At 69.6% G+C, this 55,948-nt stretch carries 40 protein-coding genes and 2 pseudogenes (1 of these 42 cut by a window edge); 20 read left to right on the top strand and 22 right to left on the bottom strand.

What is annotated here, in order from left to right; all coding sequences use genetic code 11:
* The first annotated feature begins 621 nt into the window (after nt 1–621).
* From OG956_RS40130 to OG956_RS40110, 5 genes are all read left to right on the top strand, one after another.
* Nucleotides 622–1,386, top strand: a complete 765-nt coding sequence (locus OG956_RS40130) for a TnsA-like heteromeric transposase endonuclease subunit (protein ID WP_330343291.1) — start codon at nt 622–624, stop codon at nt 1,384–1,386.
* Nucleotides 1,383–3,446, top strand: coding sequence for a transposase (locus OG956_RS40125; RefSeq protein WP_330335824.1), 2,064 nt, complete (start codon nt 1,383–1,385; stop codon nt 3,444–3,446). Before OG956_RS40130 ends, OG956_RS40125 begins: the two co-directional genes overlap by 4 nt.
* A gap of 62 nt (nt 3,447–3,508) precedes the next feature.
* On the top strand, nt 3,509–4,441 hold the full coding sequence (locus OG956_RS40120) for an ATP-binding protein (protein WP_330335825.1): 933 nt from the start codon (nt 3,509–3,511) through the stop codon (nt 4,439–4,441).
* A 1-nt stretch (nt 4,442) separates the two neighbouring features.
* Nucleotides 4,443–5,489 (top strand): TniQ family protein, encoded by a 1,047-nt coding sequence (locus tag OG956_RS40115; RefSeq protein ID WP_330335826.1) that lies wholly within the window; start codon nt 4,443–4,445, stop codon nt 5,487–5,489.
* A gap of 61 nt (nt 5,490–5,550) precedes the next feature.
* A complete protein-coding gene (locus OG956_RS40110; protein WP_330335827.1) occupies nt 5,551–6,339 on the top strand; it encodes a hypothetical protein in 789 nt (262 codons plus the stop codon).
* 710 nt (nt 6,340–7,049) lie between these two features.
* On the opposite strand, the gene OG956_RS40105 is transcribed toward OG956_RS40110, so the two are convergent.
* Both OG956_RS40105 and OG956_RS40100 read right to left on the bottom strand, forming a co-directional pair.
* Entirely contained in the window at nt 7,050–7,523 is a 474-nt protein-coding gene (locus tag OG956_RS40105) for an ATP-binding protein (protein WP_330343069.1), read from the bottom strand.
* Nucleotides 7,520–8,317, bottom strand: coding sequence for a Mu transposase C-terminal domain-containing protein (locus OG956_RS40100; RefSeq protein WP_330343070.1), 798 nt, complete (start codon nt 8,315–8,317; stop codon nt 7,520–7,522). The genes OG956_RS40105 and OG956_RS40100 overlap by 4 nt, the downstream gene beginning before the upstream one ends.
* A gap of 9 nt (nt 8,318–8,326) precedes the next feature.
* On the opposite strand from OG956_RS40100, the gene OG956_RS40095 reads away from it, so the two are divergent.
* Nucleotides 8,327–8,908, top strand: coding sequence for a hypothetical protein (locus tag OG956_RS40095; protein WP_330343071.1), 582 nt, complete (start codon nt 8,327–8,329; stop codon nt 8,906–8,908).
* A 110-nt stretch (nt 8,909–9,018) separates the two neighbouring features.
* Here the strand turns inward: OG956_RS40095 and OG956_RS40090 are convergent, their stop codons facing one another.
* The 7 genes and pseudogenes from OG956_RS40090 to OG956_RS40060 all read right to left on the bottom strand — a co-directional run bounded on the left by OG956_RS40090 (nt 9,019) and on the right by OG956_RS40060 (nt 15,566).
* A complete protein-coding gene (locus OG956_RS40090; RefSeq protein WP_330343290.1) occupies nt 9,019–10,104 on the bottom strand; it encodes a S8 family peptidase in 1,086 nt (361 codons plus the stop codon).
* A gap of 67 nt (nt 10,105–10,171) precedes the next feature.
* The gene (locus tag OG956_RS40085; RefSeq protein ID WP_330343289.1) at nt 10,172–10,876 is read right to left on the bottom strand and encodes a hypothetical protein; all 705 of its coding nucleotides are present in this window, start codon (nt 10,874–10,876) and stop codon (nt 10,172–10,174) included.
* Nucleotides 10,877–11,168: 292 nt separating this feature from the next.
* Nucleotides 11,169–12,340, bottom strand: a protein-coding gene (locus OG956_RS40080; protein WP_443065564.1) for an IS3 family transposase whose coding sequence is annotated in 2 segments (ribosomal slippage) — nt 11,169–12,076 and nt 12,076–12,340 — 1,173 coding nt in all. Because the reading frame shifts where the segments join, the coding sequence is not laid out codon by codon here.
* 194 nt (nt 12,341–12,534) lie between these two features.
* The gene (locus tag OG956_RS40075) at nt 12,535–12,810 is read right to left on the bottom strand and encodes an RDD family protein (protein WP_330343288.1); all 276 of its coding nucleotides are present in this window, start codon (nt 12,808–12,810) and stop codon (nt 12,535–12,537) included.
* Between the two features lie 77 nt (nt 12,811–12,887).
* A complete protein-coding gene (locus tag OG956_RS40070) occupies nt 12,888–13,097 on the bottom strand; it encodes a hypothetical protein (protein WP_443065718.1) in 210 nt (69 codons plus the stop codon).
* A 56-nt stretch (nt 13,098–13,153) separates the two neighbouring features.
* Nucleotides 13,154–13,853: pseudogene (gene ddaH, locus OG956_RS40065) on the bottom strand (dimethylargininase); the annotation flags it as partial.
* A 390-nt stretch (nt 13,854–14,243) separates the two neighbouring features.
* Nucleotides 14,244–15,566: an ATP-grasp domain-containing protein gene (locus OG956_RS40060; RefSeq protein ID WP_330343287.1), complete on the bottom strand. Its 1,323-nt coding sequence runs from the start codon at nt 15,564–15,566 to the stop codon at nt 14,244–14,246.
* Between the two features lie 689 nt (nt 15,567–16,255).
* Here OG956_RS40060 and OG956_RS40055 point away from each other — a divergent pair.
* Together OG956_RS40055 and OG956_RS40050 are read left to right on the top strand one after the other, a co-directional pair.
* Complete coding sequence (locus OG956_RS40055) at nt 16,256–16,714, top strand: nitroreductase family deazaflavin-dependent oxidoreductase (RefSeq protein WP_330343286.1); 459 nt, start codon at nt 16,256–16,258, stop codon at nt 16,712–16,714.
* 48 nt (nt 16,715–16,762) lie between these two features.
* Nucleotides 16,763–17,875: an acyl-CoA dehydrogenase family protein gene (locus OG956_RS40050; RefSeq protein WP_330343285.1), complete on the top strand. Its 1,113-nt coding sequence runs from the start codon at nt 16,763–16,765 to the stop codon at nt 17,873–17,875.
* A 63-nt stretch (nt 17,876–17,938) separates the two neighbouring features.
* On the opposite strand, the gene OG956_RS40045 is transcribed toward OG956_RS40050, so the two are convergent.
* The 7 genes from OG956_RS40045 to OG956_RS40015 form a co-directional block, all read right to left on the bottom strand.
* On the bottom strand, nt 17,939–19,432 hold the full coding sequence (locus OG956_RS40045) for an IMP dehydrogenase (protein ID WP_330343284.1): 1,494 nt from the start codon (nt 19,430–19,432) through the stop codon (nt 17,939–17,941).
* Between the two features lie 388 nt (nt 19,433–19,820).
* Nucleotides 19,821–21,008: a PLP-dependent transferase gene (locus tag OG956_RS40040; protein ID WP_330343283.1), complete on the bottom strand. Its 1,188-nt coding sequence runs from the start codon at nt 21,006–21,008 to the stop codon at nt 19,821–19,823.
* Nucleotides 21,009–21,084: 76 nt separating this feature from the next.
* Nucleotides 21,085–22,410, bottom strand: coding sequence for a diaminopimelate decarboxylase (gene lysA, locus OG956_RS40035; protein ID WP_330343282.1), 1,326 nt, complete (start codon nt 22,408–22,410; stop codon nt 21,085–21,087).
* Entirely contained in the window at nt 22,407–29,597 is a 7,191-nt protein-coding gene (locus tag OG956_RS40030) for an amino acid adenylation domain-containing protein (protein WP_330343281.1), read from the bottom strand. Before OG956_RS40030 ends, lysA begins: the two co-directional genes overlap by 4 nt.
* Nucleotides 29,594–30,307, bottom strand: a complete 714-nt coding sequence (locus tag OG956_RS40025) for a DUF6875 domain-containing protein (protein ID WP_330343280.1) — start codon at nt 30,305–30,307, stop codon at nt 29,594–29,596. The genes OG956_RS40030 and OG956_RS40025 overlap by 4 nt, the downstream gene beginning before the upstream one ends.
* Nucleotides 30,304–31,311, bottom strand: a complete 1,008-nt coding sequence (locus OG956_RS40020; protein WP_330343279.1) for a TauD/TfdA dioxygenase family protein — start codon at nt 31,309–31,311, stop codon at nt 30,304–30,306. Before OG956_RS40020 ends, OG956_RS40025 begins: the two co-directional genes overlap by 4 nt.
* A gap of 470 nt (nt 31,312–31,781) precedes the next feature.
* Nucleotides 31,782–32,969, bottom strand: a complete 1,188-nt coding sequence (locus OG956_RS40015) for an ATP-grasp domain-containing protein (RefSeq protein ID WP_330343278.1) — start codon at nt 32,967–32,969, stop codon at nt 31,782–31,784.
* A gap of 733 nt (nt 32,970–33,702) precedes the next feature.
* On the opposite strand from OG956_RS40015, the gene OG956_RS40010 reads away from it, so the two are divergent.
* From OG956_RS40010 to OG956_RS40000, 3 genes are all read left to right on the top strand, one after another.
* The gene (locus OG956_RS40010; protein ID WP_330343277.1) at nt 33,703–35,004 is read left to right on the top strand and encodes an MFS transporter; all 1,302 of its coding nucleotides are present in this window, start codon (nt 33,703–33,705) and stop codon (nt 35,002–35,004) included.
* Nucleotides 35,005–35,192: 188 nt separating this feature from the next.
* Nucleotides 35,193–36,461 (top strand): valine--pyruvate transaminase, encoded by a 1,269-nt coding sequence (locus tag OG956_RS40005; protein ID WP_330343276.1) that lies wholly within the window; start codon nt 35,193–35,195, stop codon nt 36,459–36,461.
* A 296-nt stretch (nt 36,462–36,757) separates the two neighbouring features.
* The gene (locus tag OG956_RS40000; RefSeq protein WP_330343275.1) at nt 36,758–37,270 is read left to right on the top strand and encodes a flavin reductase family protein; all 513 of its coding nucleotides are present in this window, start codon (nt 36,758–36,760) and stop codon (nt 37,268–37,270) included.
* Between the two features lie 88 nt (nt 37,271–37,358).
* On the opposite strand, the gene OG956_RS39995 is transcribed toward OG956_RS40000, so the two are convergent.
* Nucleotides 37,359–38,669, bottom strand: coding sequence for an LLM class flavin-dependent oxidoreductase (locus OG956_RS39995; RefSeq protein WP_330343274.1), 1,311 nt, complete (start codon nt 38,667–38,669; stop codon nt 37,359–37,361).
* Nucleotides 38,670–39,325: 656 nt separating this feature from the next.
* On the opposite strand from OG956_RS39995, the pseudogene OG956_RS39990 reads away from it, so the two are divergent.
* Nucleotides 39,326–40,146 (top strand): annotated as a pseudogene (locus tag OG956_RS39990) (LCP family protein).
* Nucleotides 40,147–40,167: 21 nt separating this feature from the next.
* Complete coding sequence (locus OG956_RS39985) at nt 40,168–41,148, top strand: heme o synthase (RefSeq protein ID WP_330343273.1); 981 nt, start codon at nt 40,168–40,170, stop codon at nt 41,146–41,148.
* On the opposite strand, the gene OG956_RS39980 is transcribed toward OG956_RS39985, so the two are convergent.
* Complete coding sequence (locus OG956_RS39980; RefSeq protein WP_330343272.1) at nt 41,149–42,384, bottom strand: cytochrome P450; 1,236 nt, start codon at nt 42,382–42,384, stop codon at nt 41,149–41,151.
* Nucleotides 42,385–42,601: 217 nt separating this feature from the next.
* Here OG956_RS39980 and OG956_RS39975 point away from each other — a divergent pair, with 217 nt between their 5' ends.
* The 7 genes from OG956_RS39975 (at nt 42,602) to OG956_RS39945 (ending at nt 51,894) form a co-directional block, all read left to right on the top strand.
* Complete coding sequence (locus tag OG956_RS39975) at nt 42,602–43,336, top strand: thioesterase II family protein (protein WP_330343271.1); 735 nt, start codon at nt 42,602–42,604, stop codon at nt 43,334–43,336.
* 247 nt (nt 43,337–43,583) lie between these two features.
* Entirely contained in the window at nt 43,584–45,623 is a 2,040-nt protein-coding gene (locus tag OG956_RS39970; protein ID WP_330343270.1) for an MMPL family transporter, read from the top strand.
* Complete coding sequence (locus OG956_RS39965) at nt 45,616–46,377, top strand: thioesterase II family protein (protein ID WP_330343299.1); 762 nt, start codon at nt 45,616–45,618, stop codon at nt 46,375–46,377. Before OG956_RS39970 ends, OG956_RS39965 begins: the two co-directional genes overlap by 8 nt.
* A 5-nt stretch (nt 46,378–46,382) precedes the next feature.
* Nucleotides 46,383–47,996 (top strand): tryptophan halogenase family protein, encoded by a 1,614-nt coding sequence (locus tag OG956_RS39960; protein ID WP_330343269.1) that lies wholly within the window; start codon nt 46,383–46,385, stop codon nt 47,994–47,996.
* A complete protein-coding gene (locus OG956_RS39955; RefSeq protein ID WP_330343268.1) occupies nt 47,993–49,765 on the top strand; it encodes a non-ribosomal peptide synthetase in 1,773 nt (590 codons plus the stop codon). The genes OG956_RS39960 and OG956_RS39955 overlap by 4 nt, the downstream gene beginning before the upstream one ends.
* A 9-nt stretch (nt 49,766–49,774) precedes the next feature.
* Nucleotides 49,775–50,980 carry an amidohydrolase family protein gene (locus OG956_RS39950; RefSeq protein ID WP_330343267.1) on the top strand — a complete coding sequence of 402 codons (1,206 nt, stop codon included), beginning with the start codon at nt 49,775–49,777 and terminating at the stop codon, nt 50,978–50,980.
* Complete coding sequence (locus OG956_RS39945) at nt 50,977–51,894, top strand: TIGR03621 family F420-dependent LLM class oxidoreductase (RefSeq protein WP_330343266.1); 918 nt, start codon at nt 50,977–50,979, stop codon at nt 51,892–51,894. Before OG956_RS39950 ends, OG956_RS39945 begins: the two co-directional genes overlap by 4 nt.
* A gap of 365 nt (nt 51,895–52,259) precedes the next feature.
* Here OG956_RS39945 and OG956_RS39940 read toward each other — a convergent pair whose 3' ends face one another.
* The 4 genes in view from OG956_RS39940 to OG956_RS39925 are tightly spaced (at most 2 nt apart) and all read right to left on the bottom strand, a layout consistent with a single transcriptional unit that may run on beyond the window.
* Nucleotides 52,260–53,225 carry a ribonucleotide-diphosphate reductase subunit beta gene (locus OG956_RS39940; protein WP_330343265.1) on the bottom strand — a complete coding sequence of 322 codons (966 nt, stop codon included), beginning with the start codon at nt 53,223–53,225 and terminating at the stop codon, nt 52,260–52,262.
* Complete coding sequence (locus tag OG956_RS39935; protein WP_330343264.1) at nt 53,222–54,907, bottom strand: AMP-binding protein; 1,686 nt, start codon at nt 54,905–54,907, stop codon at nt 53,222–53,224. The genes OG956_RS39940 and OG956_RS39935 overlap by 4 nt, the downstream gene beginning before the upstream one ends.
* A gap of 2 nt (nt 54,908–54,909) precedes the next feature.
* Complete coding sequence (locus OG956_RS39930; protein ID WP_330343263.1) at nt 54,910–55,680, bottom strand: hypothetical protein; 771 nt, start codon at nt 55,678–55,680, stop codon at nt 54,910–54,912.
* Nucleotides 55,664–55,948, bottom strand: partial view of a condensation domain-containing protein gene (locus OG956_RS39925; protein WP_330343262.1) — the end only. Its footprint extends 1,053 nt past the window's final position; only the last 285 of its 1,338 coding nucleotides appear in the window; its start codon lies off the right edge, out of view — the gene reads right to left on this strand; its stop codon occupies nt 55,664–55,666. The genes OG956_RS39930 and OG956_RS39925 overlap by 17 nt, the downstream gene beginning before the upstream one ends.

Here is a 55,948-nt window from a genome sequence, read left to right as displayed (position 1 = left end):
CTCCGGGCTGCGCCCGGAGTCAGCGAACCCCCGCGCTGCGCGCGGGGTTGCGCTCCGCCCGCGGGAGCGCTGGCGGAGCGCTGCGCGCACCGCGCAACCTGCCTGCTTCGCAGGCAGGTTGATGCTCCGTCCGCTGCGCTCCCGGAGCGGTCGAGGGCTTCGCCCTCGACCCCGGCCTTCCGCTCCGCTCCAGTCCGGGGTCGGCGGGTCCGCTGCGCTCCCCCGCCCAACAAACGCGCCTGGAGGGGGTGAGCGGTCGCTGGGTCAGGCTGGCTGGGAAGGTGGAGGGCGACTGGCGGATGACGGCCGGAATGGTTGCCGCCTGAAGGCCCTTCTTGGCTTTGCTTCAAAGTGAGATATGGATTGAAACTGGATTCGGGCCCCCTCGGCGGTACGTGCCGCACCTCCAGTGGCCGGCCACTGCAACAACTGCGCAGTACCCGATGAACCTGCGCAGTGTTCCGCGATGGCGGGGAGACTCGGGCCCCGCAAGCGGGCTGATGTGCAGTCATACCAAGGCCGTAGCCGCTCCGTTGGTGCATCGGAAGCTTTTCACCCAGTACGGGGGCGTTCTCGATCTGCGCATTGTGCAGGTGTACCGGTCAATTCTTCACTGGACGCGTGAGCAGCACGAGTGGTGACCACCGGTCGGGGGGTCGGGTCCGTGTGAGGGATGTCGATGTGCGGTTCATCGGCGCGAACGGTCTGCCAGAGCAGCGGTCGTGGCTGGAGGTGGCCGCTGAACTGGCGCCGGCTGACTGCCCGCCGGTGCGTGGCTTCGCGGTGCGCCGGGGCAGAAGGTTGGCTCCTGGTTGGTGGTGGGCGGCCACCACGGGTCGGTTGGTGGCTTACGGGAGCACGGCGATGAGGGACCGCCTGATGCTGCTGGACCAGGAACGGCGGGTGGTAGGGCTGGCGTGCCGCCCGCTGGAATTCGTGTGGCGGGACGGCAGGCGGGTGGTAGCCCATGCTCCTCAGCTGGCCGCGCGCCTCGCTGACGGAGGTCACGTGCTCGTGGACTGCCTCGGTGCCGGCTTCCCACCGCGCCGTCTTGCCGGTGTGCAGGCTGTGCTGGAGGAGTGTGCGCAGGAGGTGGGATGGCAGTACCGGGTCGAGCCTGCCGCGGATCCGGTGGTGGTGGCCAACGTGCGCTGGCTGTCGGGGTACCGCCACCCGCGCTGCGCGGGCAGTGTCCGTCCAGGCCGGTTGCGTGACGTCTTCGCGTCTCGACGGCCCTTGGTGGAGGGGGCTGCCGCGCTCGGTGATGTGATCCGGACCTTGCCGGTCGTCTACCACGGCTTGTGGAGTGGTGAACTGACCGCGGCGCTGGACCGGCCGCTCACCGAAAGCACTCTGGTTGCCGCGGCCGGACGGCACGAGCGGTGAGCACTGTGCGGCATGTGGTGGAGGTGGGAGACCAGATCCGCTTCGCCGGTGGTGTGTTCACTCTGGCGGGGCTGGACGGGCCTCGATGCCGGATCGTGGATGAGGACGGGAGCGTCCAGGTGCTCCTGCTCACGCAGCTGTATGCAGACGAGGACTTCTGTGTGGTGGCCGGCTGTGCCGAGCCGCGCCGGGCGCCGGTGTGGGGGCCGTTGGCCAGCCTTGAGGCAGGCGTCCGCGAGAAGGCTCTGGCCTGGGAGCGGCACATCCGCGAGGTCGAGACGGGTCATCCGGAGCCAGACGGGAGGGGTGCTCCGCGCGAGGAGTTCGACCCGGAGTTGCGCAGCCTCGCCGAGCGGGAGGCTGCCAAGGCGGCGGAGCTCACCGAGCAGGGGGAGCCGGTCAGCGTGGCCACGGTACGGCGCATGCGCACCCGCTACCGCAGGCAGGGCGTGTGGGGGCTGGTCGACGGGCGTACGACACGAGCGAGGTCGCCGTGGGGGCGTGCCGACGAGCGGGTGGTCAACGCCATCAGGGCAGCGCTGGAGGCGCAGCGGGAGCGGTCCACCGGGACGCTGAGCCGACTGCGTCGGCAGGTGGGCTGGCTGCTGCAGGACGCCTACGGACCAGGCACGGTGAAGGTGCCGCCGGTGGCTACGTTCAATCGGCTGGTCCATGCGGTCGCCGACGGCCAGGGGCTGCTGGGCCCTGCGGTGCAGCAGCGCTGGCGGACGAGTCGGCCTGAGCCGCCGTTCACGCCCACCGTCGTAGCGCGGCCCGGCGAGCTCGTCATGATGGACAGCACCCCGCTGGACGTACTGGCCGTGCTCGAGGACGGGCGCATCGGGCGGCTGGAACTGACCATGGCCATGGACGTGGCCACCCGCAGTATCACCGCTGCCGTGCTGCGCCCGCGGGGAACGAAGGCGGTCGACGCGGCAGTCCTCCTCGCGCAGACCGTCGTGCCCGAGCCCCTGCGGCCCGCCTGGCCCGAAGTGCTGGCGATGGCCTCCTCGGTGATCCCCTACGAGCGGCTGTTAAGCATCGATGCCCGGATGCAGGGCGCTGCTGCGCGACCGGTGATCTTCCCGTCCACGGTCGTCATCGACCAGGGAAAGGTGTTCATTTCCCAGTGCTTTCTCGCGGCCGCCGAGCATCTGGGAATCTCTGTCCAGCCGTGCCCGCCCGCGTCCGCGCCCGCGAAGGGCCACGTGGAGCGCGGCTTCGGATCGGTGGGGACGCTGTTCGCGCAATACGTCTCCGGCTACACCGGCTGCCACATCAGCCGGCGCGGCCACCGCGTCGAGGACGAAGCCTGCTGGACCCTGCCCCAGCTTCAGGACCTGCTGGACGAGTGGGTGGTCAGTGGGTGGCAGGAACGGCGGCACCGGGCACTATGCCACCCTCTGATGCCCAAGCTGGCGCTCACGCCCAACGAGATGTGGGCGGCCCTGGTCGGCATCGCCGGGCACGTGCCTGTCCCTCTGAGAGCCGCCGACTACATCGAGCTGCTCCCCGCCCGGCGGTGTGCGATCGGCGCCGAGGGCATCCGGTTCGATTACCGCACCTACGACAGCAAGGCCCTCAACGGCCACCGGCAGCGTTCCACCGCGCCGGACGGCAAGTGGGAGGTCCACTACAACCCCTACGAGCCCTCACGCTGCTGGGTGCGTCTGCCCACCGGCTGGGCCGAGGCGGGATGGATCCACCGCACTTTGGTCAGCCGACCCTTCACCGACACCGCCTGGCGGCATATCCGTACCGTCGTCGACCAACGCGCAGGACGTGCCGAACACGAGGAACACCTCGCCCGCGCACTCGACGAACTCCTGCGTCGCGCCGGCGGCAAGACCGCCGGTACCCGCGGCCAGGAGCCGGCCACCGGCTTGGGGGCAGGTCCCACGGGCGTGCTCCCACAGGCGGACACCGGCGTGCTCGGGACCCGAGAGGTGAGTCGGCTGAGCGAAGAGGAGCCCAATCAGGACGACGCCGACGATCCGGTCGCCGGCACAGCTGATGCCTGGGAAGTCTTCGACGCCCATCAGGAGGCAGAGCAGTGGTAGTCCCCGGCCAGGCAGCCGCACACACCGGCCCGTTCGCCTCACCGACCACATGGCGGGAGTGGATGCAGTTCCTCGATGCCGAACCCCCTCGCCTGTCGGGCCCGGGCCCGTGGACGCTTCAGGAGCGCCTCGACTACCACTCCCAGTTCGTGATCCTCTCCACCCCGGTCATGGACAAGATCTCCCTCACCCTGCGGCGGCTGATGATCCTCAACCGGCACCACAACGGCACCGCCCGGCGGGGGCTGATGATCTCCGGGCCGCCCACCACCGGAAAGACCACCGCTCTGCAGCAGCTCGGGCGGTCCTTCCACCTCGCCGACCGGGCCCGCCACACCGGCACCGGCGAGCGACTGCCCGTGATCTTCCTGTCCGTACCGCCCGCCGCCACACCGAAGATGCTGGTCTCCGAGCTGGCCCGGTTCCTCGACCTGCCCATCGGAAAGACGATGAACCAGGCGCGGATCACCGACATCGTCTGCGGCGCCCTTCGCGATCTGGCGACCCAGCTCGTCCTCGTCGACGACGTCCATCTACTCAACACCCGCACCCGCGTCGGCGCCGAGACCTCCGACCAGATGAAGCACCTCAGCGAACGCATCCCCGCCACGTTCGTCTATGCCGGCGTCGCCATCGAGGCCTCCCCGCTGTTGACCGGCAACCGCGGTGCGCAGCTGGCCGGGCGGTTCAAGATGGTGCGCAACCCTCCCCTGGCCTACGGCAGCACCACACAGCGCACAGCCTGGGAAGGCCTGGTCGGCGGCATGGAAAGCGCCCTGCGGCTTACCCACCACCGCCCCGGCACCCTCACACGACACGCCGCCTACCTCCACCAGCGCACCGCCGGCAGGATCGGCAGCCTTTCCGCCCTCGTCAGGGAAGCCGCCATCGCCGCGATCCTCGACGGCACCGAAAAGATCAACAAACGGCTGCTGGCGGACATCGAGGTCGACCAACTCGCCGAACAGACCGCACGGCCACCGGCCAGGACCTGACATGCCCAGCGCTCCCCCGCGCCCCAGCATCCGGCGCGTGGCCCCGCTGCAATGGGAGACCACCGCCTCCTACATCCAGCGCCTGGCCCGCCGCCACCACCTGACCACCGCAGAACTGCTGAACGGCCTGGGCATCCCCCGCCCCCACCTCAAGAAGGAACGCACCCAGCCACACGCCCCCCACACCGGCATCGAGCTGTACCTGAACGCTCCGAGCCGCCGCCTGATCGCCTCGTTCACCGGGGTCCCGGAGGAACATCTCTCCTACGCCCTCCCCCAGTGGGACCAGTACCGCGACAAGCCCAACCCCGCCTCCGCCCGCGCCCGGCTCCAGCCCGCCCCGGTAAACGCCGTCACCGGCTGCCCTGGCTGCACCCTCGCCCGCACCGGCCACAGACACCCCGTCCGCCAGTACCTGCCCGACAGCCGCCTCATCTGCCGCCGTCACCACACCTGGATGCTCGGCCGCCACACCCTCGCCGGCACCCAACTGCCCATCGAACACGCTGATCTGGGGCACACCCCGGAGATCCTCGCCGCCCACCGCACCCACATCCGCTTCCTTCGCCGCTGGGGCACCGCGGCCGACCACGCCCTCGCACAGGCCACGTCCCTGACCGAAGCCTGGCGGCGCACAGCACCCGCGCAAGAACGCATCTGGCCCGCACGCGCCCGCCGCATCGCCAGCAACAAGCGCACCCGCCTGTGGTACGCCCTCGCCCGAGCAGCCATCACCTACCCCGAAACCATCACCCTCGCCCAATACATCGCCCACCACCCCCGAACGCTTCTGGCCCTCGAACGACCCCAGAGCGCACCACCCGTCCACAACGCCATCGCCGCCCTCCTGGGCCGGCCCTGGCTTCAAGACCCGGCCCTCTACCCCCACCGGCTCAACCACCGGATCAACTACGCCCCCAGCCCCCACCCCGGTGCACACCCGCGATGGACGTACCGCCAGCCAGGCCCAACCGAACTCACCCACCTCGGCTACCACCCACCGAAAACGGCCCAGGCCGTAGATGTCAGCCCCGGCACACCACCATGACCAGCAAGCCTGAACACATCGGCCCGCCCCGCCCCACCGTCCTCCCCGCTACGCTGACGGAGTGACAGAGTGCGTCGACAACCCGGCCGAGAGACTCCACGCCCTCCTCATCGACTTCTGCAAGGCCGGCAAGGAACTAGGCCCCAACGTGAGCAATTGGAATGCCTGGGCCCGGGCGCTCACCTACGAGGAGACACCCCTCGCCACAGACAGCGCTGAATTCTTCGCACGTCTGTCCGCAGCGATGATGCTGCCCCAGCAAGTCCGCCAAGCAGTCGGGGCCGTGGTGAGCGATCCCGAGCAACAGGACTACATGCTCCGTCCCCTGGCCGGTGTCGAAGCCGCCATGCTGGCCTCCGCTCAAGCCGGCCACCAGGTCTCCCACGTGTGGCAGCACTTCAGCAAGGACGGCGACGCGGACAGCAGCGCCGCGATCTACAGCCTGCTCGGCTGCGCCCACGAGCTACGCCGAGCTCAGGTCGAGGCCGGCCTGACCGACACCGACGGCCAACACCTCACCACCATGATCAACGACCTCATCGAGGCCGTCCTGGCCTCCGAACTCAACGAGGCCGACAAGCAGTTCCTCCTCACCCGGCTCAACGACATGCTCGCCGCCGTCCAGCAAGCCCGCCTGCGCGGCCGCTACGCCCTGGAGACAACCACCGACGCCGCATATGGCGCCCTCACCCGCCGCCCCAACCTCATCCAGCGGCTCCGTGACGCCCAACTCCTCAACCGCCTGGCAGACCTGTTCACCAAGTTCAACACCGTGCTCGCGCTGACCGGACAGACCGTCGAACTGAGCGAGACCACCGTGCACATGCTGGAACGCGGCCTGGGCAACTGAGCACTCCCACACCCCGTACAGGGCCACACAGCCCACACGCCGAGCCGTCCCGCACCACCGGCAACCACTCAAACTGCGCAGCACCCAACCAACCTGCACACCGGCGCCCGGCCCGACCGACACCACAGGTCAGACGGCTGACAAGTCACACCCCTGTGCAGAATCAGCGAGCCAAGCCCAGCACCAACCCGTTCAACCAAACTGCGAAACCCCAGGTCAGCACACGCACCACTGCGCACATTAACTGATCAGCGACAGGCGTCACCGGACGAGTGGAGCCGCGTCACCGGCCGGCACCCGGAACCGGCGGCCACCGCAGAGGGCAGGCACGAGGAGACCGTGTGCCGTACCTCCCGCATGGGTGGACTCGGAGCATGGCGCAACGCGGCAGCGCGTCAGGTTTCTGAGGCAGCGCCACGTTCATGCGAGTCTGCTGAAGGCCCAGCGGAGCGTTTCCCGGTCAGGGTTCGGGCGGCCTGTCCGTTGGAGGGCGGTGAGGGTGTGGGCGGTGAGCCGGGCCCAGTTGCGGAAGTTGCCGTGCGCTGCGTGGCGGTCGGCGAAGACGATGTCTTCGGGGTCGGTTCTGGCCCAGATCGGATGGTAGAGCGGGGACCTGCCGAACTTCTCCCAGGGTGAGCCTGGTGACGTGCTGCCAGATGAAGATGCGCGAGGAGAGCATCGGCTCCTTTCGCAACACGCTGTGCGCGCCTTCACCACCGGCGAAGACGATCGCGATCTGCGAGTACGGGTGATCCCAGACGAACCGGAAGTACTCGAAACGTCTCCCGATTGAGCCACTGCGCTTCGTCCACGACCAACGTACGCGGCTGGGCTGCGAGGGAGTCCAGGAGCAACCGGTCGAACTCGGACGGGTGACGCGGAGGTTCGCCCGGCAAACCGAGCGCTGCGAAGAGTTCGTGGCGCACCGCGCGGGCGGTGGGGCGAGCCCGGAAAGCGATCCGGCAGACCTCCTCACCACGGGCTCGTTCGAGCTCGCGCAGGCAGACATTGGCGGCGAGGGTTTTACCAACGCCGGCCGGGCCGTGGAGGCACATCATCGCCCCGGCCTCGATCGTGTCCGTGATGTTCTCCCGGGCGGCCAGGAGCGCGCGGGTTGTCACCACTGCAGCGTCAGGGAGCTGCGTGTGGTGGTCCGTTTCCCGGGGTGGCAGCTGGCCTGTCATCGCGTTCCTTCGCCGTCGGCGGGCTGAGGCCCGGGTGTGGGGCGCAGGCTGGGCGGGGTGTTCCAGTCCTCGGGTGGCGGTGCGGGTGGGATCAGGCCGGGGAGGGCGAGGGTGGCCATGTCGCTGTGGGCCGCGGCTTGGAGTCCGGAGACGGCTTCGGCTGCCGTCACGGCGCCCAGGCGCTGCGCGGGCGTGGGAACGGTGGCCGGGGCGAAGCGCTGCCGGCGCAGAGCCTGAGCCTTCTTGGCCTCCTCGCGCAGGCGGCGCGCTCGTGCGGTACGGGTGCGGCGCAGGGCATCGAGTTGCTCGGGCTTGGCGGCGTCGGCGAGGTGAGCGGATCCGAGGTGCTGCCCGGCGGGGTCGAAGACCTCGATCTCGTGATCGCGATGAGGCATGTAGCGGATACGGATACTGCGGCCGACCCGGCCGGCCATCCACGCACCGACGTAGTCGCGGCCTCGCCAGCGCACGCCGTGGCTGGTCAGCTTCCGCACCCGGCCGTCGTCCTCCAGCATCAGAGCCCATAGAGCGGCCTCAGAGATGTTGGAGAACGGCGAGGGATCCACCTGCCATGCCCCGATGGGGGTCTGGCCGGTCAAGCCGTCAGGGCGGTGCTCGGTGTTCCACCACGTCGTCCAGGCCAGGACCTCGGCGGTGAACTCCATGAAGGTCAGCAGGGGCCCATCACAGTCGGCGGGCTCCTTCTTGACGCGCCCGGGCGAAGGGGTGACGGTGCATCCGGGCAGGGCGGCGAAGAGCATGCGGTCCGCACACCGACTGAGGTTCTCCACCATGCCCTCCAGATGCAGGCTGCAGGCAGGCAGGTCATCGCCCTCGGCACCGAGAGTCCCGAATACACCCAGGACCGCAGCACCCAGTCGACACGACCGCACCGGCGCACCCGGCCCTGCATTGCAGCGATCGCCGCCCTGGCCATCGTCGGCAGCTGCGTCGTGCAGCACACCCAGGACCAGCAGCAAACCCATGAGCAGCAGGCCAAAGCCGCCGCCTACAAAGAACGCCCCGGTGCCAAGCTGCACATGGACGATGTCGAAACAGACGCCATCGCCCAACGAAGCACCGACAAGCAGCGCGTCGTCATCGAACTGCGCCCGTACTTCCACCGCACCACCAAGTTCCTGCATATCGACGACCCAACAGGCAACACCGCCCAAAACACCCTCGAGAGTGACCAGTGGTATCCCAAGGACCCCCAGATCGTCGTACCAGTCAAGGACCCACTCACCGACGTGACAGTGCACGCAGCCACCGATAGAAAAACATGGAAGAAAAGCACAAAACCGCCCTCGAGACAGAACCGCCTGTCACCGACCGATGTCGCCTACGACACCGAAACCGGCGAACGACTCCCACCCGACCCCTGACCCACACCCCGCACCGCTCACACGACCCGCACCTTGGAAGCAGACCGCCACTCCCCCCCCAGACACACCGCCTGGTCCTCGCCCACCCCGACGCGGGTGGGCGATCCCTGCTAGCGGATGCGACGGCCCGACCGTGCGAGGAGTACACCGCCGACCAAGACCACCAACCCTCCGCCGCCGGCAAGCAAGCCCGTGGTCCACATCCCTTGCTCCAGCGGCGGGTGCGTGGTCTTCGATGTGCCGTCCGGAGCCGCGAAGTGTGCCCTGCCCTTGTAAGCCACCGGACCTGTCATGTCCTTGGGAGGCGAGGTGGCCGCCTTCACCGCTGCATCTGCATTGATCGGTCCGTATCCCAGCAGGGCACTCTCACCGCCTGCAGGGTGGTGGGCGGTGGCGATCAGGACGTCATTCGTCTGGGCAGGGCTCAGGCTAGGGTTCTTTGACTTCATGAGCGCGACCACGCCGGCCGCCAGCGCGCATGCGGGGGAGGTGCCGTTGATCGGCTCGTAACCGCCGGTGGTCTTCGCGCTGATGATGCCGACACCGGGGGCGGCCACATCGTTGTAGGTGTGCACGGTGGAGAAGTCGGCGCGCCCACCGCCGGGTTTCGTGGCGGCCACCGCGATCACGCCCGCGTATCCGGCTGGGTACGAGTTCTCGTTGAGTGTGTCGCCCGAGTTGCCCGCTGAAGCGAGTAGCGTTACGCCCTTACGGATGGCATAAGCCACGGCCTCGGCCTCGGAGCCGCTGAAGCTGCTGAACAGGTCTCCGCTACCGATCGACATGGAGATTACGTTGGCCCCATGGTCGACCGCGTAGCGAATACCTTCGGCGATCGGGCTATCGCTTTGCTTCCGCAGATCTTCCAACTCTTTCGGCAGGTTTTTCTCGTTGTCTTTGTCGGAGGTGACGCGCACCGAGAGGATCTTGGCTTTCGGGGCCACCTTGAGAACGTCCGAGGCCATGGCCGTGCCGTGCTGTCCCCAGTCCGGGTCCCCGAGGTGCAGCCCGTCCTGACGGTAGTCGGGGCCGGTGGTCACCTTTCCCTTCAGGGCTGGATGGTCGGGCACCACCCCGCTGTCGAGGAGCGCGACCGTCACTCCGTCACCCTGGCTCTGCTGCTGCGCAGCGGACAGGTCGAGTGCCTGCCCTTCCCATCCGACGGGAGTGGCCGCTTGTGCGGGCGCGGTGGCCACGGCGCAGAGCAGGCCGGTGAGGGCGACCGCGGTGCAGGTAGCTCGTATGGTCCTTTTCACGGCGGTCTTACCCCTCGAGGTTCTGGATTTGGGTGTAGAAGGTCTGGCTGAGGGCTTTGGCCTCGTCCATCCAGGGCTGTCTGTCCTCGGTGTTTGCGCTGTAGGCGCCGAAGTGGCCGGGAAGGTCGCCCGACGTACGGCCGTCGACCGCCCCTGTGGTGACCGCTATGGCGTAGGGAAGGTTTCCTCCGATGGCGGTCCCGCCCATGCCGTTGCGCTTGTCCGCCTGCCACTTCGCTGCCAGGGTCCCCGGCACGGTGAGCGGGACCACCGCGGCGCTTGGGTGGTCCGCAGTGGACTGATCGGCCAGGTAGTTGCCCATCTCCTGAGCGGCAGTTGAGTCCTTGGGCAGCACGATGATCGCCACAGTGGCGACCATCTCGCCACTGAGGTCGACGTACGTGGCCCGCAGTACGGCCTCGCACCCGAGCCGCTGAGCGGTCTGCTTGGTCTGCCCGCTGAGGCCTTGGGAGCACGACGTGTCCTGGGACACACCCATCCGGCTCCACTGCGCGACCTTCTTGTCCGACGCCTGGTCCGCGTAGTGCGGTACGCCGATGGTCGACGGAAAGAGCCGGTCGACGGTCTCATTTCGCCACAGCACTGGCCCGTAGGCTTCGTTGTTGGGCATGGACTGCTGGCTGTTGCTGTACGCATGAGCCGCCAGCGCTCCACCGCCCAGCATGCCCAGTACGCCGAAAACGCCGAGCACGCTCCCGATGGCTTTGCGCGCGGTCCGTCCGCCGCCCGAGGAGGGCACAGGTGCCCCCGGCACGGGGCCCCCGGGCGGGTAATGGGCACCGTGTTGAGATAGGCCGGGTTGGGGCGGAACGGCACTTGGAGCCGCTCCCGGGGGTGTGGTCGGCGTGGGTGGAACAGAGCCCGGCCCCTGCGACTGTGGTTGCCAGCCGCTCTGTGGGGGCTGCTGCAGGTATGGATTTCCGCTTCCCGGCGGGGTGGGGTAAGACATGGGGGGCTTCCACCTTGATCGCGGACACCGGTTGTCATGCAGCGATGGCCAGCGTAGTTGATCTCTGTTCGAAGGCGACCGGCGCGAGGTAGCCGATTGTGGAGTGCCTGCGCCGGTGGTTGTAGAAGCCGAGCCAGCGGAAGACCGCGAGCCGGGCGGCTCGTTCGCTCGGCCAGCCGCGCCGGTCGGGAAGGATCTCCCGCTTGAGCGAGGCGAAGAACGACTCCGCGGCGGCGTTGTCCGCGGAGGTGCCGACCGCTCCCATGGATCGGAGAATCCCGGCCTGGTGGCAGGCGTCGGCGAACGCCTTCGACCCGTACTGAGCCCCGTGATCGCTGTGGAAAATGATGCCGTCCCCCTGTCCACCGCGAGTGCGGACGGCCGCGTTGAGCGCGTCGATGACGAGCTCGGCCCGCATGTGCTCGGCCATCGACCAGCCCAGCAGGCGACGAGAGAACACGTCGATGACAGTGGCCAGATAAAGGAATTTCCCGCCGGCGACGGGCAGATAGGTGATGTCACCGACCCAGGCCCGGTCGGGGGCGGACGCGGTGAAGTTCCGCCGCAGCAGATCGGGCACCGCCTGGGCGGCGGGGTCCGGGATCGTGGTGCGGTGCCGCCGCTTCAACCTCCGCCCCTGGATGCCGTGTTGGCGCATGAGTCGCTCGATGCGCTTGCGGTTCACCATCACACCGCCCGCGCGGAGTTCGGCGGTGATCCGCTTGGCCCCGTACGTCTTCCCGGACTCTGTGTGCACCTTGCGTATCCGCCGGGTGAGCGCGGCGTCGTCGGCCTTCTTCGCTGCGCGCGCCGGGGCGGTCTTCAGCCACCGGTAGAACCCGGACCGGGACAGATTCAGCACGGTGCACAGCCGCTTCACGCCAAAGGCGTCGCGATGGTCGGCAACGAACTCGAAGCGGCTCACCAGTTCGTCTCGCCCGCAAAATACTTGGCCGCCCGACGCAGGATGTCACGTTCCATCTCCAGCTCGCGGACCTGCTTGCGCAAGGCCGCGATCTCCGCGTCCTTCGCGGACTCCGCGATCGCCTCGGGCCTCTCGGCCTTCTCCGCGGCCTTGATCCACTGCCGCAGCGTCTCGTGGTTCACGCCGAGCTCGGCGGCGATGCGTGAGACAGGCCGGCCCGACGAACGGGCCAGCGCCACCGCGTCGGCCCGGAACTCCACCGGGTACTTGTAGGTCCCCACCTGGGACTCCTCTCCCTGGACTCAAGATCCAGTGTCGAGGTGTCCACGATCAAGGTGGAAGGCCCTGGCGTTGTCTCTCACAGGTCTTGAAGCCGCGTCGCGGCGGCCGTGCGTTGCGCTAGCGTCGGGGTGACGACAATGTCGCTGATCTTATCGGCGAATGTCTGTCTCTTGGCGTCGCAGGTGGCTCACCATCAGCCAAGGCCGAACGCTGGCCAGTTCAGGAATTGGAGCAGCCCTCGGCCCAGGACATGTCCCGTGCGGGTTACCTGACCGTCCCGGTCGCGGATGGCACGGATACCGAGAACCTTCTTGCCCACGGCCTGCCCGGTTCGCCCGCCGCGCACCAACTGGAAGACCAGGGCGCAGACCGTGGCGAAGATGCCGGCCCAGCTCAGGATCGTCCCGGTAGCTTCTCCGCTGTCGCCGGGACTGCCGTTTTCAACCGCGATCCCGGTGCCGATCAGCACAACGGGCCGAAGTTGATCAGAACGTCCAATAGGTATGCGCCCAGGGCCGCGTCGTTCAGGTGACGTGTCCTGGTTGATCACATGATGCCGAGGGTGATCTGCGGACGGTTGGCGTCGCGGGTGTGGTGGCGGAGGCCAGCGGCGATGTTCGTCTGGCCGACGAGTCGGAGAGCGCCGATGGCCAGGTTGCGCAGGGATGCCATGGCACGTGGAGCGGTGCCGGTGCGTACGCGGGAGGCGTCCTCGGCGTACGTGGTGTCCCTGACGTGGTGGATCTTGTCGGTCACCCCTAGACGGCGGCGCACGATCTGCACGGCCTGCACCGCGTGTGGGAATGCGATCCCGGTGTCTTGCCCCTGCTGTGCGCCGTAGCCATCGCTCGTTGCGCTGCGTCCGGGAGAAGGACGTGGAGGCCGTCGGAGAGCGCATTGAGGCCGAAGACCTCGGCGTCATCGGCCGTCGCGAGGATGGCGTCGGGGAACAGCTCGCGCAGGACGCTCTGGCTGCCGGGAGTGAACGCCTCAGGGTGGTACATGATCTCTGTGTCAGAGAGGACGGCCAGTGCGGTGTCCAGGTGGTAGAAGTCGGGGTTCACCAGGGTCAGCCCGATCACCGGAAGCCCGAAGAACTCCTGGGTCTTGGCGTGCGAGCGGGGGTCGGTTCGGAAGCCGGCGCCGGCCAGCACCGTGCGCCCGACCACCAGGTAGTCGCCTTCACCTTCGTTGATGTGTTCGGGCCAACGGACGTCGCCGTAGCCGTGCTCGACGAACCAGGACAAGTAGGCCGGGCCTTCCGCGGTGCGCTCCGCGTGCCGGAACCTGGCCGCGAGCACCCGGCCGTCGATCACGGTTGCACCGTTCGCCGCGAACACCATGTCGGGGAGGCCAGGAAGCGGATCGATTACCTCGACGGTGGCCCAGGCTCTCGTAGAGGTTCTTGAGTTGCACCCACTGGGCCTGAGCGAGCGAACCGTCCACCGGCTTGGCCGGGTCCATCCACGGGTTGATCGCGTACGTCACGTCGAAATGCTGCGGCGGGCACATCAGGAGGCGCCGGGGGTGGCCTTCCGGGCCTGAGCGGTCTCGGTGGTCGACAAAGGGGTTTCCTCGTTCTTTTGAGTGGCGCCGGGGTGCGGGGTCGCCGCTCCGCGGCACGTGGGTGGGTTGCGGGGGGGCGGAGGGGCGCCGTCACACCGAGTTCCTTGCCAGAGAGGAACGTTGGTGCCCACTCGTCCGACGGCGAACCAGGCGGGGATCAGGGCCGGTACGGAGGTCGACCTGCTGCGTGGCGGCCGGTCCCCCGGGTGGGACCGGGCGCCGCGTCGTTTCCCGGGCCGTGCGCGGGCGTTGTACGTCGGGAGGGGTGCCGGGACGTCGCCCCGGCACCCCTCTTGTCCGTTGCGGCGGCCGCCGCGTCCGGAAGCCGCGCGGCCGTCAGCCGTCCTCGCGCCGGTAGCTCGCCAGGAGCCGGGTGTCGTGCCCGAGGGCGGGCTGCATCCTGTACAGATCCCTGCCCTTCGTGCCGGCCGGGATGACCGTGATGCGGTCGGCGAACCAGGCCAGGACCTCCTGCGACCGCTTGTGGAATTCCTCGAGTGTCCCGGTCCTGATCATGACCTGGCCGACGCGCTTGGTGGTGTCGGAGATCGCCACGGGCAGGGACGCACCCACCAGGTGGCCGAGCACGACGTACTCGACGTCGGGAAGGCTCATGACCTCGTCGTACGACGGCACGTCGAAGAGAAGGCCCGGAGGCGACGTGATGTACGTGCTGCCCACGACGCCGGGGCGCAGGCTGATCGTAACGTCCGGCTCCTCCCCGATGGCCAGCGACAGTGCGGCCTCACCGAGGTCGACACCGAACTTGCACTCGACCTGCTCGTGCATGAGGGCGCCACCCCGCCGCGCGCCGCACTCGCTGAAGTACACCTCGCCTTGATGGTGGAACAGCTCCATGTGGAAGACGCCGTCCGTGAGGCCGAGTGCCTCCAGTGCGTCCTGGGCCAGGGGCACGGCGAGGTCGAAGGTCCACGCGTCCGCGACCGGGTCGAACCGGCGTATCTGTAGCGGCGCTTGCGATTCGACCGTGCTGAGGCAGGTCTGGGTGTACGGGGCCACCGAGGCGAAGACGATCTTTCCGTTGTGGATGACGCCGTCGACCATCCACTCGTCGCCCTGCTGGAACTCCTCCACCACGAAGGTGCGCGCGTGGCCGGCCTCGGTACGGAAACGGCGCACCGTCTCGTGCAGTTCGTCGGTGCTGCGCACCGTTGCGGTCTGCCGGGTCGCGGCTCCGGTGACGGGCTTGATGACACCTGCCTCGAACGGCAGCTCGGGCAGGGCGTCGTCGTGGATGTCCTCCAGGACGAGGGACCGGGCGGTCGGGATGCCCCGGGCCCGCACGGCTTCCTTCTGAAGGTACTTGTCCCGGAAGCGCAGCGCTACGGCCAGGGTGATCCCCGGGCAGCCGAGGGCCTGCGCGAGGACCGCGACGTTGACGAGCGCGTACTCGTTCGTGGTGGTCACGGAGGCGAAGCGTTCTTCGCCGAGTCCGGCCCGGGTGAGCGCGGTCAGCACCGCCTCTGCACTGCACTCGTCTTCCACGAAGACGGCAGTGACGCAGTCTGGGAGGTCCGGGAGCCCGCTGTCCCTCCAGTAAGGGCCGTAGACGACGACGGCGGGGATGCCGCGCCTGCCGCAGGCTCGCAGAACATAGCGGTCGACCCCGACGAGCAGGGGGCGTGGGCGCGAGGTCATGATGTCGAACCTTCCAGTGCAGCATCGGCCGGAAGACCGGCTCCGGTCAGGGCAGTGCCGGCTGCGAGCTCCCCGGCAAGGTCTCCGGTCCCTGGCGAAGCTGCAAGTTTCCGCCCTGAGGATCCGGCGCGTCTGGAGCCCGGTGACCGGAATGAGCACGAGGCCGCCGTACGGCTGCCACCCGGTAATCCTCATTCTTGAGGAATCCGCGTTTGCGCCCTCGAGTTCTCCGGTATTTGTCCGGCCACAGGTCTAGTTGGGCACAAGCTAACATCATGATCACGGCGAGAGTGATGGACTCGTCCTGTGATGATCATCACATCGATGATAGTCGGAATCGACTCAACGCGCAGTGCGGTCTCATGATTCACCGCGGCCGGGCGCAGTGGATGAGTTGACGTTATTTCCTGCATGACCCGCCACATTCCAGCAATGGCGTTGTCGTTCACCTCTATTACTCGGGGGATTTCGCCGTATGTCCGGATCGGTGCCGGGTTCGTTATTCGCCCGGCGACGGACAGGGGCGCGGTGCCGGGTGTAATCTTCTGATGCGTTTTCAAATCGGCAACTCGCCGAATTTCATGTGCGGATGATTGCGGTGGGCATATGGACCGCGAATCCTCCGCGCCCTGCGGGGCCGGCGCCGTCCGGAGTGCCCCGTACCCCTGCCAGATAAAGAAGAAGGAAGCGTGCCTGCCGTGATTGCCCCGGACCCGTTCGCCATCGCCCCCACTGACAGCCGCGTCAACGGGATCGCTAACCACGCCCGCCGGTACGCCGCCACTGCCGGAGCCGAGGGCCACGATTGGCAGGGCGCCGAGACCCTGTTGCTGACCACCATCGGCCGTCGCAGCGGTCTGCCGCGACGGACCGTTGTCATCTACGGCCGCTACCAGGGCGCCTACGTCGTCGTCGCTTCCAACCTCGGCGCCGACAACCACCCCGACTGGTACCTCAACCTCCAGCAGAAGCCCACGGCCCTCATCCAGGTCCGCGATGAGCAGTTCACCGTACGGGCCCGCACCGCCGCCAGCGAGGAGCACTTGCTTCTGTGGAAGCTGATGACCGGCCTGTGGCCCGCGTACGACACCTACCAGCAGTCCACCCAGCGCCCCATCCCCACGGTCATCCTTCAGCCTCAGTCCTAGGACCCCGCCCCGTATGTGCTGCCACCCAACCCTGTTAGGCCCGGTCAGATGACGCTCCTGCCCTCCCAGCCCGTGCTCGAAGTCGAGGCCGCCGCGCTGTCCGCCGCGGAGCACGCCGCCCGAACCGACCAGGCCGGCCGGCTGCCCGACGCCGTCGCCGAGGCCCTCACTGGCACCGGTCTGCTAGCCCACTTCGTCCCCCGGGCCTTTGGCGGCGCCGCGGGACGGTTCGACGACTGCCTGCCCGCGCTGCTGCGCCTGGCCGAGGCCGATCCGTCCACCGGATGGTGCGCCGCGGTCATGACCTCCATGAGCCGGATGGCCGCCTACCTGCCCCCCGCCGGGCAGAAGGCCTTGTGGGCGCACGACCCCCACGTGCCCATCGTCGGCACCCTGCAGCCGGCCGGCACCGCCACGCCCACCCGCGGCGGATGGCTGCTGTCCGGACGGTGGTCCTTCTGCAGCGGGGTCCACCACGCCCGGTGGGCCCTGCTGTCTGCCGTGCCAGAGGATGCCCCCGGCCCGCGGTTCATGCTCGTGCCCCGCTCGGCGTGGACCACCGAGCCGACGTGGAGCGGCGCGGTCGGCCTACGCGGCACCGGCAGCGACACTCTGGTCCTCGACACAGAGCTATTCGTCCCCGACGACCACTCTTTCACCCGCGAACAGCTGTTCACGGCCAGGGACCTGCCCGCGGACGGGGACTGCTACCGCGTACCGCACGAGGCGATCAGCGGGCTCTTCTTCGCCATTCCGCTGCTCGGTGCGGCGCGCGCGGCGCTGAACTCGTGGACCGCGGCCGCGAACCGGCAACCGTCGGCGGGCTCGCTGCGCGACAGCGATGCGGCGCTGGCGACCGCCTCCGGGAAGATCGACGCCGCGGACCTCCTGCTGCGCCGGGCGGCCCGGACTTGCGATGAGCCTAACGCGCTGACGGCACTGCTCGCCGCGCGCTGCCGCCGTGACCACGCCACAGCCGCCGGGTTCCTGACCGAAGCCGTCCAGGCCCTCTTCCACAGTGCGGGGGTGCGCGCCACCAGCGGCACTGGCGCGCTGTCGCGGCTGTGGCGGGACGCCAGCACGGCGGCGCTCCATCCCGCCCTCGCCGTCGCGCCGGCCGCCCAGGAGTACGCCACGTCCCTGCTGCGGCGCGCCAAGTGAACGGTGGACGGTCCCGCGCCTTCGGCACTGAGGCCGAGGGCACGGGGCCGTCCGATCGGCCCTTTACTCCCCGGCGTCGATGGCGGGCCGGCGTACCTCGATCTCGGCGCCGGTCTGCTTGAACGACTCCGCCGACACCGGGACCAGCACCGCGTCCCGGTGGAAGTCCCGCAGGGTCGTCGACCCACAGCTGATCATGGTGGAGATCAGCTTCGCCCGGGTGCGCTCCACGTTGTCGTACAGGCTGCCCGCGTAGGGGACGTAGCCGTCGACGCCCTCCTCGAAGACCATCTGGCCGCGCTGGCCGTAGCGGGCCGCGTTCTGCGCGCGCCGCGAGCCCTCGCCCCAGTACTCCTTGTACCACTGGCCGCCGATCTGCAGCTTGCGCGAGGGGCTCTCGTCGAGCCGGGCGAAGTAGCGGCCGAGCATGATGAAGTCCGCGCCCATCGCCAGGGCGATCGCCATGTGCGAATCATTGAGCAGACCGCCGTCGCAGCACAGCGGCACGTACACCCCGGTCTCCTGGGCGTAGGCGTCGCGCGCCTCGACCACGGCGAGCAGTGCGGAGGCCTGCCCACGGCCGATGCCCTTCTGGGCCCGTGTGGTGCAGATGGCGCCGCCGCCGATGCCCACCTTCACGAACGCCGCGCCCGCGTCGGCCAGATAACGGAAGGCGCGGCCGTCGACGACGTTCCCCGCACCGACGAACACATCGTCACCGTACTTTTCCCGGGCGAATTCGAGGGTCTTCGCCTGGTACACGGAGTAACCGTCGGAGGAGTCCAGGCACAGCACGTCTGCGCCGGCCTCCACCAGGGCGGGAATGCGGTCCTTGAAGTCCCGTGAATTGATGCCGGCGCCCACCCGCAGACGCTTCTCGCCGTCCACCGACGCCCGGTGGTACGTCTTGTGAGCCTGGTAGTCCCGCTTGAGGACCAGGGAGACGACCCTGCCGTCCTCGAGTACCGGCAGGACGTCCAAGTGGTGCTGCCAGATGAGCTCGTTGGCCTCGGACAGGGTGACCGAGGCTTCGGCGGTGATCAGGGTGTCGCGGCCGCGCATCCGGTTGCCGACGGTCTCGGACGCCCCGTGCCGCTCCAGGTGGAAGTCGTCGAGGCTGATGATGCCGAGGAACTCGCTGTCCGTCTCGCCGCTCCGTGTGACCACGGCGACGCCCTGCTCGGCCTCCGAGAGCTGGCGGGTGACCTCGCCGAGCGGCGTCTGCGGCGCCACGGTGACCTCGCTGGTTCGGAAGCCGGCCTTGTGCCGCTTCACCGCGAGGACGTCCGCGGCCTGGTCCTCGATCTGCTGGTTCTGGTGGATGAACGACAGCCCGCCGACCTGCGCCAGGGCCACCGCCAGCGTCGGCGAGGACACCGCCTGCATGATGGCGCTCACCATCGGTGTGGCGATCCGGACGGCCGACTCCTCGCCGACCTGGTGACGCACCAGCGGCGCCCCGAGATCCACATTGTCCGGCGTGCAGTCCTCTGTGGTCAGGCCGGGGATGAGGAGGTATTCACTCAGCGTACGAGAGATTTCGGGGAGGATTTTCACGTCGTCTCCAGAAAGGAGCCTGCAAACCACTACCGGTGAAATTGGCGAGGCTCGTGCGGGCAGTGCAGATTGTCGCCGCCCGGTAGCGCACAGTCGGAAGAATGCGCTCTCGGGAAACTGAGAGCGGGCACACCGGCGGGACAGTGCTCGCGCGCGCAGCCGAATCGGCAGCGAAGTAACCACAGACCCAACCTGCACGGTGCTGCACAGGCGTTGACTTCCATTACGCCATACGAGATGGTACCGCACCGCACACGTTCGCCCGCTGGGCGGCGAATTGCACCTCGTCCGAACCTCCCGCCGCAGGCGCCGGCCACCGCCCCTGCGCTGACCGCCGGAACACGGCGGCACCGACGGCCGGAACGGAGCAGTGTGGGCGGCCGATGGCTCAGGACGCGGCGGAACCCCCGGCCCTGGACAAGACGTGGGACAGCGCCTGGTCGAGGTCCTTGACGATGTCCGCGGCCTCGTTGCTGAAACCGAGGGCAAGCCGCACCGTGCCGCGCGGGACCCCGATGCTCACCAGCTCGTCGTCGGAGTACTCGAAGTACGTGAAGAACGTGCTCTGTTCGACCAGAGTGTGCGGTGCGCCGAAGTTCGAGGCCATGAACGGCACGCGCAGCCGGTCGACGACCTCGGCGGTCTGCTCCTCGCTCATCCTGAGCTCGAAGGTGATGACCCCGCCGAAGCCGTTCAGGTACTGCTGCGCCAGCTTGAAGTGCGGGTGCGACTCGAGGCCGTTGTAGTAGACGCGGTCGACGGCCGGGTGCCCCTCCAGGAAGCGCGCGACCTCCAGACCCATGGCGTTGACCCGCTCCATGCGCAGCTGCAGCGTATAGAGGCTGCGGCGCAGCAGGAAGGCGGTGTTGCCGTCGACGATGGGTCCCGTCGTATCCCGGTACCAGCGCAGCTTCTCGATCAGCTCCTCGCGTCCCGAGGCCACCCCGGCCACGATGTCACCGTGTCCGCTGAGGTACTTGGTGGCGCTGAACAGCACCAGGTCCACGCCCCACTGCAGGGCGTAGTAGTTCGGCGGCGGTGAGAACGAGCTGTCCAGGGTGAGGATCACGTCCGGTCCGACGGCGGCCCGCACCCGCGCCACGTCGATCAGGTACATGTGCGGCGAGGAGGGCATCTCCAGGTGGACAAGCTTGATCCGCCCGCGCAGCGCCGCGACGTTCTCGATGAATGCCTCGGGATCCCGGATGGAGAACTCGTGCACCACGACGCCGAACTTGGGCAGGATGTGGTGGAAGACGTTGCGCACCTGCCGGTACGACTCGGACGGCAAGACCACCTCGTCGCCCGCCTCGAGCAGCGCGAGGAACGCAGTGACGTGCGCGGCCATCCCGGAGGCGAAGACCAAGGAGCTCTCGGCACCACTGAGTTCGCTGAGCTTGTTCTCCACCTCGATCCAGGTGGGGTTGGAGTACCGGCCGTAGCGCCCCGCGGGCACCGACCTGTTGTGCAGGCCGTCCTTCACGTGCTCCGCGTTGTTGAAGTAGTAGGAGGCGCTTTGGTACGTCGGCGACTCGATGCTGTTGGTGTACGCATCCTGGGGACGCTGTTTGGTCATCCTGGCTCCTTGCTGGCACGACTGGGGGCAGGTGCTGCCGCCACGGCGGCCGGGGGCCGCCATGGCGGGTTGGTGATCAGCCGACGTCGAGGCGCATCAGATCCTCGACCGTCTCGCGGCGCACGATCTCGCGCGCCCGGCCCTCAGTCACCGCGATCACGGGCGGTCGCGGGATCTGGTTGTAGTTGTGCGCGAGGCTGCGGCAGTACGCGCCGGTGCCTGGCACCGCGAGCAGGTCGCCGGCCCGGACGTCGGACGGCAGGTGGTCCTCGCGCACTACCACATCTCCGGCGTCGCAGTGCTTGCCGACGACGCGGACCAGCGCGGGAGGCGCGTCCGAGACGCGCCCGGCAAGCTGCACGGAGTATGCGGCGTCGTACAGCGCGGTGCGCACGTTGTCGCTCATGCCGCCGTCGACCGCGACGAAGGTGCGGATGCCCGCGCGGTGCTTGACTGCGCCGACCCGGTAGAGCGTCACCCCTGCCGGGCCGGCGATGGCGCGGCCCGGCTCGATGGCCAGGCGCGGCATCGACACCCCGAGCGCGGCGCACTCCTTCTCCACCACGGTCCGCAGGATGTCGGCCATTTCCTTGGCCGGAGTGGGCACGTCGTCTTCGGTGTAGGCGATGCCGAAGCCGCCGCCGAGATCGAGCTCGGGCAGCTCGATGCCGTCCTGGGCCAGCCGGGCCCGCAGCTCGGCCAGCCGCTTTGCGGCGGCCTCGAAACCGGCCGTGTCGAGGATCTGCGAGCCGATGTGGCTGTGCAGGCCGCGCAGTTCGAGCAGGCTGTTGTCCGCCACCCGGCGCACCGCCTGCTCGGCGTCGCCGCTGACCAGCGAGAAACCGAACTTCTGGTCCTCGTGCGCGGTGGCGATGTACGCGTGGGTGTCGGCCTGTACTCCCACCGTGACTCGCAGCAGCACTCCGGGCCTGCTGCCGGGAAAGCGCGGCACCAGTTCCTCGAGCCGGTCGAGTTCCTCGGCGGAGTCGACGACGATGCGCCCGACCCCGTACGCGAGGGCCGCGGCCAGGTCTGCCTCTGACTTGTTGTTGCCGTGGAGCAGGATGCGCTCGGCCGGGAAGTCCACGGCCTTGGCGTAGGCGAGTTCGCCCTCTGTGCAGACGTCCAGGCTCAGGCCGGTCTCCTTGGCGATGCGGGCGCTGGTGCGGGTGAGAAACGCCTTGCTCGCGTAGTAGACGTCGAAGTCGTGGAACGCCTCACGGAAGGTGGTGCAGCGTTTCCGGAAGTCGGCCTCGTCGAAGACGTACGCGGGTGTTCCGTACCGCTCGGCTATGTCCGTCACCGGTACGCCGCCGATGGACAGAACCCCGTCCGGGCCCTGTTCGGCTGTGGCGGGCCAGATGCCGGGGCGTAGCGCGCGCACCTCGGGTGTCGTGGTCATGAGCCCTCCCCGGTGTGCTGCGTGCGGCCGGCGTCCGCCGCATCCACGGCTTGGTGGAGTTCTGCGGCGCTGAGCATGCTGACGTGATCGCCCGGGATCGTCGTGATGGCCATGGTGGCGCCCAGTGGACGCCAGCCCTCGGGAGCTTTCTCGTGGCCCGCCGTGACGACTTCGGGCAGGCACAGCGTCAGCCGCGGCACCTGACCGGTGGGCTTCCACGCGTCCATCGCCGCGTGGAAGCTCAGCCGCATCCGCAGCTTGCCGAGCAGCTGGTGGTCGGGAGCTCCCGGCCCGTTCGGACCGAGCAGGTCGACGAGCGCCGCGGCACGCTGCGGGATCGGCAGCTGCCGGGTCGCGGCGAGTGCCTCGGCGATCGCGGGCTTCGTCTGGTGCGGGAGCTCGACGTGTGCGTGGTCGACCAGGGCGGCGTCCGGGTTCGCTGGCGGCTCGGCCGGCGTCGGGTCCATCACGATCAGGTCGTCGATGCGGTCGCCGTCGCCGTCCGTGTGTGCCTGGCGCGCAATCTCGTAGATCAGCGGCGCACCCATGCACCAGCCCGCCAGGGTGTACTGGCCGGAGGGCTTCGCCGCGCGGATCTGGTCCAGGTAGCGGCGGGCCAGCGCGTGCATCGTCGTGCTCTCGCAGGTGTGGTCGTGCGGCAGGCCGTAGCAGTCCCAGCCACGGCCGAGCACACCGGCCATCGGCGCATACCAGTCGATCCGCCCGTCGACTGGGTGGATCATGAACAGGGTGCGCGCGGGCCGGTCGACCGGCGCGGTGGTGAGCGGGACCATCCGGGCGGCGCGCTCCACCTCGGCGGCGAACCGGTCGGCGACCTGCGTCGCCTCCTCGGCGGACAGCAGCGCCGGGTCCACGGACAGCCAGCAGATCACCGTGCCATCCGCGGCTGGGGCGACCGTCACGTCGAGCGGGGTCGGCAACACGTTGGCGGCGGCGATGGTCGCCGCTTCCGGAGCCGCGGCCGGCTTCAGCACATGGCCGCTGCCGGGCAGTTGGTGCCCCCCGAGGTAGTTGAACGTGACCTGGGGCGATGCGATGGAGCTCAGCTGCCTGCCGAGCAGCGAGTCCGGGTGCAGGTAACGCGCCCGACCGAAGCCGGTACCGGCGTCCGGGACCGCAGCGAGCTGCCGGTCGACGGCGGCCGCGGCGTCGACGAGGCGCGCCGGGTCCGCGTCGAGGTCGGTGAGCAGCGCGGGGTAGAGCGATGTCAGCCAGCCGACCGCCTTTTCCAGGCCGCCCTCACCGGATTGGGTCCGGCCGTGTCCCTCCAGCCACACGTACAGGTCCGGGCCGTCGCTGTGCGGGGCCAGCGCGCGGTGCAGCGCCGCCAGCAGGACCGATTGGGCACTGATGTCGTGCAGCCGACGGGTCTCCTGTCCCAGGTAAGTGGCGACTCGGTGCGACAGACGGGAGTTCACCCGGATCCGGTCTCCGGCCCCGGCCGCTGCGGCGGCCGTTCCGGCACCGGAGAGCACCGGTTTGTGTGCCTTGGCCAGCGTCTCCCAGTGCGTCTCAGACGCAGGCGCCGCAGTGGCCTCGGCGGGGATGCCCGGTGCCGCGCCGTCGGGAAGGTCCCGGCCCTCCCGCAGCGCCCGGTGGGCCCACTCGATGTCGTCGGTGAGGATCTGCCAGGACACCACATCGATGATCAGGTGGTGCGCGATCAGGTACACCCAGGTACGGGAGCTGCCCGGGTCGCGCACCAGCGCGAAGTGCGCCATCCGGCCGCCCTCGATGACGATGTGACGGTGCAGACCGCGCAGCAGGGCGTCGAGCCGCTGCTCGAGCGGCTGCTCGCCGTCCGGCACCGTGTGCTCGCTCAGCAGATCACTGGCCGTCTCCTCGTCGAGGACGGCCTTCCAGGTGTCCGCGTCGCGGGTGAACCGGGTACGGAACGCGTCGTGACGGCGGATCACCCAACCCAGCGCCGCGCGCAGCATCTGCGGGTCGCCGTCGTCGGCCATCTCGAACAGGCGCGCCTGATGGAAGTGGTCCGGTTCGGCGAACCGCTGATCGAAGAACCAGGCCTGGATCGCCGTGAGCGGAAGCACGGTCCCGCCCGGGCGGCGTTCGGTCACCGCGACGACGTCGCTGTCGGGGCGGTGGGTGATCAGGTGGTCCAGGGCGCGGACGGTCGGTGCGGTCAGCAGATCCGCGACGCTCACGTCCACACCGAGGGCCCGGGCTCGGGCGGCGGCCCGGATCGCCTGCAGCGAGTCGCCGCCGCAGGCGAAGAAGTCGTCGTCGAGACCGACGCGCGGCTGCTGGAGGGTTTCCCGCCACACCTGCAACAGCAGTTGCTGACGGGGCGTCTCCGGCTCGGCGGCCGGGCCTGAACCGGTCTGCTCCGGCGGTTCCGGCAGCTGCGACGCCTGGATCTTCCCGGTGGACGTACGCGGAAGCCGGTCCATGAGGACGAAGGAGGCCGGAAGCATGTACGAGGGCAGGCGCTGTGCCGCCCACTCCCGAAGATGCTCCGGACCGACGGCGCTGCCAGCCGAGGCGGCGACGTACGCGATCAGGCGCTGCGTACCACCGGACTCTCTCAGCAGCACCGCAGCGTCGGCGACGTCCGGGTGCTTCAGCAGACAGGCGGTGACCTCGCCGAGCTCCACGCGGAACCCGCGGATCTTCACCTGGTCGTCGAGGCGTCCGAGGATCTCGAACCTCCCGGCCCGCAGCCGGGCCCGGTCACCGGTCCGGTACAGGCGCTGCCCCGCGAGCGGTCCGGCCGTCGGGGCAAGGAACCGCTTAGCGGTCAGCTCGGGGCGGCGGTGGTAGCCGACGGCCACCCCGGGGCCGCCGATGTACAGCTCGCCGGCCGCACCAGCGGGCAGCAGGCGCCCGTCAGGATCCAGCACCACCATGCGGTAGTTGGCCAGCGGCCCACCGACGCTGACCCGCGTCCCTGCGCCAGGAGCCGCCGGGTGCAGGCGCTCGGCGGAGCACCAGACGGTGCCCTCGGTCGGGCCGTACTCGTTGTCCAGGGCGGCGTCGGGCACGCGGAGGGCGTGTTCGCGGATGTCGTCCGGGCTGCACGCCTCGCCGCCGATCGCCACCACCCGCAGCCGTGACTGCCAGCTGGCCGGCAGGGTCCGCACCAACTGCCGGTAGAACGACGCGGTGAAGTTGACGTGCGTGACCTCGCACCGCTCGATGAGTGCACGGATGCGGTCGGGGTCCCGGGCGTGGTCGGCGGTGTCCGGGACCACGATGGTGCCGCCCGACCACAGTGTCCAGAGCATCATGTGCGGTGCGACGTCGAAGATCACCGGAAGCGTGATCAGGGTCTTGACCGGCGCACCGGAGTCCGTGCCCACCGCCTGGAGGTACCTGGTACGGGCGTGTACCGCGGCGCACGCGTTGGCATGGCTGGTCAGGACTGCCTTCGGGGTTCCGGTGGAGCCCGAGGTGTAGACGAGGTACGCGCCGTCGGTGGGACGGACGTCCGCCTCGGCGGGGGCGCCGGTGTCCGGTGCCGTGCCGTCGGACAGGTCGTCGGCGTACACCACGGGCACACCCGCGGGCGCGCCGGACGGCGTCGCACCGGCCAGGGCGGCGCGGTCGGCGACGACGACGCTCGGGGCGGCGTCCTCGTACATCGCGCTGGTTCGGGCCGGGGGCTGCGCCGGGTCAATGCACACGTAGAGCGCACCGGCCCGCAGCGTGGCCAGGATCGCCGTGATGAGGCCGAGGCCGGCGGGGCAGGTGATCGCGACGACCTCGCCGGCCGCCAGCCCCGCCTCGGTGAGCCGCTGCTGGAGGTCCTGGGCGTGCCGGTCGAGCTGACGGTACGTCCACGATGATCCGGCGTGCTCGAGGGCGACCGCGTCCGGGTGGTCGGCCACTGCGGCTGCGAAGCCGGCGTGCAGAGTGTCGTACGGCACCTCGTCGGCCGGGCCCGTGCTCATGGCCAGGACCTGCTGCGTCTGCGCGGCACCCAGCAGGTCCAGTTCGCGCACCGGCTTGTCGGCCGAGCGCGACAGCAAGCTCAGCACCGTCTCGAACCCGTCGAGGAGTTCGCGGGCAGTGTCCGCGTCGAACAGGTCGGTGTCGTACTCCCACAGGATGGTCATCCCGCCGAGTCCGCTCCCGTCGGGCAGGCGCGGGTCGGGTACGCACACCACGTTGATGTCGCCCTTGGCGGACGCGTTGTGCTCGATGACCAGGCTTGCCTGCACAGGCCCCATCTGCAGGTGCGGCCGGGGGGTGTCGTGGAACGCGAACATCAGGTTGAACAGCGGGTTCCGGCCGGGGTCGCGCGGCAGGTCCAGGCGGGCCAGCAGGTCGAGCAGCGGCAGTTCCTGATGGTCCTGCGCGCCGAGTACGACGTTCATCGTCGCGCGCAGGAACTCGCTCAGCGAGCCGGCCGGGTCGATGCGCACGCGCAGCGGAAGCGCGTTGACGAACATCCCGAGGAGCCGGTCGGTGCCGGGCTGGCGGCGGTTGACCAGCGCCGACCCTAGGACGATGTCCTCCTCGCCGGTGTGCTGCCACACCTGCAGCGCGAATGCCGACAGGAACACCGCGAAACGGCTCACCTCATGCCGAGCGGCCAGCTCGTCGAGGCCGTTCATGACTTCGGCCGGGATGTGCGCGCTCAGTCGGCCGCCGCGATACGACCGGGCCACCGGCCGGGAGCGGTCCGCGGCGAACGTCGCGCCGTCGCGGGGACAGCCGGACAGCTCGTGACGCCAGTACGCGACCTGGTCGGCGTAGTCGCCGCTGTTGCGCCACGCGTGGTGCCAGGCGGCGAAGTCCCGGTACTGCACGGGCAGCACCGGCAGCTGCGGCTGCCGGCCGGCGACGATTGCGTCGTAGGCGTCGCGGAGTTCGGCCAGGAACAACTGGGCTGACCAGCCGTCGTGCGCGAAGTGGTGCTCGACCTGCAGCAGCCGCCACTCGTCGGGGGCGAGCCTGAATAGGTTCCAGCGCACCAGTGGCAGGGTGGCGACGTCGAAGCCGACGGCGACCTCGGCGCGCATCCGGGCCGTGAGTTCCGCGTCGCGGTCCTGTTCGGGCAGGCCGGTGAGGTCGACGACCTCGACCTTCACCTGCCAGGGCTCGTGGACGACTTGGATCGGCCCGTTGGATCCGTCGTGGAAGGTGGAGCGGAGGATCTCGTGCCGGGACACGATGTGCGACAGCGCCCGCTGCAGCGCGGTGATGTCCACCGGGCCGTGCATCTGCAGGGAGAACTGGGTGTTGTACGCGAGCGCGTCCGGGGTCAGCTGGGTCAGGACCCAGATCTGCTCCTGTTGGCCGCTGAGCGGATAGCCGGCGGCACCGTCCGGTCCGGTCTCGGTGGGCGCGGTGCCGGGTTGAATCCGCGGACGGTCGGACGGGGTCCCGGCACGGACCAGGGCGGCGATGTCCGTGATGGTCGGGGTGGCGAACAGGGCGCTGACCGGAAGGTCGACGGCGTGCTGGCCGGCCACGACGGCGGCGAGCTGGATCAGGGCGAGCGAGTTCGCGCCCAGCATGAGCAGCGACCGGTCCACCGGGACGTTCGGCACGCCGAGGATGGCCGCGGCCGCGGCCGCCAGCTGTTCTTCCAGGGCGTCGGCCGGCCGGGCGCCGGCCGGGTCGGCGGCCGGGTCGGGCAGCCGCGCCTGGTCGATTTTGCCGGCCGCGGTCCGGGGCAGTTCGTGGATCACGACGTATGCGGAGGGGACGAGGTACGCCGGAACCCGTTCGCGCAGATAGCGGTCGCAGTCGGCGAGGAGCGACGCCTCGTCGGCACCGTCTGCCCCGGATCCGGGAGCCGACGGGCCGGGGCCCGCGTCCGGCACCGGCACCAGGTAGGCGACGAGCGAGGTCGACCCGGAGGCCGAGGTGGCACGTCCGGTGACGTGGGCCTGGAGGATGCGGGGGTGTTCCATCAGCACGGACTCGACGTGGCCCGGTTCCACGCGGTGCCCGCCGACCTGCACCTGCCGATCGGCGCGCTCCAGGAACATGAAGGCGCCGGAGGGGTCCTGCTGGACGAGGTCGCCGGTCCGGTAGGCGCGTTCGCCGTCGATGGTGAGGAACCGCTCGGTGGTCAGTTCCGGGCGGTTGAGGTAGCCGAGCGCCAGGTTGGCGCCGGTGATCACCAGTTCGCCACTGCCGGTGGTGGGCTGGCCGTCGCCGTCGAGGAGGAGGTAGCCGGTGTTGCGTACCGGTCGGCCGATGGTCATCGGCGTCTGTTGCCGGGTCGCGGCGTCGTAGACCAGGCCGTAGCTGGAGACGACGCATGCTTCGGTCGGGCCGAACTCGTTGAGCAGGGAGGTGTCTGGCAGCAGGCGGGCGTGCCGCTCGATCACCGCGGGGCTCCACCGCTCGCTGCCGACGCCGACGGCCTGGAGGGTGGTGGGGGGCCGGCTCGCGGCGCGATCGAGGAAGACGCTATACAGCGACGCCGGGTAGATCAGCTGCGTGACGCGGTGCTCGTGCACGAGGTCGACGGTCCGGGCGACGTCGGTGAGGCCGACCGGGTCGATGATCAGGGTGCCGCCGGTCAGCAGCGTCCAGAACAGGACGCCGGTGGTGAGGTCGAACGCCGGTGAGTGCAGCAGCAGCACCCGGCCGGCCGCGCCGAACCAGTCGGCCCGCGCCGCCGTGGAGTTCAGCAGCGCGCTGTGCGGAACCAGCACGCCCTTGGGCGCGCCGGTCGAGCCGGAGGTGTAGATCACGTACGCCGGCTGGGAGGGGTCGACCGTCGCGTCCGTGGGCGGTGCCGTCGGCTGCTGAGCGATCAGGTCCTGGTACGCCCGTATCGGCGCGGTCGTGTGTTCGCGCAGCCGGGTGGCCCGGTCGACGGTGGTGACGACCAGCGCCGGCCGGGCCTCGGCGAACACGTCGCGCAGGAAGGCGTCCGGCGCGTCCGGGTCGAGCGGCAAGTACACGGCACCGGCGGCGAGTACGCCCAGCACAGTGGCGACGAACTCGGGCGAGCGCTCGAGGACCACGGCCACGACGGGGGCTTGCCCCGCCGGGGCGGACGAGGCGGGGCCCGCAGCACGTACGCCGGCGGCGACGGCGTGTGCCTTCTCGGCCAGGTCCTGGTAGGTCAGCGACCCGGACGCGGTGACGACGGCGTCCGAGGTCCGGTGTTCGTGGTAGGCAGTCTCCAGAGCCGCGGCGAGCGTCGGCTCGGCGAGGGCGGCCGGGGGATGCAGGGTCACGATGACTCTCCCGATGAAAGAGCTTGACGGGCGGCACTCACCTTGGCCTCGAGGCCTTCCCGCGCCGCCAAGCTGAGCCGGGGGCCGATGTACCGCTGGTACGCCAGGAGGTAGCTGAGCCGGTCGGCCGGCGAGGTGCCGGGCTGATCAGCGAACAGCAGGTCGTGGGGGGTCATGGCACGGACGGCGAACATCGGCTCCGGGCACTGCATCACCGGGAACGCCCGGTTGTGTACACCGCCGACGGTGCTTTCTGCGTGGAACTCGCCCAGCATCAGGCCGCGTTCGACGGCCTCGGGCCGCAGCAGGCCGTGCCCGCCGTCGATGAAGCCGGCCGCCTGCTCGCGCGGCAGGCCGGGGAAGAAGCCGAGCAGGGCGGCGGTCGACCACTGCGGCCCGGCTGCGACCTCCTCGAACACGTCGAGCAGCAGTCGGCCTGCCTCTGCGGCATCGGCGGGGGTCGTTGCGTGCACGGTGAGCGCGACCAGCCATACCGTGTTGGCGCGGATGGCGGGCGCGAGCCGCGGACAGACCGCCCCGGACCGGCCCAGGTCGGGGTGCGGCTGGGTGACGAATTCCTCCACCCAGCGCATTCCGGCCCGGTACTGCGGGTAGCGGTCGAAGACCGCGGCGGCGTCGGCCGCCCGGGTCAGCGACCCGGGGATGACCTCCGGCGCCGCGGCCGTGACGACGGTCCGGGCGGTGCTCACCGGGCTTCCTGCGCGGACGCCTCGTCGCTGTCCGTCTTCGGCTCGACCAGCGGCACGCCCGCCAGCGCGTACGAGGTGAAGCCGTCCGGGCCGACAGGGATGTCACCGACGGTCGACGTCCGGTGCATGATGCGAACGTGGCCCTCCTCGGTGAGGTGGTCAATGTCGGCGGCGGCCAGGTGCGCGGTGGAGCGGTTGTCCCACACCGCGAACGATCCCGGCTCCCAGGCGAACCGGCAGGTGTACTGCGGCCGGGTCAGCTCCTCGAAGAGCAAGTCGAGGATCCGGCGGCTCTCGACCGGGTTCATGCCCAGGATGCGGGCGGTACGCGACGGGTTGACGAAGAGGGCCTTCTCGCCGGTCTCGGGGTGCACGCGCACCACCGGGTGCACGGCCTCCCGCTCGTTCCCGATCATGTCGAGGGCCTTCTTCTCGACTGGGTTCCGCGGGTCCAGTTGCTGGGCCGGCCAGAAGGTGTGCAGGGCCTGGAGCCCGTCGATCATGTTCCGGATCGGCTCGGAGAGGCCCTCGTAGGCGGCCACCAGGTTCGTCCAGTGCGTGTCACCGCCGAACGGCGGGACCGCGTCGGCGCGCAGGAACGCGATCGCCGGCGGGTTCACCACCTGCGAGGCGTCGACGTGCCAGCCGCTGATGCTGGACACCCACTTGCTGCGGAACACCGCCTCGTAGTCGGCGCCCACCAGCTTCTTGTCGAGCTGCGGCGAAATAGTCAGGATCTGCGGGAACGGGTTGAGCTCCTCGGTGTCCTGGATCCGGGCGCGTACCGCGAGGGGGCCGAAGCGCTGCGCGAAGGCGACGTGCGAGGCGTGGTCCAGGTGCTGGTCGCGGAAGAACAGCGCCTTGTGCGTGTACAGGGCCTGGCGCAGTTCTTCGATCGTGGCGTCGTCGAGGTCGGCTTTGAGGTCGATGCCGTCGATGTACGCGCCGATATAGCCCGCGGCCGGACGCACGTTCAGCTTGGTTGCGGTTGACGTTTGCGACATGGTTCATCCTTGTTGTTCGTGCCGCGCCGGTGGCGCGACGGAGCTCGATTTCCGTGTCGGGGCAGGCGTGATTGCGCGCAGCGGTGGTCGGGAGGGCGGGCATGCGGCCCGGCGCACGGCAAAGGCTTGAGCGCCGGCGGATGGTCACGGACGGTGTGCGGCTGGCCTGGCGGCGGCGGGCGTGCGGCCCTGGACCCCGGGCAGCCGTCGTGCTGGATGGCTGACCGCCTCGTCACACGGCGCGCTACGCGCCTGGACCCGGCCGGTGATCTCCGCCCGTGCCGAGGCGCTCGGCTGCCCGGGCCCGGGCAGCCGGAAATCTCTTGGGGACGGCACTCGGGGACGGGCCGGGTGCCGGGTTAGCGTGGAGCGCGGTCAGCAGGCCCGGTGGGGGCCCGGCCGGCCGTCCTCCGATGCGCTCGACAGCGGTCCGGGGGCGGGGCGGCAGGTGACCGCCGTCTGCTGCGTCATCACTCCACCTCCGCCCAGACGTCGCGCGCGGCGGCCACGGCCGCGTTGTAGGACAGGTTGACCGAGTCGGCGACGGTGCGGATCTGGCACAGCGCGCCCCGGTAGTCGACGGGCGGGAACACCTCTTCGCCGATCTGCGCTCCGGGCAGGACCTGGGCGACGAACGGAGCGTGCACGGCCTCTTCGACGCCGTGCAGGGCTCTGAGCTTGCCGCGCACTGGCGGGTGCACCGTCATGGTGGTGGACGCCCGGCCGTTCTGGTTCAGTGACGGCAGCTCGATACCGAGCGCCGATGCGGCGAGGATCTTGGGGAGTGGGCTTTCCAGGCAGTCGTTCATCATCAGCGGGATCGCGGCGCCCGGGGGCCGGATGTTGATCTCGATGATCACGACATCATCGTCACCCAACACGGCGAACTCCGTGTGGAGCATGCCCTGTTCGATCTCGAGGGCGGCCACACAGGTCTCAACGGTGCGCCGCATGCGGTCCTCGACCGACGCCGGCACCTGCACGGGGAAGCTGTAGGAAACCTCACAGAAGGCAGGGTTGGGGCCCATCTGACGGTCCGTAACCCCAAGGTGGTGACAACGGCCGCCGGTGATCAGGGTTTCCAGGCTGTAGAGGGGCCCACGGACGTACTCCTCGGCCAGCAGTCCGCCGCCGAAAAATGGAACATCGGCGCTGAGTTCGGCGAAGGCGGTGACGGCCTCTTCGGCGGTGCGGATCAGTGTGACGTTGAAGCTGCCCGCCCCGCGGCTGTTCTTGAGCACCACGGGAACGTCCAACCGCTCGACGAACTCGACCAGTTCCTCCGCACTCTCGGGCGAGCACCAACGAAGGTTCGGGACGCCGGCTTCGCTGTAGAACCTACGCGCCGAGCGCTTGTCGCGGATGGTCCGGACCGCGTCCGGGCTGGGGTAGGGGGCCCCGAGCCGCTCGGCGAGCACCGCGGCGAATTCCACGCTCCGGTCCAGCAGGCACACGACGCCGGTCGGACCGCCCGCCTCGCGGATGCGGTCGACGAGGTCCGAGGGAACGTCGGCGGTCATGGTGGAGGGCACCTGGAAGACCCGCCCCCGGCGCTCGAGTTCCTCGACGACCTCGCCGCAGTACCGCGCCTTCGCGGCGTCGAGCGGCTGGTCAGTGATGTAGGCGGTGTCGATGCCGTTCTCGGCCGCCCACTTCACATGGGACATTCCGGTGCCGGTCCGAATGGACTCGATGAAAAGCAGCATGGAACATCCCCCGATGCGGTTGAACAGAATCGATTCTGCCTATCAAGTGGCCGCCTCCCGGCTTGACGCGGTTCCGCCTCAGCCGCCGTTGGTGGCGACGCACTGCTGTGGTTGGTACGGCACTCCTCCGGCAGGGCCGGTGACCTACGCCAGATCTGGACGAAAGGTCTTGACAGGAAACGGCCCCCTTGGACGAACACACGGGGAACCATACGGCAGTTCGTAGGATCAGCAAAGATCTTGACGTGGCCCCGCCCGACGACGTAGTGATTAAGCGGAGCGGAACTTCCGCTCTTGCCGGGAACGGCATCCTCGTGCAGCTTCGCCCCTTGCAGGCAGCTGAGTTGAGGAACCGGAGCCCGTTGACGGGCGGCTGCGGCACCTGTCCGGCCGGTCCCGTTCGGAGCCGGCGGTCCGCTGGCGGCCGCCCGGTCGGTGGCCCGTCTTCACCACCCCAGCTATCCGCCGCATGTGTACAGTTGCCCTGCCTCAAGCCGGAGTTGGGCACGGTGTACACCACTTCCCGGGCTCGTGAAGTTGCGGGGACAAAGGTGAACGTGCTTCAGGATGAGAGCAATCCGAGGGGTAACTGGCACCTCGGTATGAACAGTTGACGCGACGTGTGAACCGGTGGTGCCTCGATGAGAGTCCTAGCTAACGCCTCACCCGCGCCCCGGTGTGCGATATGAGCGTCTCGGATAAGTTCGGTGCCCTGGCCGAGCGCAGGTTCCGCCTGCTGTGGATCGGCCGTACGACGTCGGCACTCGGCGACGCGCTGATGCCTGTGACGCTGGCGTTCGCGGTGCTGTCAACCGGCGGCAGCGCAGCCGACATCGGGCTCGTCATCGCCGCCACCATGGTCGCCCGCACACTGCTGCTGCTGGTCGGCGGCGCCCTGGCCGACCGGCTGCCGCGACGTTTGCTGCTTGGGGGTAGTGACCTGTTCCTGTGCGCGGTGCAGGTAGCCGCAGGCGTCCTGCTGTTGACCGGTCACGGCAGCGTGACCCTGCTGCTGGTCACGGCGCTCTGTTACGGCGCTGCCGCAGCCGTCGCCAGGCCGGCCATTGCCGGCCTGGTGCCGCAGACCATCAGCAAGGCGAGACTCCAGCAGGCCAACAGCCTGATGGAGTTGTCACGCGGCGCGGCACAGGTGATAGGACCGGGTCTGGCCGGTGCCGCGGTCGCGATTGCCTCGCCGGGCTTGGTGTACCTGGTGGACGCGGCGACCTTCCTGGTCAGCGCCGTCACTCTGGCGCTCCTCCCGCTCGCGACGCCGGCACGGCGCAGCGAGCGTACCCACATCTTCGCGGAGATCGCCGCCGGGTGGAGCGAGGTCGTCCGCCGCCCCTGGTACTGGGTGACCCTGTGCGGTCACGCCGTGTGGAACGTGGGCTCCAGCGCGTTCGCCGTACTCGGACCGGTCATCGTCGCCCGTCAGGCGGGCGGCGCCGCTAACTGGGGCCTGGTGAGCGCGTGTATGGCTGTCGGCGCCCTTATCGGTGCGGCCGTCAGCATGCGGTACCGCCCGCGCAGGCCGCTGATCGCCGCGCACCTGGCGCTGCTGCCGACCGTGCTGCAGCTCGCCGCGCTGACCGGACCGTCCCCGACCGTCGTGATCATGGGGGCGGCGCTGGTAGGCGCGGCCGGGGTGGCCCTGCTGAACAGCCTGTGGTCGACGGCGGTCCAGAAGCTCATCCCCGAGGAGCTGCTGTCCCGCGTGTCGTCGTACGACTGGCTCATCTCCTTCACGGTGGCGCCGCTCGGATACGCGGCGGCGGGCCCGCTCGCCGAGGCGATCGGCGTGACCCGGACGCTGGAGCTCGCGCTCGCGTTCGTCGTAACCGGTGTCGTGGCCGTGCTGCTGGTACCGCGCATCCGGCAGCTCCGGCAGAGCGGTGAGGGCGGACTCTACGGCTGGCCGGATCTCGACGACTGCGCGCCCGACGACAGCCCGTCGACCCTGGCGGCCGCCGGAGAACCACGGTGACCGTACCGGCCGCCGGCACTCCGGTCCGCCGGCCGGTACAGCACCGGCACCGCTCCCGGTCTTCCTGACGCACGGCTCTGCCGGACGTGGGTGACGTACGGTCCGCCCGGCGTTCGCCACGCAAGGTCTCCCGGCTCCCATGACACGAAGTCACGGGCCGTTCCCCACTCGGTGTTGAGGAGAAAGCTATGCCGTTGTCGCTGAGCGGTACCAAGATGGCCGGGCTCTCCGGTCTGCGCAGCATCATGGAGGATGTCGCCGCGAGCACCGCCGGGGCCTCAGCCGATGAATGGCTCAACCTGAGTGTGGGCAACCCCGCCCCCATCCCCGCGGTGCGGGACATGTGGCGGGCCGCCCTGACGGAATCGGCCGCCGAGGACTTCGACGAGGCCGGCTGCCGCTACGGTCCGTCCCGCGGCAGTCACGCCCTGGTCGAGGCTGTCGCCCGCTACTTCCACCAGACGTACGGCTGGGAGCTCGGCCCGGAGAACATCGTCGTCGGCCCCGGTAGCCAGATGGTCTGCTTCGCCGCGGCCGCCCTCTTCGCCGGCCCGGGACTCCACGGCGACCGACGGATCATGCTGCCCCTGGTGCCCGACTACACCGGCTACCAAGGGCTGTGCATGCACGAGGACGGCATCGCCGCCGTCCCCCCGCTGATCCACCGCGAGGAAGATCACCGTTTCCGTTACGCCCTCGACACTCAAGCGCTGCGGCGCCGCACCGACATAGGGATGATGCTGATCTCCAGCCCGGGCAACCCCACCGGGCGTGCGCTCAGCCGTGCCGACCTGGACGAGCTGACGGCACTCGCGGCCGAGTGTGGGGCGCCCCTGTTCGTCGACAACGCCTACGGAGCGCCCTTCCCGCGGATCGCCGAGGTGCACACCGAGCCGGCGCTGAACGACAGCGTCGTCAACTGCTTCTCCGCGTCGAAGGCCGGACTGCCCGGCGAACGGATCGGTTTCGCGATCGGCCACCCGAAGTACATAGGGCCGCTCGCCTCGTTCATGTCCAACTCCGTCCTGCACGCGCCCCAGCTCGCCCAACACGCCCTCGCCCGGGTGATGGCCGACGGGCGTCTGGACGCCACCACCGACACCGCGATCACGCCGTACTACCGCGAGAAGAAGCGTTTCGTCGAGGAACTGCTCGGCGAAGTGCTGCCGACGGACGTCGACTGGCGCATGCACTCAGGGGACGGCGGCATGTTCTGCTGGCTGTGGGTGGACCATCCGTGGTTCAACGACACCACGCTGTACCGCCGGCTCAAGGAGCGAAAAGTCTTCGTCGTACCGGGGCGGCACTTCTTCGTGGACCCCCTGCGCACCCCCGGCCTCGCCGAGCACGCGACTCGATGCTTCCGCCTGAGCCTAAGCGCCGACGAGAAGGTGATCACCGAGGGCGTCCACCGGCTCGCCGACGTGCTGCGCGAGATGCGGGACGGGGCAGTCTGACCGGGCACCCGGCCGTCACGCCAGTTCACTTTCTCCGGCTTCGCGTATTGCCCTGGACCGCCAATTACTTGGCGGGCCTCCCGTCACGTCGCCTCACGTCATGTCACTTCACTTCGGCAAGGCGATCCGGGCCGGTCGTTCATGCAGCCATGCCCGGCGGCTAGGCCCTGAACCTGCCGCATGCGCGGCTTCACCGGCGCACGCACGGCCCCGCCGCGTTCGGTCCGCAGCCAGAACGCCTGGCTCGTGAGCTGCCGGCTCTGTCAGCGGACAGACCGAAGAAAGAGGAGCACCCCATGACCATGTCCACCGGGACGACGCCGTCCTCCGTGGGGCCGGCGGAATTCCGGGACGCCATGGCGCACTTGGCTGCCCCAGTCACCGTGGTCACGACGCTCGACGCGGCCGGACGCCGCTGGGGCTTCACCGCGAGCGCCGTGACCTCGGTCTCCATGGAGCCGCCGCTGCTCTTGGTCGGCATCGGCCGTGAGTCCAGTTGCCATCGGGCGCTGACCGCCGCCGACGAGTTCGTGGTCAACCTCCTCGGAGAGGAACACAGTGCCATCGCCCGGGCCTTCGCTGCCCGCGACACTGACCGCTTCGCCACCACCGGGGACTTCGAACCGTGGCCGGGCGTCGGTCTCCCGTACTTGCCCGGCGCGACCGCCGCATTCCGCTGCCGGGGCGCCGGTGTGGTCCCGGCCGGCGACCACGACCTCGTCCTCGGCGAACTGGTGGAAATCCACACCGGCACGTCCGCCGCGCCGCTCGTGTGGTATCAGCGCGACTTCCACACGCCGCGGCGCTGACGGGCGGGGGTCGTGGGGCGGGCTGCCGTGTACGGGACGGCGTACGACGCACGCCGTCCCGTACGCACCCACGGTATGGCCGCCGGCGCTAATGCTCGTCCGGCCCGGCAAGCGGCTCGAGTCCGAGGTGGTCACGCAGGGTCGTACCGGTGTACTCGCTGCGGAACAGCCCCCGCTTCCGCAGCTCTGGAATGACCCCGTCCACGATCAGCTCCATGCCCTCCGGCAGGTAGGACGGAAGCATCATGAAGCCGTCCGCACCACCTTCCGCCACCCACTTCGCGAAGCGATCGGCAATCTGCTCCGGGGCGCCCACCATCACGAGGTGCCCCTGGGACATCACCTCAGCCTCGATCAGCCGGTTGATGCTGTACTTCTCCTCCACGGCCAACTGCCGGAAAACCTCGTACCTGCTCCTGCGCTCCTGGACCGTCTCGACGGCCGGCAGGAGTTCCTCCGGAACGGGCCTCGACGGGTCGAGTCCGGAGAGGTCGACGCCGCCCAACTGCTTGGACAGCCACGCCATTCCGATATCCGTCCGGATGAGGTGGCGAAGCTCGTCCTCCATCCGCAGCGCTTCGGCCTCGGTGCTGCCGAGGAGCGGGTGGACTCCCGGAAGGACCTTCACCTGCTCGGGGTTGCGACCGGCGGCGCGTACCCTGGCCTTCATGTCGCTATAGAAGTCCTGGCAGCCGGCCAGCGTCTGCTGGGCGGTGAAGACCACCTCGGCGTGACGCGCGGCGAACGACCGGCCGGTGCCCGACGAACCGGCCTGGACGAGCACGGGCCGCCCCTGGGGGCTCCGGGACACGTTCAGCGGTCCCTCGACCTTGAAGTGCTTGCCCACGTGGTTGATCTTGTGGACCTTCGCGGCGTCCGCGTACACCCCGTTCGCGCGGTCCAGGACGATTGCGTCGGGCTCCCAGCTGTTCCACAGCGCGGTCACAACCTCAACGTACTCGTCCGCTCGCTCGTAGCGGTCCGAGTGCTGCGGCAGCGGCTGGTCGCCGAAGTTCACCTCGCCATGGCCGGAGGTGACGATGTTCCACGCGGCGCGGCCGGCGCTGATGTGGTCGAGGGTCGCGAACTGGCGGGCGACGTTGTACGGCTCGCTGAAGGTCGTCGACACGCTCCCCACCAGCCCAATCCGGCTGGTGCGCGCGGCGAGGGCGGAGAGCATGGTCAGCGGTTCGATGTGCGGGAAGCAGCCGCTCGCCAAGTGGGTGCTGTTCAGGGACAGTCCGTCGGCCATGAGCAGGGCGTCGATCGTGCCGCGCTCGGCCAGTGCCGCGATGTCACTGTAGTAGTCCAGCGAGGTGGCCCCTTCGGCACGGCTGTTCGGACGGCGCCACGCGCCCTGGTGATGTCCGACCCCGCCGATCAGGGAAAAGAGGTGCATCGACTCTCCTGATGATCAGTATGATGGGCCAATCTATGGCACTGCAAGGCACTTGGTGGTGTGTCACGGAAGCCGGTGCCACCGCCTCCGGCCTTTCGCCCGGGCCCGCAGATCCGCTACACGGTGCAGATGGCTCAGCGTGGCTGGGTACGGTTCGGCGCGGTGTGCCCCGAGCGTCAACAGCGTCGAACCCGGGCGGGCGGCCACTGCGGCGGCAGGCGGTGGCCGACCTGGTCGACGGCTGCGGAATGACCGCCACCTCCCGCGCCGACATGCCCGGACAAAGCCTCGGCTCGCGTGCGCACGAGAACCAGGCAGCTCCTCGCTCTCGTTCACTTGCCGAGACTATGCGGCATGCTCGAACGCGCCGTGCAGCTCGTTGACTACTGCTCCCCGCACGCGCCGTGGGCTACGTCGGGGGCACTCGATGCTGCAGGGACAGTGTGGTGCTGCGTGCGGTGCGAGCGCTGGGTATAGTCAGTGGCATCTACTCAGGCATGTGGGGCCCCGCTGTTTCAGCGGGGCCCCACATTTTTGCCGTTCATGCGACCTGCAGGTTGCGGCCGGTGCCTTCGGAGGGCGGGGCCACGGTGTAGCGGGGCAGGTTCAGGTAGCCAGGTCGCGGACCGTCCGCCGCATCCGACAGCCGTGACGGCCTGTTCGAGCAGTCGGGGAAGGAGCTGCACACCGGCTCGGCCGGCGGCGGCCGTACCGACCCGCGACTCCTGGGTGACCCTCCCGTCGTACCTCGATCCGGACACCGGCAAGCATCACCGGGCGTCGAAGAACAAGCTGAACGCGGCCTACTCCCTGGGTGGGCCCAGCTCGTCCGGACCATCGAGCAGAACACGGGCCTGCGCATCGACCACTACGCGGAGATCGGCTTCGGTGGGTTCGTCGGTGTCGTGGACGCGGTAGGCGGCGTGAAGATGTGCGTGGACCGGCACATCAAGGACCGAAGTCGGGACTGGACCTGACGAAGGGTTGTCACAACCTGACGGGCACCCAGGCGCTGGCGTTCGTCCGCCAGAGGCACCAGGAGGCGAACGGCGACCTGGGGCGCTCCGCGAACCAGCGGAAGTTCCTCTCCGCCCTCGCCCACAAGGCCGCCACGCAGGGCACCGCGCTGGACCCGTTCCGTTCGTATCCCGCCCTGGGCGCGGCGCTGGACACCCTCGTCGTGGACAAGGACATGGAGCTGCCGACTCTCCTGTCGCTGTTCCAGGCGATGAGGAGCGTCTCGGGCGGCAGCGGCGGGCAGCTCAACGTCCCCGTGGCCACCACCGACTTCCGCACGTCGAAGGAGGACGCCGTGAAGTGGGACAAGGCGAAGGCGAAGAAGCTCTTCACCGAGCTGCGGAACGACCAAGCGGTGAGCCTCGGGAGAAGAAGCAGGTGGATATCCCATGCCTTGACGCTCAAGAAAGCCTGCTGGATGCTCAGTGGCGCCTTAACGGCCCTTCCGAGAAGCCACTGAGACCGAAAGGCGGCCGCGTAATTGAGCACGCTCAACAGCGAGAAAAGCATGACCGTCACCGACGTCAACGACATCAGCACGAGCGTTCCTCTCGCCGTTCCCCCGAACCGGCCGTCCGTCAAGGACATCGCGGGTGCCTATCTGTCTCTGTGCAAACCGCGCATCGTCGAGCTGTTGCTGGTCTCGGCCCTTCCCACTCTCTTCGTGGCAAGCCGAGGATTTCCGTCCTTCGGTGATTTTCTCGTCGTAGTCGTCGGTGGTACGTGTGCGGCGGCCAGTGCCGGTGCCTTCAACTGCTTCATCGATCGTGACATCGACCAGTTGATGGAGCGAACCAGAAACCGTCCACTGGCCCGGCACCAGGTCGCGCCGCGCGCGGCGCTGATCTTCGGAACCTGCCTCGGTGTGGTGTCCGTCGGCCTGTTCCTAGCCCTGTCCAACCTCCTCGCCGCCGTCCTCACCCTCTGCGCGATCGGCTACTACGCACTCGTCTACAGCCTGCTGCTGAAGCGGCGGACGGCGCAGAGCACGCTGTGGGGCGGCCTGTGCGGATCCGCCCCGGTGCTGATCGCCTGGGCGACCGTCACCGGGTCCCTGTCGTGGACCGCGCTCTGCCTCTTCCTGGTCGTCTTCTTCTGGCAGCCGCCGCACTTCTGGGCACTCGCCATCAAATACCGGGACGACTACGCCAGGGCCGACATTCCAGTTCTGCCCGTGGTGGCTTCCACCCGACGAGTGCTGGCCGAGAGCATCGTGCACAGCTGGCTCATGGTGTTCTCGTCGGTCGCCGTATGGCCACTCGCCCCCACCACGCCCTTTTACGGCGTCGTGTCGATCGGCCTGGGTGGGGCTTTTCTCGTCAAGGTGCACAGTATTCACCAGGCCGTACGACGAGACCGCGATCCGCAGACCATGGGGCTTTTCCACGGATCCATCGTCTACCTCACGCTGCTTTTCGCTTCGCTGGCCGTCGACGCGGTTATCAGCTCTTATGGATCGTGATCAGGCAGACGCGGCCTTGTTGAGCGTCACCGGGAGACTGCTGACGCCCGTGATGAAGTTCGATTCGATGCGTCGTACCTCGCCCCGGATCTCCACCGAGGCGACCTGCTCGCGCAGGACGCGGAGCATCGTGCGCAGTTCCAGCCGGGCGAGGACCGCTCCGATGCAGAAGTGCAGGCCGTGGCCGAACGTGAGGTGCCGGTTCGGGGAGCGCCCGATGTCGAAGTGGTCGGGCTCCGGGAACGCCCGCTCGTCGCGGTTGGCCGAGACGTTCCATACGGTCACCACATCGCCCGCCCGTATCGCCTCGCCGTGCAGTGTCACGTCGGACAGGGCGGTCCGCCCGATGTGCGAGGCCGGCGAGGTCCACCGGAGGATCTCCTCGACCGCCGGGTCGACCAGGCGGGGGTCCGCGCGCAGCCGCCGCCACTGCTGCGGGTTCTCCATCAGCGCGAGCAGTCCCCCGCTCATCGCCAGCCGCGCGGTCTCGTCCCCGCCGACGATGAGGTTGTAGCAGTTGAGCAGCACCTCCTCCTTGGTGAGCCGGCGCCCGTCGACCTCGCTGGTGGCCAGGAGGCTGACCATGTCGCTGCCCGGGACGTCGCCGCGTACGGCCGCCAGGTTGGCGTAGTACTGCAGGATCCGGCTGCGGGCGACGCGGATCTCGACACCGGGCTCTTCGGCCCCGCCGGAGAGCATCGCCTGGTTCGTCAGCTCCAGGACGCGGGACCGGTCCTGCGGCGGCACTCCCAGGAGTTCGCAGATCGCCGTCAGGGGGATCTGCGCCGCGACGTCGCGCGCGAAGTCGCAGTCGCCGCGCTCCAGTGCCCGGCCGACCAGGTCGCGTGTCGTGGTCTCGATGATGTCCTTGACCAGGTCGAGCACCCGGGGTCCGATGCCCGAGAGCATCAGCCGCCGCAGGCCCGCGTGCCACCGGCCGTCCGACACGGCGACCATCCGCCCGGCCGCGGTGTCGCCCCCGTGCAGCAGGGTCCCCAGCATGTTCCCCCGAGCGACCGTGAAGCTCTTGTGGTCCTTGAGCACGCTCAGCACGTCGGCATACCGGGTGACGACCCAGAACCCGGGAACGTCTCCGCGCGGACGGTGCCACCACACGGGAGCCTCCCGCCGGAGCCTCTTCCACAGAGGTCCCAGATCGGCCGTCGCATGCAGCTTCAGATCCAGTAGGTCCAGTTCGTCGAGGTCCTGGAAATCGACGGCTTTCAACGCGAGCACGAGAATTCCTCCCTGATGACGCGGGCTCACCGGATCGGCCCCGCACGCCTTACGCATCGTGCTCGTTCGACGTCTTTTCACGCCAGAGCGGCGACGTACCGCCGTCGTATGCGGGTGCGGGACTCCCGTGGATCCGTCGCCTGAGAGAGGATCGCCCGGGCATCTGAGCCCACGGCGCCGCGACGTATGCGCGGAGAAACGGCAAAGGAGATGACGGATGAGCAGCAAATGGGTTTCCCGGATCGGCTCCTCACGACCGGACCGCCCTCTTCTCGTGCTCTTTCCCCACGCCGGCAGCGGGCCGTCGGCCTATCAGCGCTGGCGAACCGTGGCCCCGTTGGAGGTCGAGATTCTCGCGGTGCGTTTTCCCGGCCGGGAGACGCGCATCCGTGAGGCCCTGATTCCGGACCTCGACACACTGGTGGCTCAGACCGCGGCCGGACTCGCCGAGATTCTGCACGGCCGCCGCTTCGCTTTCTTCGGGCACAGCGTGGGCGCTCTCGTCGCCTACGAACTGGCCCTGCTCCGCCGCCGGCAGGGCCTTCCCGGCCCGGTGTGCCTCGGGGTCTCCGGATACCCGTCGCCGCAGGTACGCATACCGGACCCGCTGCACGAGGAGCCTGACGACACACTGCTGAACTTCCTGCTGAAGCGGCGGTACGTACCGCAGACCCTGCTCACCCAGAAGGGTTTCCTGGAGATGTTCCTGCCCATCCTCAGGGCCGACTTCGCGCTGGCCGGGGGCTACCGACTGCGTGACGAGCGGCCCCTGCCGTGTCCCATCCACGCCTTCGCGGCCGATGCGGATCCCTTCGCCGCTCCGCATGAGCTGGAGGGCTGGGCCGGGCTCACCGAAACGGAGTTCTCGCTGGATCTCTTCCCCGGTGACCACTTCTATCTCTTCGACAACGGGTCCGCGATCCTCCAGAAAGTCACCAAGCCTTTGCTTTGACAAGGGTTGTGTCCCGTCGACGGGACACGTCTTCCCGCGCGCCGGGCAGCGCACCAGACCATTCCTTGAGTCTGCTCCCGCCCCGGAGCTACGGTGGCGCGGCCCCGGCGTGAGATAAATCGAAGGAGCGATCGCTGTGAGTAGAGTTGCTCGGTTCGTTGGGATACCGGCAGGGCGACGAACCAAGTGGCTTGTTCTCCTGGCCTGGTTATTCCTCCTCCTTCTCGTGGGCTCCCAGGGCAGCAAGATGTTCACGCTGCAGAAGAACAGCAGCATCAGCGCCCTGCCGGACTCCGCGGAATCCGTCACAGCCGACCAGAAATACCAGAGCTTCCCGCAGAGCAAGAAATTGCCCGCGCTCATCGTCTATCAGCGCCCGTCCTCGCTGACCGACGCCGACCGGGCCCGGATCGACCGCGACCGCGAGGCGGTCGAGCGGAAGATCACCGAGGGGGCCGAGGTGCACGAGGCCCGTTTCGCCCGGGACGGCAGGACGGCCGTCGTCGAGGTGGACCTTCCCGTGCCCGGCACCGAGCTGAGCTTCGAGGAGACGGCGGACGTCGGTGACTCCGTGCGGGCCATCCAGCGTCTGGTCGGCCGGGGCGACGGCGGGCTGGACGTGGCGGTGACGGGTCAGGCGGGCTACACGACAGCCAACGCCGACATCATGCGCGACGTCAACATGGCGCTGTTCCTCGGCACGCTGCTGGTTCTCCTGGTCGTCCTGGTCGTCGCCCACCGCAGTCCCCTGCTGTGGGCGGTGACGCTGGCCGTCGCGGCCTTCGCCCTGGCGGTCGCCGAGGGCATGGTCTACCTGCTCGGCAAGGCGACCGGACTCACGTACACGACGCTGTCGCAGGGGCTGCTCACCGTGCTCGCGCTGTGCGGCTCGACCCTGTACGGGCTGCTGCTCATCGCCCGGTACCGGGAGGAGTTGCGCACGCACGCCGACCGGCACGAGGCGATGCGCGCCGCGCTTCCCCGGGCCGGCGGGGCCGTCGTCACGAGCGCGGTCGCGGTCGTCGTCGGCCTGCTGAGCCTGGCGGCGGCGGATCTGGAGACGACGCGTGGGCTCGGGCCGGTCAGTGCGGTGGCCGTGGTGTGCGCGCTGGCCGTGTCGATGACTCTGCTGCCTGCCGCCCTGCTGGTGTTCGGGCGCTGGATCTTCTGGCCCCGCATACCCCGGCACGGAACCACGGTGGAGCCGGAGTCGGGCTTCTGGGGTCGCCTCTCGGAGCGGGTCGGCCGGCGGCCCCGGCTGGTCTGGGCGGCGACGACCGCGGTGCTCGGCGCGTTGTCGCTGGGACTGCTCGGCTCGCACACCGGTCTCAGCACGAACGATTCCTTCGCCCATGAACCCCAGGCTGTCGCCGGTCAGCGCATGCTCGCCAAGGGGTTCCCCGCGGGCACCACGTGCCCCGTGATCGTCATCGCGCGGTCCGACGCCGCGGAGCGGACACTCGCGGCGGTGCGCGGCATCGAGGGCCTGGCGCAGCCCCGCCGGGTCGCGCAGGCCGGTGAGCTGACCCTGATCACCGCGACGCCGACCTCTGCCCCGGCCGGCCGGGCGGCCCTGGAGACCGTGCGGCACCTGCGGGAGACCCTGCGCGACGTGCCCGGCGCGGACGCCGTGGTCGGCGGCCAGGACGCCATCGCGCTCGACAGGCAGGACGCCGAGTCCAGGGACCGTATGGTCGTCATCCCGCTGCTGCTGCTCGTCCTGGCGCTGGCGCTCGGCCTGCTGCTGCGCTCCGTCGTCGCTCCCTTGGTGCTGGTCGCAAGCGTGGTCCTCGCCTACGCGGCGGCGCTGGGCCTGTCGGTGGCCGCCCACCGGCCGGTCTTCGGCTTCGCCGGCCAGGACGGAACGCTCGCGCTGCACTCCCTGGCCTATCTGATGACCTTCGGCGTCGGTCACGGCGTCTTCCTGCTGAGGCGGGTGCAGGAGGAGCGGGCCCGCCTCGGTACGGAGGCCGGTGTGCACCGCGCGGTCGCCGTCACGGCCCCCGCGCTCACCGGCGCCGCGCTGGTCGTCGCCGCCACGTTCTCGGCGCTGGCGCTGGTGCCGCTGGTCGGAGTCGTCGAGGTCGCCGTCGTCGTGGCGCTCGGGGTGCTGCTGGACGCGTTCGTGGTGCGGCCGGTGCTGCTGCCGGCCCTGCTCCTGGACCTCGGGGACCGGATGGGGTGGCCGCGTGCGCTGCCCGCGGGGCTCTCCCCGGGCACGGCGTCCGAATCCGCGGAGCCCGCGCCCTCCCGGACCGGTGCGGTGGCGGGAGGACGGGATGTCTGAGGCCCGTCTGGTGCGTTTCGGACCCGAGCGGCCTACCGCCCCGGTGGTGGTCTGCTTCCCGCACGCCGGGGGTGGCGCGTCCGCGTTCCGCCGCTGGGCCCGTGTCCTGCCTGGAGGACTGGAGTTGATGGCCGTTCAGCTTCCGGGCCGGGAGGACAGGGCCGGGGAGCCCTTCCTCACCGACTTCGACGCGCTGGTGGCGGCGACCGCCCGGCCGGTGGAGGAGGCCGTGGCCGGCCGGCCGTACGCCTTCTTCGGGCACAGCGCAGGCTCGCTGATCGCTTTCGCGCTGGCCCGTCGGGCGCGCCGCCTGGAACGGGCGCTGCCCGCAGCGCTGGCCGTCTCCTCGTTCCCTCCGCCGCACACCCTGCGGCCGCACGCTCTGGACGATGTTCCGGACAAGGCGATTCTGGATTTCCTCAACGGGCTCTCCTACGCTTTTTCGAACGGCCCCGGAGCACAGCCCGACCTGATCAGGGAAATCCTGCCGGTGCTGCGCGCGGACTTCGCCGCCGTCAGCAGCTACAGGCATTCCGAGGAAGCTCCCCTGGAATGTCCGCTGCACGTCTTCGGCGGCTCGGTCGACCGCTTCGTCAGGCCTGCCGAACTGGAGCGGTGGCGCGACTACACGCAGCACGAATTCTCCCTGCGTATCATGCGCGGCGGCCATTTCCATCTCCACCAGAACGCCGCCGGAATCCTCGATGTTCTGGCCGCGCATCTCATCCAGCATCCCATCACCCAGGAGGCCTGACCGGCATGCCCGAAACCGAGGCGATACGTTCCATAGGTGTGGTCGGCGGAGGGAGTGCCGGATATCTGGCGGCGCTGACCCTCCGGGCCCATCTCCCGGACACCGAGATCAGCCTGCTGGAGTCGTCGAGCATTCCGGTCATCGGAGTCGGCGAGGCGACCACCTCCGAATTCCCGCCCTTCCTCTACAAGGTGCTGGGATTCGACATCGAGGACTTCTACCGGAAGGTCCGGCCGACGTACAAACTCGGCATCCGCTTCAACTGGGGCGGCACGGACGAGGACCACTACTTCAACTACCCGTTCGACACGGGCACGGTCGCCGAGTCGCAGGAGTACGACGGGCACATCCGGCGCAGCACGCTCGAGTCCGTGCTCATGTCGGAGCACCGCCACCTCGTCGTCCGGTCCGGGTCGCAGCCGCCGTTCTCGCTGGAGGCGCTGTACCCGTTCGGCTACCACATCGACAACAAGCGGTTCCTCGCCTATCTGCGCGAGACGGCGCTGGCCAGGGACATCACCCACGTCGACTGCACCATCACTGACGTCGAGCAGGGCCCTGACGGCCTCGTCACGTCGGTCGTCGACACGGAGGGGCGGCGCCACCGTTTCGACTTCTTCATCGACTGCACCGGCTTCAAGTCGCTGCTCCTGGAGAAGACGATGGGCTCCCCGTTCCTGTCGTACGGCTCCAGTCTGCTGACCGACAGCGCCCTGTTCGGTACGGCCGCTCACGACGGGACCATCAAGCCGTACACCCGCGCGCAGACCATGGACAACGGCTGGGCCTGGACCATCCCCATGCGGGAGGAGGACCACCTGGGCTACGTCTACTCCTCCGCGTTCGTCTCGGACGAGGACGCCGAGGCGGAGTTCCGCCGCGTGTACCCCGGTCTCGGGCCGGTGCGCAAGGTGCGGTTCCGCTCCGGCCGGCACGACCAGTTCGTCAAGGGGAACGTAGCGGCCATCGGTAATTCCTACGGCTTTGTCGAACCCCTGGAATCAACCGGCCTGTTCGTCATCTGCCGCCAGTCGCTGCTGCTTTCCATGGCGCTGGCCGAGAGCGCGGGCCGGCTGACGCCGAAGACCACCGACGCGGTGAACGGAGCGATCGCGGACACCTGGGACTTCATTCGGGGGTTCCTGTCCATCCACTACCGCTTCAACACCCGCCGGGACACCGAGTTCTGGAGGGCCTGCCGCAGCCGTACCGACATCTCCGCTGTCGAGCATCTGGTGGCGCGTTTCGGCGAACTGGGCGCCCTCACCTATTCGACGTCCGACCTGAGTGTCGGCGGCACCGTCAATTTCGGCGCCTTCGGACATGACGTCCTGCTCTTCGGCCAGCAGGTCCCGCACGCGGCGACCGGCGCCCGCGAGACCCGGGAAGCCTACGAAAGGCGTGCCGCCGGCTATGACCAACTGGCCAAGGACGCGCTCCCTCAGACCGACGCCCTGCGTTTTCTGGAAGAGCATCCCGAAATCCTGCGCGAGCCCAGCGTCAGTGAATCCTCCTGGATGGCGAAGTTCATTGGCTCCGTGATCGACATCTGCGAGGAAGCCCTGCGCACCGGGCACTCCAAGGACACCACCATGGCGGAAAGGAATCAGCAGTCATGACCCTCCCCCAGGACGCCGCACCGGCCGGCCGTCTGCTGCACGAGCTGGTGGCGGCCCAGGCCGCGGCCACGCCCGACGCCGTCGCCGTGGAAGCGGGCGACGACCGCGTGACCTACGCGGAACTGGACACCCGCGCCGACCAGTTGGCCTGGGTGCTCCGCGAGCGGGGTGTCGGTCCCGATGCGGTGGTCGGTGTCTGCCTGCGGCGCGGCATCGAGCTCGTCGTGTCCTACCTCGCGGTGCTCAAGGCCGGGGGCGCGTACCTGGCCCTGGACCCCGCCGACCCCGGCGAGCGGCTGGCCTACACGATCGACAACGCCGGCGCCGGCCTGGTCCTCTCCGAGCCCGGCATCGCCGCCGACTGGCCGCAGGACGCCGCGGCCCGCGTCCTGGACGTGCGGGACGCGGAGAAGGAGGCCGCCGCCACGGTGCGGCAGGGCCCGCCGCCCGCCGAACTGACCGGTGAGCACTGCGCGTACGTCATCTACACCTCCGGCTCCACCGGTCGGCCCAAGGGCGTGCTCGTCCCGCACCAGGGCATCGTGAACCTGTCGCGCTGGAACGTCCGCACGCACCAGATCACCGGCGAGGACCGGTACGCGCTGCTCGCCCGGGTCGCCTTCGACGCCATCTGCTGGGAGACCTGGGGCGCACTGGCAGGGGGTGCGACGCTGGTCGCCGCGCCGGAGACGGTCAAGCAGGACCCCGACGCGACGCTCGCCTGGCTCGGCGAGCAGGGCATCACGGTGGCGTTCCTGCCGCCGCTGCTCGCCGAGCGCCTCTACGACAGCCCGTACGCCCAGCAGGTGAAACTGCGCGTCCTGCTGACCGGCTCCGACCGGCTGGCCCAACACCCGCCTGCGGGCGTCTCCTTCACCGTGTACAACCACTACGGGCCCACCGAGTACAGCGTGATCGGCGCCGCCGGTCCGGTCCCCGCGGGTGCCGAGGGCGCGCCCGTCCTCGGCACGCCGATCGACGGCACAGAGGTGTACGTCCTCGACGACAGGGGCGAGCGGGTGCCGGCCGGCGAGACCGGCGAGATCCACCTCAGCGGCGTCGGACTGGCCCGCGGCTATCTGAACCGCACTGCGCTGACCGCCGAGAAGTTCCTCCCGGACCCCTTCTCCGCCGTCCCGGGCGCCCGCATGTACGCCACCGGCGACCTCGGGCACTGGAACCCGGACGGCACCCTGTCGTTCGAGGGGCGTGCCGACCGCCAGGTGAAGATCCGCGGTTACCGCGTCGAGTGCGGCGAGGTCGAGACGCGGCTGCTGGCCCACCCGTTCGTCCGCGAGACGGCCGTGGTGGCCGCCCAGGACTCCAGCGGGGCCGCGCGGCTCGTCGCGTACATCGTGTCCGCGCCCGGGCACGAGCCCACCGAGGGAGAGCTCCGCGACCACCTCGGCGCCGCGCTGCCCGACTGGATGATCCCCTCGGTCTACCACCCGCTGACCAGCCTCCCGAAGAACGCCAACGGCAAGGTCGACCACGCCCAGCTGCCCGACCCGCACACCGAACGTCCTGACACGGGCACGGACTTCGTGGGTCCGCGCAATGCCAGGGAGGAGACCATCGCCCGGATCTGGGCGGAGGTGCTGAGCCTCGACACGGTCGGCGTGTACGACAACTTCTTCGACCTGGGCGGGCACTCGCTGCTGGCCACCGAGATCGTCGAGCAGATCGCGACCGAACTCGACGTCGATCTCGACGTGCGGGCCATCTTCGACTACCCGACGATCGCCGAACTCTCCACGAGCCTCACCTGAGGGAGCGCCATGACCCTGATCATCGATGTCGACAGCCACTTCCAGGAACCCCCGGACTGGCTGGTGGAGGCGGACGAGAAGCTGGCGGCGCGCATCGAACCGCGCTGGTACTTCCGGACGTCGACGCAGGACCTGTTCTCGTTCTTCTCGGACGCGGCGCCCGCCGACCGTCTCGCCGTGGACGCGGAGCGGCTCACCGCGTCCATCCAGCAGTCGCAGGGTTTCTTCGCCGGCTTCGCCACCCTCAAGGAGGCCGCCGCGGCGGCGAACGAGAGCCGGTTCCGCGGGATGGCGTATCCCTTCGGCGGCTATCTCCCCGCCGAGCGGCTCGCCTGGATGGACAAGAACGAGATCCAGGCGCAGATCATCAACCCCGCGTCGGCCCTGGTCACCGTCGACCGGGTGTCGGAGTACCTGGAGCCGGAGGACGTCCCGCGCGTCATCCGGGCCTACAACGACTGGGCGGCCGGTGTCGTCAGCGGGCACACCGACCGGCTGCTCACCACCACGCTGCTGTGGTGGGAGAACGTGGAGTGGTGCGTGGCGGAGCTGCGGCGCACCCGCGAACTGGGCGCACGGGCCTTCCTCATCCCGGGCCGCCCGCCCGCCGGGAAGTCGGTCGCGCACGAGGACTACGAGCCGATCTGGGCGGCCGCCGAGGAGCTCGGCATGCTCGGTGTGCTGCACTTCGGCTTTCTGGGCGGGCCCCAGGTGGCGCCGGGCTGGTACCAGACGGGCCGGGCGGAGTTGAAGGACGTCGGCTATGTGCTGGCCTCCATCTCGGCCGCGACCCCGCAGATGGTGTCGGCCGCGCTGATCGCGGCGGGCGTCTTCGAGCGCTACCCCAACTTCCACCTGACGCTTCAGGAGTACCAGGCCTCCGGGTGGGCGCCGGACTGGGTCCGGGCGTTGGACTACCTGCTGACGCTTCCGGTGCTGCGCAACATCACCGGCCGCTGGTCGCTGCCGCTGAAGCCGAGCGAGTACTTCAGACGGCAGGTCCTCGTGGTGGCGCAGCCCGGTGACCGGGTCCAGCGGGCCATCGAGGAGCTGGACGACTGCGTGGTCTTCTCCTCCGACTTCCCGCACCCGGAAGGGTCGTCGACGCCCACCGCCGACTTCCGCAAGCTGCTGGCGCGGGAGCCGGTGGACAAGGCGAAGGAGGAGCGGTTCTTCGGTGGGAGGATGCACGACATCCTGTCGAGGACGGCATGAAGTTCCGGTTCGGAATCCAGTTCATCGGGGCGAGAACACGGGACGAGTGGGTCGAGGCGGCCCGCCGGGCCGAAGGCCTCGGCTTCTCCACCCTCGTGCTGCCCGACCACTTCGGTGGCGGGCAGCTCGCCCCCATGCCCGCGCTCATGGCCGCGGCCGACGCCACGTCCACGCTGCGGCTGGGCACGCTCGTGCTGTGCAACGACTTCCGGCATCCGGTCATGCTGGCGCAGGAGGCGGCGACGCTGGACCTGCTCAGCGACGGGCGGCTGGAACTGGGCCTGGGCGCGGGCTGGATGCGCGAGGAGTACGAAGCCGTGGACCTGCCCTTCGACCCGGCCGGGACGCGGGTGGAGCGGCTGGAGGAGTCCGTGCGGATCCTGCGGAGCGTGCTGGACGACGGCCGGGTGGACTTCGCCGGGAAGCACTACCGGGTGACGGGGTTCGAGGGGGCGCCGGAGCCGGCGCAGGAGAAGGTGCCGCTGCTGGTGGGCGGTGGTTCGCCGCGGATCCTGCGGATGGCAGGCCGCCATGCCGACATCGTCGGCGTGCACCACAACCTGCGCGCAGGCGAGGCACAGGTGCACGACATCACGCTGGAGGAGACGGAACGGAAGCTGGCGTGGGTGCGCGAGGGCGCCGGTGACCGGTTCTCGGAGCTCGAACTCCAGGTCGGTGTGGGCATCTTCTGGGTCACCCCCCGACCGCACACCGTGCTGGACGGTCTGAGCCGGCGGCTGGGCATGCCGCCCGAGACACTGGCCACGCTGCCCAACGTGCTCGTCGGCAGCGTGTCCGAGATGTCGGACAAGATCCTCGGACTGCGCGAACGGTTCGGAATCAGCTACGTCGTGATCCAGGGCCGCGACATGGAAGCCGCGGCCCCGTTGGTCAGCATCCTGTCCGGCTGCTGACGGCCCGTCAACGCGGCCTGAATCACCGACGTGACGCGGGCCCGGAAACAGGGACCGTTCCGGCCGGCACCCCTCGCGGATGCCGGCCGGAACGGCTGTCGGGGTTACTCGCCCGCCGGGAGCGGCGCTCCGTCGACCGCGGGCCTCGCGGCACCGGTCCCGCCCGCACCCAACGCCGGCACCCCACTCGCCCGCCGACAAGGCGCGTGCCCAGAACCGCGACCGTCCCGGCCGACAGCCCTCGCCGATGCCGGGCCGGGACGGTCATCGGGATCACTCGCCCGCCGACAAGGCCCGCGCCCACAACCACGACCGCCCCCGCCGACAGTGTGCCGGCCGGGACGGTCGTTCGGGTTACTCGCGGATCACTCGCCGGCCGGGTGGGGGTCGCCGTGGCGGTGTTCGTATTCGGTCATGGCCGCCTTCATGGAGAGGTCCCAGGCCTGGCCGGCCTCGCCGGTGTGGGCCTGGAGGCCGATCAGTTCCATGCGGCGCAGGAGGGTGCGGCGGGCGCCCGCGTACCGGTGGGCGTGCTGTTTGCCGATCGTGGCGCGCAGGGGCGGCAGGGTGGTTCCGGGGAGCTTCCGTTCGGGAGCCACCAGGGCCATGGTGACCTGGGGGATCGCCTCCATCATCGTGGCCAGCACGGCGTCGCCGTGACCGGTGTGCACGCCCTCCCTGGCCGCGTACATCCCGAACGCCATGTGCCTCGACTCGTCCCGGATGACGTTGCGCAGACCGGTGTGGAGGACCGGGAGGCTGCCTCGTAGCTGGCGGACCATGGACAGCATGGCCCCGAGGACGGACATGGCCAGGACGCCCTCCGCCATGAGGTGGTAGTACGTCACCGCCTCGTACCAGGCGCGGGTGTCCTCGGGGTGGAAGCGGACGTGGTCGGTGCGGGCCTTCAGCTCCTCGTCGAAGATCGTCGACACCGCGTCGCCGGCGCTCGCCAGCGCGTCCGCGATGACCTCCTCGTGGCTGGGCCGGGACCGCCGCATCTCCTGCAGGTAGGTGGCGAAGAACCGGGTGTGCCGCGCCTCGTCGGCGATCTGGGTGCACAGGTACTGGTGGGCGTCCAGGCTGGGCGCGGCGTCGGCCAGCGGCGAGAGGGTGTTGCTGACGGCGGCCTCGCCCAGCACGAACCCCTCGATCATCGACTCCAGTTCACCGCGCGCGTAGGGCCGCATGGCGGCCCAGTCGGCGGCGTCGGAGGCGATGGGCAGCTCCGTCAGCCGCCACTGCCCCTGCTCCCACTTGCGGAACAGCTCCGCCGGGGAGATGACGCGCTCCTCGTCGGCCTCCATCTGTTCCAGTGCGTCGACGGTCACTGCTCCTCCTCGGCGGGGTCGTTGGCGGAGTCGTGCACGACGACTCCGTCGATCGTTCCGGTCATGAGCTGTTCGAACATGGCGCGCCGCTTCGGCTTTCCGCTGGAGGTACGGCGAAGGGCCCCGCGGTTCACGGCGGCGACGACCACGCGCAGGCCACGCGCCTGCCGCCGCAGTGCCCGGTAGACCTCCTCGCTCCACTCCCCGGGCCTCTTCACCACCAGGGCGGCCACGGTGTCCCGGCCGTCGAGGCTGCCGAGCACGACGGAGTAGCGGACCTTCCCCAGGGCCTCGAGTCCGCTCAGCGCGTTCTCGATGTCCTCGGCGAACAGCTGGACGCCGCGCACCTTGAGACTGTCCCCGAGCCGGCCGAGGACGTACAGCCGCTCTTTCCAGAAGAACCCGGCGTCCCCGGTGACGAACTCGCCGGGCCACGGCTCGTGTCCGCGGTAGCCGTCGGCGAGCGAGACGCCGCCCACGACGATCTCGCCGAGCACGCCGTCCGGCACGGGGTCTCCCGCCTCGTCCCGCACCTCGACCGTCACGCCCGGCAGCACGCGGCCGCTGGCCGGCAGGTCCAGGGCCTCGGCCGCCGGGACCTCGCCGGAGTCGACCACGACCTTCTCGCCGAGCCGCAGCCGGCCCCGGTCGACCAGGACCCGGTCGACGGGCGCGTCGAGGTCCTTGCCGGACACGGCCAGGACGGCCTCGGCGAGTCCGTAGGCGGGGACGAGGGCGCCGCTGGGCCAGCCGAACGGGGCCAGGCGCCTGGTGAACTCGTCCAGCACCGAACCGTCGATGGGTTCGGCGCCGACCACGTTGACCCGCACCTTGGAGAAGTCGCAGCCCGTCAGCTCCTCGTCGCGCACGCGGCGCAGCATGTGCTTGAGGGAGAACGGCGGTACGGCGGTGATCTGCACCCTGCCGCTGCCGAGCAGCCGCAGCCACCGGCTCGCACCGGTGATGAACTGGTCGGGCTGCATCACCCAGAGGTTGGACTGGGTCACCACGCTCGGCAGCACCATGCCCACGAGGCCCATGTCGTGGTGGATGGGCAGCCAGGTGCCGCAGGCGTTGCCGGAGTGGAAGCCCAGCCACCTGACGAGGATGCTGATCTGGGCGTGGAGGGCCTGCGGCGAGACGGCGACGCCCTTGGGGGTGGCGGAGGAGCCCGAGGTGAACTGCAGCAGCGCCGTGGGGGGCAGCGCCGCACGGTCCGCTGAAGGGGAGCCGGCCGGAGTGCCGGTGGTCTCCTCCAGGGCCAGCGGGTGATGGCCGAGGTCGCGCAGTCCCGGGCCGAGCTGGTCCAGCAGCTCGGGTTCGAGCACGACCACGCGGGGGGCGGCCACGTCGAGGATCGCGCCCACGTGCCGGCTGTACGCCGCGCGGTCCTGGAACAGGGCCGGAGGCACGGCGGGGGACGGTGTGGCCCCGGCGGCGAGCGCGCCGAAGAAGGCGGCGATGAACCCGGGGCCGTTGCGGTGGATGATCGAGACCACGTCGCCGGGCCGTACGCCGGCGGCGGTGAACGCGGCCGCCGCCGCCTTCGTGTGCTCGGCGAGGTCGGAATAGGGCGTGTACTGCCACTCCCCCGCCAGGTCCAGGATGTTGACGCCGCGGTCCGCGCGGGGCGCGTCCAGCCAGTCGAGCAGGCCGGGTACGGTCACGTCGTTGCCCTGCATGGTCAGCTCCCTTGGCTCTTGTTCGCTATCTCGGCTACCGCCCGCACGATGAGGACGACGTTGGCCAGGCCCAGCAGGAAGAGCAGCCGGGAACCGATCCAGCTGGTCACCGGGCCGCTCCAGCCCCTCACCACGCCCTGCAGCCGTCCCCGGGCGAAGGTGGCCAGCAGCGCGGCGGCCACCAGGAGCACGGTCGGCGGCAGCAGGCTCACGTGGAGGACGGCCGGCACGCACAGCACGACGGGGATCCACAACTGCCAGGCGGGCGCGGCCTGGAACCGCTCCGTCGCGATCGCGCGTTCGGTCCACAGGCTGAGCAGGTAACCGAACACGGCGGCCAGGAGGATGAACGACGGGACGGTCAGCCAGAGCGGCTTGACCGCGTAGTAGTCGACGCCGTCGGGGTGGATGAACAGCACCCCGCCGGCGGTGGCGCCGAAGAGGCACGTCTTCAGCGGACGGTTGCCGGTGTTCAGCCACGGGCGCACCAGGATGTACAGGGCGCCGACCTGCGCGCCCATGGCGATCCCGGTCTCCAGGAGCCCGAACGTCTTCAGGCTCCACTCGCCGATCGTCGATTTGGCGTCGGTCGTCTTGCCCATGGACGACTCGGGGGAGGTGAAGCGGAGCCCGAACATCACCAGGCGTCCGAGGACGCCGCCGACCAGCAGACCCGCCAAAGCGCCGACCGTGACACCGACGGAGAGTTTCCACAGGGCTGAGCCCGTGTCACGGTTCTCGGCGGTCCGGGCCGCCTCATTCGCCACTGTCATGGTGCGTGGAGCCTCTTTCGTTCGTCGACCGTCTGTTGAGCGGCGCGTCCGGGTCGGTCACGCCGTGGGAGAGGGCTTGTTCGAAACGCCGCGCGAGTTCGGCGACGGTCTCGGACGGCACGCGCGGGGAGTGGCCGATACCGAGCCGCCGGTGCCCGGGTGACTCGTGCATCGAGATGTGCAGGTCGGCGGTGAAGCCCGCGCCCTCCATGCCGTAGGGGATCCGGCGCAGCCGCCCGCCGGCCGGTGCCTCCTGCTCGTGAAAGGT

The organism is Streptomyces sp. NBC_00557 (assembly GCF_036345995.1).
Classification (GTDB): Bacteria; Actinomycetota; Actinomycetes; order Streptomycetales; family Streptomycetaceae; genus Streptomyces.
The sequence above is the reverse complement of the archived record's forward strand: the minus strand, read 5'-3'. Positions and strand labels throughout refer to the sequence as shown.

Coding starts and splice junctions, on each gene's coding strand:
- OG956_RS39970 (WP_330343270.1), top strand. CDS start 43,584: ATGTTCACGCTGCAGAAGAACAGCAGCATCAGCGCCCTGCCGGACTCC.
- OG956_RS40000 (WP_330343275.1), top strand. CDS start 36,758: ATGACCATGTCCACCGGGACGACGCCGTCCTCCGTGGGGCCGGCGGAA.
- lysA (WP_330343282.1), bottom strand. CDS start 22,410: ATGACCACGACACCCGAGGTGCGCGCGCTACGCCCCGGCATCTGGCCC.
- OG956_RS40095 (WP_330343071.1), top strand. CDS start 8,327: ATGCAGGCTGCAGGCAGGCAGGTCATCGCCCTCGGCACCGAGAGTCCC.
- OG956_RS40120 (WP_330335825.1), top strand. CDS start 3,509: ATGCAGTTCCTCGATGCCGAACCCCCTCGCCTGTCGGGCCCGGGCCCG.
- OG956_RS40005 (WP_330343276.1), top strand. CDS start 35,193: ATGCCGTTGTCGCTGAGCGGTACCAAGATGGCCGGGCTCTCCGGTCTG.
- OG956_RS39955 (WP_330343268.1), top strand. CDS start 47,993: ATGACCCTCCCCCAGGACGCCGCACCGGCCGGCCGTCTGCTGCACGAG.
- OG956_RS39950 (WP_330343267.1), top strand. CDS start 49,775: ATGACCCTGATCATCGATGTCGACAGCCACTTCCAGGAACCCCCGGAC.
- OG956_RS40060 (WP_330343287.1), bottom strand. CDS start 15,566: ATGACCTCGCGCCCACGCCCCCTGCTCGTCGGGGTCGACCGCTATGTT.
- OG956_RS39935 (WP_330343264.1), bottom strand. CDS start 54,907: ATGCAGGGCAACGACGTGACCGTACCCGGCCTGCTCGACTGGCTGGAC.
- OG956_RS40050 (WP_330343285.1), top strand. CDS start 16,763: ATGACGCTCCTGCCCTCCCAGCCCGTGCTCGAAGTCGAGGCCGCCGCG.
- OG956_RS39930 (WP_330343263.1), bottom strand. CDS start 55,680: ATGACAGTGGCGAATGAGGCGGCCCGGACCGCCGAGAACCGTGACACG.
- OG956_RS39965 (WP_330343299.1), top strand. CDS start 45,616: ATGTCTGAGGCCCGTCTGGTGCGTTTCGGACCCGAGCGGCCTACCGCC.
- OG956_RS40020 (WP_330343279.1), bottom strand. CDS start 31,311: ATGTCGCAAACGTCAACCGCAACCAAGCTGAACGTGCGTCCGGCCGCG.
- OG956_RS39995 (WP_330343274.1), bottom strand. CDS start 38,669: ATGCACCTCTTTTCCCTGATCGGCGGGGTCGGACATCACCAGGGCGCG.
- OG956_RS40115 (WP_330335826.1), top strand. CDS start 4,443: ATGCCCAGCGCTCCCCCGCGCCCCAGCATCCGGCGCGTGGCCCCGCTG.
- OG956_RS39960 (WP_330343269.1), top strand. CDS start 46,383: ATGCCCGAAACCGAGGCGATACGTTCCATAGGTGTGGTCGGCGGAGGG.
- OG956_RS40010 (WP_330343277.1), top strand. CDS start 33,703: ATGAGCGTCTCGGATAAGTTCGGTGCCCTGGCCGAGCGCAGGTTCCGC.
- OG956_RS40040 (WP_330343283.1), bottom strand. CDS start 21,008: ATGACCAAACAGCGTCCCCAGGATGCGTACACCAACAGCATCGAGTCG.
- OG956_RS39975 (WP_330343271.1), top strand. CDS start 42,602: ATGAGCAGCAAATGGGTTTCCCGGATCGGCTCCTCACGACCGGACCGC.
- OG956_RS39945 (WP_330343266.1), top strand. CDS start 50,977: ATGAAGTTCCGGTTCGGAATCCAGTTCATCGGGGCGAGAACACGGGAC.
- OG956_RS40105 (WP_330343069.1), bottom strand. CDS start 7,523: ATGACAGGCCAGCTGCCACCCCGGGAAACGGACCACCACACGCAGCTC.
- OG956_RS40100 (WP_330343070.1), bottom strand. CDS start 8,317: ATGGTGGAGAACCTCAGTCGGTGTGCGGACCGCATGCTCTTCGCCGCC.